Annotated in this window: 53 protein-coding genes, 3 tRNA genes and 1 riboswitch (1 of these 57 running past the window's edge); of the genes, 50 read left to right on the forward strand and 6 right to left on the reverse strand. The window is 49.4% G+C overall.

Translation table 11 applies throughout. The features are described from left to right. The 4 genes from C0977_RS03925 to C0977_RS03940 all read left to right on the forward strand — a co-directional run. A protein-coding gene (locus C0977_RS03925) for a bifunctional metallophosphatase/5'-nucleotidase (protein ID WP_101912514.1) crosses the window boundary here: on the forward strand, positions 1-1,293 show its 3' portion. It extends 294 nt beyond the left edge of the window; the window shows 1,293 of its 1,587 coding nt (coding positions 295-1,587); its start codon lies beyond the left edge, outside the window; the stop codon is at positions 1,291-1,293. 282 nt (positions 1,294-1,575) lie between these two features. Continuing rightward, positions 1,576-3,981: an ABC transporter substrate-binding protein gene (locus C0977_RS03930; RefSeq protein WP_159459030.1), complete on the forward strand. Its 2,406-nt coding sequence runs from the start codon at positions 1,576-1,578 to the stop codon at positions 3,979-3,981. After that, positions 3,978-5,402, forward strand: a complete 1,425-nt coding sequence (locus C0977_RS03935; RefSeq protein ID WP_101912516.1) for a hypothetical protein — start codon at positions 3,978-3,980, stop codon at positions 5,400-5,402. Before C0977_RS03930 ends, C0977_RS03935 begins: the two co-directional genes overlap by 4 nt. Next, positions 5,395-6,027 (forward strand): response regulator, encoded by a 633-nt coding sequence (locus C0977_RS03940; protein ID WP_023054665.1) that lies wholly within the window; start codon positions 5,395-5,397, stop codon positions 6,025-6,027. Before C0977_RS03935 ends, C0977_RS03940 begins: the two co-directional genes overlap by 8 nt. Before the next feature lie 182 nt (positions 6,028-6,209). Here C0977_RS03940 and C0977_RS03945 read toward each other — a convergent pair whose 3' ends face one another. Continuing rightward, positions 6,210-10,508 carry a 2-hydroxyacyl-CoA dehydratase gene (locus C0977_RS03945; protein WP_101912517.1) on the reverse strand — a complete coding sequence of 1,433 codons (4,299 nt, stop codon included), beginning with the start codon at positions 10,506-10,508 and terminating at the stop codon, positions 6,210-6,212. Between the two features lie 244 nt (positions 10,509-10,752). On the opposite strand from C0977_RS03945, the gene speE reads away from it, so the two are divergent. The 4 genes from speE (at position 10,753) to C0977_RS03965 (ending at position 11,932) form a co-directional block, all read left to right on the forward strand. Continuing rightward, positions 10,753-11,601, forward strand: coding sequence for a polyamine aminopropyltransferase (gene speE / locus C0977_RS03950; protein ID WP_023054605.1), 849 nt, complete (start codon positions 10,753-10,755; stop codon positions 11,599-11,601). A gap of 96 nt (positions 11,602-11,697) precedes the next feature. Then, positions 11,698-11,773 (forward strand) — tRNA-His (locus C0977_RS03955). A 3-nt stretch (positions 11,774-11,776) separates the two neighbouring features. Beyond that, positions 11,777-11,851, forward strand: a tRNA-Gln gene (locus tag C0977_RS03960). 5 nt (positions 11,852-11,856) lie between these two features. Further along, positions 11,857-11,932: transfer RNA gene (locus tag C0977_RS03965), tRNA-Lys, on the forward strand. Positions 11,933-12,047: 115 nt separating this feature from the next. Here C0977_RS03965 and C0977_RS03970 read toward each other — a convergent pair. Continuing rightward, positions 12,048-13,493 (reverse strand): sodium:proton antiporter, encoded by a 1,446-nt coding sequence (locus C0977_RS03970; RefSeq protein WP_023054611.1) that lies wholly within the window; start codon positions 13,491-13,493, stop codon positions 12,048-12,050. Positions 13,494-13,906: 413 nt separating this feature from the next. Here C0977_RS03970 and C0977_RS03975 point away from each other — a divergent pair, with 413 nt between their 5' ends. The 19 genes from C0977_RS03975 (at position 13,907) to C0977_RS04060 (ending at position 33,166) form a co-directional block, all read left to right on the forward strand. Beyond that, positions 13,907-14,353 carry a universal stress protein gene (locus C0977_RS03975; protein WP_101912518.1) on the forward strand — a complete coding sequence of 149 codons (447 nt, stop codon included), beginning with the start codon at positions 13,907-13,909 and terminating at the stop codon, positions 14,351-14,353. 147 nt (positions 14,354-14,500) lie between these two features. Continuing rightward, positions 14,501-16,219: a DUF2157 domain-containing protein gene (locus C0977_RS03980; RefSeq protein ID WP_159459031.1), complete on the forward strand. Its 1,719-nt coding sequence runs from the start codon at positions 14,501-14,503 to the stop codon at positions 16,217-16,219. Continuing rightward, positions 16,219-16,878 (forward strand): hypothetical protein, encoded by a 660-nt coding sequence (locus C0977_RS03985; RefSeq protein ID WP_234987567.1) that lies wholly within the window; start codon positions 16,219-16,221, stop codon positions 16,876-16,878. The genes C0977_RS03980 and C0977_RS03985 overlap by 1 nt, the downstream gene beginning before the upstream one ends. A 23-nt stretch (positions 16,879-16,901) precedes the next feature. Continuing rightward, positions 16,902-18,149: a hypothetical protein gene (locus C0977_RS03990; RefSeq protein WP_023054610.1), complete on the forward strand. Its 1,248-nt coding sequence runs from the start codon at positions 16,902-16,904 to the stop codon at positions 18,147-18,149. A 119-nt stretch (positions 18,150-18,268) separates the two neighbouring features. After that, positions 18,269-19,504 carry an FprA family A-type flavoprotein gene (locus tag C0977_RS03995; RefSeq protein WP_101912520.1) on the forward strand — a complete coding sequence of 412 codons (1,236 nt, stop codon included), beginning with the start codon at positions 18,269-18,271 and terminating at the stop codon, positions 19,502-19,504. 104 nt (positions 19,505-19,608) lie between these two features. Beyond that, the gene (locus C0977_RS10830) at positions 19,609-19,767 is read left to right on the forward strand and encodes a hypothetical protein (protein WP_023054647.1); all 159 of its coding nucleotides are present in this window, start codon (positions 19,609-19,611) and stop codon (positions 19,765-19,767) included. Positions 19,768-19,963: 196 nt separating this feature from the next. Further along, positions 19,964-21,226: a putative DNA modification/repair radical SAM protein gene (locus C0977_RS04000; RefSeq protein ID WP_101912521.1), complete on the forward strand. Its 1,263-nt coding sequence runs from the start codon at positions 19,964-19,966 to the stop codon at positions 21,224-21,226. Then, positions 21,223-21,954 (forward strand): TIGR03915 family putative DNA repair protein, encoded by a 732-nt coding sequence (locus tag C0977_RS04005; protein ID WP_101912522.1) that lies wholly within the window; start codon positions 21,223-21,225, stop codon positions 21,952-21,954. Before C0977_RS04000 ends, C0977_RS04005 begins: the two co-directional genes overlap by 4 nt. Before the next feature lie 76 nt (positions 21,955-22,030). Then, a complete protein-coding gene (locus C0977_RS04010) occupies positions 22,031-22,459 on the forward strand; it encodes a DUF1934 domain-containing protein (protein ID WP_023054595.1) in 429 nt (142 codons plus the stop codon). Next, positions 22,459-24,123: an arginine--tRNA ligase gene (gene argS, locus C0977_RS04015; RefSeq protein WP_101912523.1), complete on the forward strand. Its 1,665-nt coding sequence runs from the start codon at positions 22,459-22,461 to the stop codon at positions 24,121-24,123. The genes C0977_RS04010 and argS overlap by 1 nt, the downstream gene beginning before the upstream one ends. 65 nt (positions 24,124-24,188) lie before the next feature. Continuing rightward, positions 24,189-25,805, forward strand: coding sequence for a CTP synthase (locus C0977_RS04020; RefSeq protein ID WP_023054621.1), 1,617 nt, complete (start codon positions 24,189-24,191; stop codon positions 25,803-25,805). A 668-nt stretch (positions 25,806-26,473) separates the two neighbouring features. Further along, the gene (gene rsxC / locus C0977_RS04025; RefSeq protein ID WP_023054661.1) at positions 26,474-27,811 is read left to right on the forward strand and encodes an electron transport complex subunit RsxC; all 1,338 of its coding nucleotides are present in this window, start codon (positions 26,474-26,476) and stop codon (positions 27,809-27,811) included. Between the two features lie 26 nt (positions 27,812-27,837). Continuing rightward, positions 27,838-28,893: an RnfABCDGE type electron transport complex subunit D gene (locus C0977_RS04030; protein WP_101912524.1), complete on the forward strand. Its 1,056-nt coding sequence runs from the start codon at positions 27,838-27,840 to the stop codon at positions 28,891-28,893. Position 28,894: 1 nt separating this feature from the next. Then, complete coding sequence (locus C0977_RS04035; RefSeq protein WP_023054666.1) at positions 28,895-29,446, forward strand: RnfABCDGE type electron transport complex subunit G; 552 nt, start codon at positions 28,895-28,897, stop codon at positions 29,444-29,446. Between the two features lie 2 nt (positions 29,447-29,448). Next, positions 29,449-30,081 carry an electron transport complex subunit RsxE gene (rsxE, locus tag C0977_RS04040; protein ID WP_023054707.1) on the forward strand — a complete coding sequence of 211 codons (633 nt, stop codon included), beginning with the start codon at positions 29,449-29,451 and terminating at the stop codon, positions 30,079-30,081. After that, positions 30,081-30,656 carry an electron transport complex protein RnfA gene (locus tag C0977_RS04045; protein WP_023054603.1) on the forward strand — a complete coding sequence of 192 codons (576 nt, stop codon included), beginning with the start codon at positions 30,081-30,083 and terminating at the stop codon, positions 30,654-30,656. Before rsxE ends, C0977_RS04045 begins: the two co-directional genes overlap by 1 nt. 24 nt (positions 30,657-30,680) lie before the next feature. Continuing rightward, the gene (gene rnfB / locus C0977_RS04050; RefSeq protein ID WP_023054681.1) at positions 30,681-31,538 is read left to right on the forward strand and encodes an RnfABCDGE type electron transport complex subunit B; all 858 of its coding nucleotides are present in this window, start codon (positions 30,681-30,683) and stop codon (positions 31,536-31,538) included. A 3-nt stretch (positions 31,539-31,541) separates the two neighbouring features. Further along, positions 31,542-32,600: an FAD:protein FMN transferase gene (locus tag C0977_RS04055; RefSeq protein ID WP_101912525.1), complete on the forward strand. Its 1,059-nt coding sequence runs from the start codon at positions 31,542-31,544 to the stop codon at positions 32,598-32,600. Between the two features lie 125 nt (positions 32,601-32,725). Next, a complete protein-coding gene (locus C0977_RS04060) occupies positions 32,726-33,166 on the forward strand; it encodes an Lrp/AsnC family transcriptional regulator (RefSeq protein WP_036243349.1) in 441 nt (146 codons plus the stop codon). A 40-nt stretch (positions 33,167-33,206) separates the two neighbouring features. Here the strand turns inward: C0977_RS04060 and C0977_RS04065 are convergent, their stop codons facing one another. Beyond that, complete coding sequence (locus C0977_RS04065; protein ID WP_101912526.1) at positions 33,207-33,896, reverse strand: ATP-binding protein; 690 nt, start codon at positions 33,894-33,896, stop codon at positions 33,207-33,209. 108 nt (positions 33,897-34,004) lie between these two features. Between C0977_RS04065 and C0977_RS04070 the strand changes: the two genes are divergently transcribed. Beyond that, a complete protein-coding gene (locus tag C0977_RS04070; RefSeq protein WP_101912527.1) occupies positions 34,005-34,670 on the forward strand; it encodes a Crp/Fnr family transcriptional regulator in 666 nt (221 codons plus the stop codon). A gap of 26 nt (positions 34,671-34,696) precedes the next feature. Here C0977_RS04070 and C0977_RS04075 read toward each other — a convergent pair whose 3' ends face one another. Continuing rightward, positions 34,697-35,908, reverse strand: coding sequence for a bifunctional 3,4-dihydroxy-2-butanone-4-phosphate synthase/GTP cyclohydrolase II (locus tag C0977_RS04075; protein ID WP_101912528.1), 1,212 nt, complete (start codon positions 35,906-35,908; stop codon positions 34,697-34,699). Between the two features lie 92 nt (positions 35,909-36,000). Then, a riboswitch (FMN riboswitch) is annotated at positions 36,001-36,119 on the reverse strand. A 188-nt stretch (positions 36,120-36,307) separates the two neighbouring features. On the opposite strand from C0977_RS04075, the gene C0977_RS04080 reads away from it, so the two are divergent. The 15 genes from C0977_RS04080 (at position 36,308) to C0977_RS04150 (ending at position 50,585) form a co-directional block, all read left to right on the forward strand. After that, positions 36,308-36,604, forward strand: a complete 297-nt coding sequence (locus C0977_RS04080; RefSeq protein WP_023054680.1) for an FtsB family cell division protein — start codon at positions 36,308-36,310, stop codon at positions 36,602-36,604. Positions 36,605-36,708: 104 nt separating this feature from the next. Next, a complete protein-coding gene (locus C0977_RS04085; protein ID WP_101912529.1) occupies positions 36,709-37,143 on the forward strand; it encodes a S1 domain-containing RNA-binding protein in 435 nt (144 codons plus the stop codon). Positions 37,144-37,236: 93 nt separating this feature from the next. Beyond that, positions 37,237-38,151, forward strand: coding sequence for a phosphatase (locus C0977_RS04090; RefSeq protein ID WP_101912559.1), 915 nt, complete (start codon positions 37,237-37,239; stop codon positions 38,149-38,151). Positions 38,152-38,162: 11 nt separating this feature from the next. Continuing rightward, positions 38,163-39,521, forward strand: coding sequence for a tRNA lysidine(34) synthetase TilS (tilS, locus tag C0977_RS04095; RefSeq protein ID WP_101912530.1), 1,359 nt, complete (start codon positions 38,163-38,165; stop codon positions 39,519-39,521). Next, positions 39,521-40,060 carry a hypoxanthine phosphoribosyltransferase gene (gene hpt / locus C0977_RS04100; RefSeq protein ID WP_101912531.1) on the forward strand — a complete coding sequence of 180 codons (540 nt, stop codon included), beginning with the start codon at positions 39,521-39,523 and terminating at the stop codon, positions 40,058-40,060. Before tilS ends, hpt begins: the two co-directional genes overlap by 1 nt. Positions 40,061-40,221: 161 nt before the next feature. Next, positions 40,222-42,036, forward strand: coding sequence for an ATP-dependent zinc metalloprotease FtsH (gene ftsH, locus C0977_RS04105; RefSeq protein WP_419177922.1), 1,815 nt, complete (start codon positions 40,222-40,224; stop codon positions 42,034-42,036). 110 nt (positions 42,037-42,146) lie between these two features. After that, positions 42,147-43,139 (forward strand): biotin--[acetyl-CoA-carboxylase] ligase, encoded by a 993-nt coding sequence (locus tag C0977_RS04110; protein ID WP_101912533.1) that lies wholly within the window; start codon positions 42,147-42,149, stop codon positions 43,137-43,139. Between the two features lie 78 nt (positions 43,140-43,217). Further along, the gene (locus C0977_RS04115) at positions 43,218-43,769 is read left to right on the forward strand and encodes a biotin transporter BioY (RefSeq protein WP_023054641.1); all 552 of its coding nucleotides are present in this window, start codon (positions 43,218-43,220) and stop codon (positions 43,767-43,769) included. Positions 43,770-43,846: 77 nt separating this feature from the next. After that, positions 43,847-44,611: a type III pantothenate kinase gene (locus C0977_RS04120; protein WP_023054660.1), complete on the forward strand. Its 765-nt coding sequence runs from the start codon at positions 43,847-43,849 to the stop codon at positions 44,609-44,611. After that, on the forward strand, positions 44,595-45,578 hold the full coding sequence (dusB, locus tag C0977_RS04125; RefSeq protein WP_101912534.1) for a tRNA dihydrouridine synthase DusB: 984 nt from the start codon (positions 44,595-44,597) through the stop codon (positions 45,576-45,578). The genes C0977_RS04120 and dusB overlap by 17 nt, the downstream gene beginning before the upstream one ends. Positions 45,579-45,720: 142 nt before the next feature. Continuing rightward, positions 45,721-46,209, forward strand: a complete 489-nt coding sequence (gene greA / locus C0977_RS04130) for a transcription elongation factor GreA (protein ID WP_023054678.1) — start codon at positions 45,721-45,723, stop codon at positions 46,207-46,209. 31 nt (positions 46,210-46,240) lie between these two features. Next, positions 46,241-47,749 (forward strand): lysine--tRNA ligase, encoded by a 1,509-nt coding sequence (gene lysS, locus C0977_RS04135; protein WP_101912535.1) that lies wholly within the window; start codon positions 46,241-46,243, stop codon positions 47,747-47,749. Positions 47,750-47,822: 73 nt separating this feature from the next. After that, positions 47,823-49,103, forward strand: a complete 1,281-nt coding sequence (locus tag C0977_RS04140) for a hypothetical protein (RefSeq protein ID WP_101912536.1) — start codon at positions 47,823-47,825, stop codon at positions 49,101-49,103. A gap of 77 nt (positions 49,104-49,180) precedes the next feature. Next, positions 49,181-49,645: a BREX-3 system P-loop-containing protein BrxF gene (gene brxF / locus C0977_RS04145; protein WP_023054652.1), complete on the forward strand. Its 465-nt coding sequence runs from the start codon at positions 49,181-49,183 to the stop codon at positions 49,643-49,645. Between the two features lie 109 nt (positions 49,646-49,754). Next, positions 49,755-50,585, forward strand: a complete 831-nt coding sequence (locus C0977_RS04150) for an undecaprenyl-diphosphate phosphatase (protein WP_101912537.1) — start codon at positions 49,755-49,757, stop codon at positions 50,583-50,585. Positions 50,586-50,773: 188 nt separating this feature from the next. Here the strand turns inward: C0977_RS04150 and C0977_RS04155 are convergent, their stop codons facing one another. Further along, positions 50,774-51,244 carry a hypothetical protein gene (locus C0977_RS04155; protein ID WP_023054648.1) on the reverse strand — a complete coding sequence of 157 codons (471 nt, stop codon included), beginning with the start codon at positions 51,242-51,244 and terminating at the stop codon, positions 50,774-50,776. A gap of 138 nt (positions 51,245-51,382) precedes the next feature. Here C0977_RS04155 and C0977_RS04160 point away from each other — a divergent pair, with 138 nt between their 5' ends. From C0977_RS04160 to C0977_RS04185, 6 genes are all read left to right on the forward strand, one after another. Continuing rightward, complete coding sequence (locus C0977_RS04160) at positions 51,383-51,925, forward strand: DUF805 domain-containing protein (protein ID WP_101912538.1); 543 nt, start codon at positions 51,383-51,385, stop codon at positions 51,923-51,925. A 45-nt stretch (positions 51,926-51,970) separates the two neighbouring features. Next, positions 51,971-52,810 (forward strand): energy-coupling factor transporter ATPase, encoded by an 840-nt coding sequence (locus tag C0977_RS04165; RefSeq protein WP_101912539.1) that lies wholly within the window; start codon positions 51,971-51,973, stop codon positions 52,808-52,810. Next, entirely contained in the window at positions 52,795-53,664 is an 870-nt protein-coding gene (locus C0977_RS04170) for an energy-coupling factor transporter ATPase (RefSeq protein WP_023054639.1), read from the forward strand. The genes C0977_RS04165 and C0977_RS04170 overlap by 16 nt, the downstream gene beginning before the upstream one ends. Then, the gene (locus C0977_RS04175; RefSeq protein WP_101912540.1) at positions 53,654-54,454 is read left to right on the forward strand and encodes an energy-coupling factor transporter transmembrane component T family protein; all 801 of its coding nucleotides are present in this window, start codon (positions 53,654-53,656) and stop codon (positions 54,452-54,454) included. The genes C0977_RS04170 and C0977_RS04175 overlap by 11 nt, the downstream gene beginning before the upstream one ends. Next, on the forward strand, positions 54,451-55,239 hold the full coding sequence (gene truA / locus C0977_RS04180) for a tRNA pseudouridine(38-40) synthase TruA (protein WP_101912541.1): 789 nt from the start codon (positions 54,451-54,453) through the stop codon (positions 55,237-55,239). Before C0977_RS04175 ends, truA begins: the two co-directional genes overlap by 4 nt. Before the next feature lie 188 nt (positions 55,240-55,427). Continuing rightward, complete coding sequence (locus tag C0977_RS04185) at positions 55,428-56,099, forward strand: TVP38/TMEM64 family protein (protein ID WP_101912542.1); 672 nt, start codon at positions 55,428-55,430, stop codon at positions 56,097-56,099. A 102-nt stretch (positions 56,100-56,201) separates the two neighbouring features. Here C0977_RS04185 and C0977_RS04190 read toward each other — a convergent pair whose 3' ends face one another. After that, a complete protein-coding gene (locus tag C0977_RS04190) occupies positions 56,202-56,750 on the reverse strand; it encodes an NADH peroxidase (RefSeq protein WP_023053896.1) in 549 nt (182 codons plus the stop codon). Positions 56,751-57,120: 370 nt separating this feature from the next. On the opposite strand from C0977_RS04190, the gene C0977_RS04195 reads away from it, so the two are divergent. Beyond that, a complete protein-coding gene (locus C0977_RS04195) occupies positions 57,121-57,522 on the forward strand; it encodes a cupin domain-containing protein (RefSeq protein ID WP_101912543.1) in 402 nt (133 codons plus the stop codon). The last annotated feature ends 149 nt before the right edge of the window (positions 57,523-57,671 follow it).

The following is a 57,671-nucleotide window of genomic DNA, read 5'->3' on the forward strand; positions in this document are numbered from 1 at the left end:
GCCATGACCTTGGGCAATCACGAATTCGATTACGGACAGGACGTCCTGTTGCAGCGTGTCCGTGAAGCTTCCTTTCCCGTCATCTCGGCCAATGTGTTCGTCGCGGCAACAGGGAGGACCCTGGTGCAGCCGCGGATGATGATTCACAAAGGCGACGTCAAAGTCGGGATTTTCGGCTTGACGACACCGGATACCGTGGTTTCGACGAATCCGAAGAACGTTTACGGTTTGACGATTTTGAATGACCGGGCGCTGTATGAAAATGCACAGCATGAAGTGGATCTGCTGAGAAAAGATAATTGCGACGTCGTTATTGCTCTGGGGCATTTGGGCAGCGACCCCGGCAGCAGCGGCCATCGGTCCGAAGATCTGTTGCAGCACGTCAACGGTATTGATATTTTTATTGACGGCCACGATCATAAAATCAAAAACGCCTATGTCAACGGTACGCTGTTGGCGGAAGCGGGCTGCCACACGGAGAATATCGGCAAGATCAGCCACGACGGCGGGTTGTGGCGGGAAGAGTTACTGCCGTACAGTGCCGGCAGGCGTCAAGATGAAGCGACGAAGGCCGTCATCGATGCCGAAGCCGCCGCCGTGGCGGCAGCCTTGGCGCGTGAATTGGGCAGGAGTGAAGTCCTGTTGAACGGCAACCGGGTACCAGGCGTGCGAACGATGGAAACGAACTTGGGCGACTTTGTTGCCGACGCCGTTCTTTGGCAGGCCCGCATGGCGGATCCCTTCGGGACGCCGGTCGACGCGGCCTTGGTCAACGGCGGCGGTTTGCGCGATTCCCTCAAAAGCGGCAATATTACTGTCGGCGATATTCATGCCGTGTTGCCGTATAGCAACCAAATCTGTACGCTCAGCCTTACAGGAGAAACTCTTTTAGAGATCATGGAAGCGGCGACGGCTGAAATACCGGAACCGATGGTGGCTTTTCCGCAGATCGCGGGATTGACGATGACCGTCAATACGAAGGTTCCGTACGAGCGAGGGCCGGTATACGAACATTCTACTGCCTATGCGCCGCGTCGTCCCGGCGCGCGGGTTACGATCCATGAAGTAGGGGGCAAGCCGTTTGACCTCAAGGCGACGTACAGATTGGCAACGTTTGAATTCATCTGCCGCGGCGGTGACGCTTACGGAGCCTTGACGATTCCCGGAAAAGGAACGAGCAGCATCATTGGCTACGTGGATACGGACGCTGTAGAGCATTATCTGACCGAGGCGTTAAATGGCCGGATTGACAGCCGCTACGGTTCGCCCCAGGGCCGTATTACGCTATTGTAATCGGCTATTTCTGGCGGCAGGCGTTGCAGGGAACAGGTATCAGACAAAAAGCGCTTTGCAGATATGATGACGGTTTTGCGACACACAAATAAAGAGCGCCAAATTTTCGGCGCTCTTTATTTGTGCATCGCCATATAGGTAATGAAAGCCGCATTCAGCCGTCGGAACCGTGCCGCTGCGAGTCAATATAGGCGATACGGATTTCGGCCGTGCCGATCGGAAATACATGTTATAGATAACTTTTTTAAATTCACGTATAATAAAGGTAAAGAAGGGATATCTATGGCTCGGTTCTATCGTATCTTGACGAGTTTCGTATGGGGATTCCTTTTTGCCGCCGTCTTGACGGCGGCGGGGCAGGAGATTGTGCTGTATGACAATACGGCTGATGACGGCTATGGAACGGCGCTGACGGCTTCATTGACCGGCACGGAGTATCGCGTGGAAGGCGCAGAGATACAGTTGGCCGATCAACTGTCCGCTGTTACGGCTGTCGAGGTTTTCGACTTTCAGGCTGCCGCGTACGGCAAGGCCCGAACCCCTTTATACTGGTATCCTCACTATGAAACGACAGTCGTCATTGCTGTCGACAGAAATCTTTGTAAAGAGGAAATTACCGGTTGGAATGATTTGCTGAAGAAAAAAATCCACGTACAGCTGCCAGTGCAGAAGTTGGAGTTATCGACCATTATCATGGCGGTGACCTACGGTCTGACGCACCAGTTGTCCGGCGATGAAGGATTCGATTTTTTACGGCAAATGGATGAAGCCGGACTGATTCACTGGGAATACGGGACGTCGGGACTGCAATATTTCAGTCCCGTTGCCGACGGTGCGGCGGAGGCGTATATTCTTTTCGATCATCAGGCGGAGCGGTTTCGCAGCCAGGGCGCTTTGTTGGAGGTCATCGTGCCGGCTGAAGGAACTCTCGTATTTACCAAGGGGTTGTTGGCACGGAGCGAACTGCCTATTAATGGAGCTGTTTTGCGGGAAGTTCTGCGAAACGAATGGCCGGAACGGTACGACGGCCAGCATCGCCCGGCGCAGGTGCAGCCGCTGTCGGCACAGGATAAACAACTGATTTTACAGGAAAGTTTGCGTTTGGCCGATGAGGAGCAAGCGCTTATCAGCCATTCTCAATATGTAACGATCGGCATCGTAGGAGAAAGTATTTTCTTTTGCTTTCCCTTAGTGTTTTTTGCGTTGTTTCTGACCCGTCACATGGAACGCCGGATCATGCAGCGCGGTGTGCGCAAGGCCGTACTGAGATTGGGAACGGTTCTGGCCCTGTTCATCGGTATTCGCATCCTGAAATATTTGCTGAACGATTCTGCAGGGGCCTTGCTGCGGCTACTCTGGTATACGTATGGCCCTTTTGAACTGCTTATCACCCTTTTTTTGCTTTGGATCGCCTATAGCATAGATCGTGATGTCGATGATTCGCTGCCGCCGCGCTGGTTGAAATATCTGGCCGGTGTCGACGGGGCTGTATCGCTCGTTTATCTGACGAATGACTATCATCAACTGGTTTTTACCTTTGCAGACGATTTTCTGCATTATCAGCATAATTACGGCTACGGCGCCTTGCATCCGCTCTTCCTGCTGCTCATTGCGGCGCAGGCCTTCGGCGCCGTCGGTTGGATGATGTATAAGGCTCGCAGGCAGCGAGTGCTGAAGAAAAAAGTCATTGTCCTGATCGTGCTGATCGTGCTGCTGGCGCTGTACCTTTATGCGTATATTGAGGGAATTACGCCTTTCAGGCGCACGCAGGTCGTTTTGGTCATCGTTTTTTTCTTGCTGCTCTTTTTGAAAGGCGCCTTGTGGAGCGGCATTATTCCTTCCAATCAGGGCTATATTAACCTCTTCGTCCATTCCGATTTATCTATGAAGCTTATGCATAAAGACGGAGAAATCGCTTTTTCGTCACGTTTTGCCGGTACGGAAGGCCGTATCGTACGTCAGTCGGAACTGCCCATTCGCGGCAGTCTGATACGCTGGGAAGAGGATATCAGTGAGCTTCAGGAAAAACAGGAAAAGCTTCTTCATATCGGGCAAGCGCTGCAACAATCTTACCGCCTTCTTGGGCAGGAACGGGAACTGCAGCTCGAATCAGGCGTATTCAGGGCCAAAGAACGGCTTTACGATGAAATAGAAGCCGTTTTTGCCGAAAAGAAAAGAGAACTCATGAAATATCTGGCTGTTTTGGAACGAGATGATGATTCTGCCGAGTTCTTTCAGGCTATTCGTCGGCTCAATTTGTTGGCTTGTTTTTTGAAAAAACGTTGTGTCATGTTGCTGCGGGGGAAGGAGCGGCAGGTTTTGGCGGCTCGGGAATTGCATCTTGCCGTAGAAGAGAGTAAAAAGTATGCCAATGAAGCGGGAATCTCCTGCGCCGTCCTTTATGATCTGTCAGGTGAGGTGCCGACAGAAACGGCGCTGCGCTTTTATGATATTATGGAGAATGTTTTGGAACAGGCGATACTGCATCGGTCGGCGCCGCTGATGATCACTTTTTACAAAAAAGAGAGCATCTGCATGACCTTTCGCTTCGCAGCTGCGGAACCGTGGTTGCAACAGCAGTCGCTGTATGTCAAGAAAAACGGTTCGGACAGCAGCGTGCGGATTTGTGTGCACGATGAAGACGGACTGTGCGGAATTGATGTGGTGCAGGAGGAGGGAGGTATATGACGGAAATTTTTCTATATCCTTCTTCGTGGCGCGCCTGTTTGGTAGTGGCCGCCATGGTCGTGTTGCTGCTGCAGTTTTTGACCTGGCAGGAAGGGTGGTCCCTTTCCTCTTATCGGAATGCAAGACGGTTTTGTTGGGATATGTCCGTCATGGGGCTGCCCTTTTCGACACTTGTTGTCTTTGTTTTCTCCTATTCCAGCATTCAGGGAAATTTTTTGCTTATTGATTTTTGCGATACCTTTCGCAGTGCCGTTGTCATCCTCTGCCTGCTGCAATGTGTTTATTGGTGGAACCAGTGCCCCGGTATCCGTTGGATTCCTGCCGCCGCAGTCGCGTCGCTGCCCGTTTGGGATCACTTCATGCCTTATCCGCTGTTAGGAGCCCTCGTTTTTTCCCTCTGCTACAGTTGGCGGCAATGGCGACATATCAGGAAAATACAGGCAGACAGCCTATCGGCCTATTCCATCCAGCAGGCTATCGACAGTATGCCTATGGGCATCATGCTAGCGACGATAGATGGCAAGGGGCTGCTGATCAACAAAGCGATGTTTTATTTGATGAGGATGCTGTTTAACCAGCATTTTCGCAATGCCCATGAATTATGGCGTCGCCTTCTCGGCTTTGCCGGCGCCTATGGGATCACTAAGGAATACTACGGAGATAAGATCTTGTTTCGTTTCCCTGACGGGAAAAGCAAGTTATTTTCCCGAACCGTTTTGCATTGGGGTAAGGAGCAAGCCATACAGATAACCGCTATTGATGTGACATTGCTCGACTCGCTGAATCAGACCTTGGAAGTGCAAAATGCCCTTTTTGAGCAGAACAGCCACGCTTTGAGAAATTCGCTCAAAAATTTGGAAAAAGTACAGCAAGGCAGGGCGTATACAGAAGTCGCCAGCAATATTCACGATCTCATGGGACAACGTATTACCATATTCCAACAGTTTCTCAAAAACAGAAGACTCAGTGACTACCAAAGCATTATTCCCCTTGTCGGCAGCGTCATGACGGATCTTCGCAGGGAAATTACGATTTCTGCCAAGCAATTATTGAAGCAGTTGTTGCAGACCTATTGCGGTATCGGTATTCACATCGCTATTGACGGCCAGTTACCGCAAGACGAACGATATTCCGGCATTTTTGTCCGTACGATGCGGGAAGCTTTTACAAACGCCGTTCTTCACGGCAAGGCGACGGCTATTACGGTGCAACTTGAAGAATCGGAAGAGATGTATCGGATCGTGATTGCCGATAACGGTGAAGGTTGCGCCGCAATCGTTCCCGGACAAGGGCTGCGCAGCATACGCCAAGCCGTCGAAGGGGCGGGCGGTACGTTGCGGCTTGAAGGACAGCCCCATTTTATGTTGGTCGCGGTTTTCCGGAAAGAGCGTGAAACGGAAGGGAGGAATAGCGATGATTAAGGTATTGATCGTAGATGACCAAAAAATATTGCTTGACGGTATTGCCGAGTTGTTTCACGGCAGTGATCTGGTGACCGTCGTCGGCAGCATCACTTTGCCTGATCTGGTGGAGATTTACTGCAGCCGGAAAGCCCCCGATCTGGTTTTGATGGATATTTGCATGGAGAGCAAAACGACAGGTTTTTTTGTGACGAAACGGCTGAAGAAAAAGTTTCCGAATCTTAAAGTTGTTTTGATGACAGGGTTTCCCGAATGGAATTTTATTCAGAAAGCCCGTGAAGCCGGTGCCGACAGTTTTATTTACAAAGACGGCTCGGCAGATGATTTTATTTCCTGCATACGGCGAACGATGGAAGGCGAACATGTCTATCCTCTTCCGGACGGCAAGGAGTCTTTCGGCTTCGGTTTTTATGACGCCCGGCTGACGCGACGTGAAATGGAAATTTTGTCTCTGTTGTGTCGAAATATGAGCCGGAAGGAAGTGGCGCAGGCGTTGGGGATCGCAGGGAGTACTGTCAATTTCCATATTAACAATATGCTGACGAAAACGGGTCACAAGAACATTGTCGGTCTTGCCGTCGAGGCGGCGAATCGGGGGTATATTGATCCGGAGGTGGGAGAATAGAAAAAGGAAGGACCGTAAATTTTACAACCCTTGCGTTCAAGGCAGCTATCCGTTATAAAGAATAGCTGCCTTTTTGCCGTGTTGAAATGACTACGTGAAAATAGGGCACTGCAGTTGCAGTGCCCTACCGGGAGAGAACGGGTCACGCCGAAGTGTTTGAACGGCAAGGCGTATTAGGCCCGTTATTTTTTTAACGTGCTGTTGATGCGGACATCTTTCAAGAAAGGAATCGTCGGCTTTTCCGTTTCGGCCAGAGGTTCCCGAATGCTTTCAAAGGTCGTCGTCAGCATCAGTTTCAGTCGGTTCGTCTGATTGACGGAACTGGCGCTGGGATCGTAGTCGATGGCAACAATGTTCGTATCGGGGAAAGCGGCCTTCAAGGTCTTGATCATGCCCTTGCCCGTTACATGATTCGGCAGGCAGGCCCAAGGCTGGAGGCAGACGATATTTTTGGCTCCACGTTTGATGAGGTCGATCATGTCGCCCGTAAGAAACCAGCCTTCGCCGGCAACGTGACCGAGGGAGAGGAATTCTTTCGCTTCGGCGGCAATATCGTAAATGGACGTAATGCTGTCGAAATGACGGCTCTTTTTGACGGCATCGGCATAGGGCTTGCGATACCAGTCGAGCAGTTTGACGGAAATCTTACTGGCTGCCGAAGAGAGCCACGTGCCGGAAAGATATTTATGGCGGAACTGGCTGTCCAAAAGACCGTAGTAAAAGAAGTCGGCCAGTCCGGAGACGATGATTTCGCCGCCTTCCTCTTCAATCATGCGGACGATTTGATTGTTGGCGATAGGATGGAATTTGACATAGATCTCGCCGACCAAACCGATGCGCGGTTTCTTTTCGCCGGTCATGCCGATGTTGTCAAACTCTTCAATGAGATTGTGAATGTTTTTCCTGAATGTGGCGATATCGGCTTTGATCAAATCGGCGGCGCACTTTTTCTGCCATTTTTTGAAGAGCGCTTCCGCAGTCCCTTTGACTTTTTCGTAAGGCCTGGTGCGATACAGGACCTGCTGGAGGGCATCGCCGTAAATCATCCCCTGTAACAGGCGATGCCAGAAACCGATTTTCGGATCAAAGCCGGGCTGGCGGTTCAAGCCTTTCGTATTCAATGAGATGATGGGGATATTCGGCATGTTGGCGTCAGCCAGGGCTTTGCGGATCATGCCAATGTAGTTTGTCGCGCGGCAGCAGCCGCCGGTTTGCGAGATGATAACCGAAGTGTTGTCCAAATCGTATTTGCCGGATTTTAAGGCCGTGATGATCTGGCCGAGCGACATGATGGCCGGATAGCAGGCGTCATTATGGATATAGGCCAACCCCGTATCAATGGCCTCCTGACCCTGATGAGGCAATAATTCCATATGAAATCCCGCATGGGCGAAAGCGGCCTGAAACAGGGGAAAGTGGATCGGCGTCATTTCCGGCGCCAAAATGACATGCGTTTTCTTATCCGCTTTTGTAAAGATCGCTTTTTCATAGGAATAAGGTTCCGTAATCTCTTCGCTTCGCTGACGATGGTTCATGACGAAAAGCAGCGAGCGGAGACGGATGCGGATTGCGCCGAGATTAGAGCCTTCGTCAATCTTTAGCAGCGTGTGGATTTTATGACCGTGTGTCAGTATTTCCTGCACCTGATCGGCAACGATGGCGTCCAGTCCGCAGCCGAAAGAGTTCAGTTCGACGAGCTCCAGATTATCGTGCGCGGCGACATATTGAGCCGCTCGATAGAGCCGTGAATGATATGACCACTGATCGACGACGCGCAGGTGCCCGGGAAAGCGGCCGAGAGGCGCAACGCCGTCTTCCGTCAGGACGGCAAGGCCGAGGCTGTTGATCAATTCCGGAATACCGTGATTGATTTCCGGATCGACATGGTAAGGCCTGCCGCTGAGGACGATGGCCCGTTCGCCGTTTTTATCAAGCATGGCCAGCGTTTTTTCCGTCACGTCGCAGTATTCTTTTTTATACCGTTCTTCTTCGTCCCAAGCAGCTGTCGCTGCAATTCGGATCTCCTCCTTACCGAGATTCCAGACTTGAAGTTCTTCCTGAAGACGGGGAATAATGCGCTTTTTATCATGGAGCGGCAGGAACGGACAAAGGTATACGGTGTTGCTGTCTGCGAGCCGTTCCGACATGTTGTGTCGGATCACTTCGGGATAACTCATGACCATCGGGCAGTTGAACGTATTGTCCTTCGATTCTTCGGAAGGGCCGTTCTGGATGCAGGGATAAAAAATACGGTCGACACCTTTTTCGAGCAGGTTTTCAATATGGCCGTGGACGAGTTTTGCCGGATAACAGGCCGAATCTGAAGGGATCGTATCCATCGCTTTCTGAAACAGCGCTTTTGACGATGTGTCGGAAAGGACTACGGTATAGCCGAGCTTCGTAAAGAAGGTAAACCAGAAGGGGTAATCTTCATACATGTTCAATACCCGCGGCAAGCCGACCGTACCGCGCGGCGCATCGGCAAGGGGGGTGTAATGTGCGAACAGGCGGGCATATTTAGTTTTGTAAAGATTGGGGAGTACTTTTCTGGCCGCATTGACGGAGCCGGCGGCGCCGCGTTCACAGCGGTTGCCGGTGATAAAGGAACGGCCGTCGTTAAATGTGTTGACCGTCAGGAGACAATTATTGGTGCATTGACCGCAATGCCTGATGGACGTATCGACGCGCAAAGCCTCCAGTCCGGCAGCGTCCAGGAGCGTCGTCTTGACGTGATCGGCATGATAAGCGGAACGGCAGATCAATCCCATTCCGAAGGCTCCCATGAGTCCGGCTATGGATGGCCGGATAACGTGGCGGCCCAGCAGCTTTTCAAAAGCGCGGAGCACGGCGTCATTGTAAAAGGTACCGCCCTGCACGACGATATGGTTGCCTAATTTGGCAGGGTCTTTGACCTTTATTACCTTATATAAGGCGTTCTTAATAACGGAATAAGACAGGCCGGAAGAAATATCGGCCATGGTGGCGCCTTCTTTTTGCGCCTGTTTTACCTTGGAATTCATGAAAACGGTGCAGCGCGAGCCCAGATCAATAGGCGCTGAGGCGGTTAGCGCCGCCTTGGAAAAATCTTCTATCGACATGTTCAGTGATTTTGCGAACGTATCCAAAAAGGAACCGCAGCCTGCAGAGCAAGCCTCATTGAGCAAAATGTCTTCAATATGGCCGTCTTTGAGGCGGCTGCACTTCATATCTTGTCCGCCAATATCCAAAATGAAGTCAACGTCAGGGCAAAAATGAGCGGCAGCTTGGTAGTGTGCGATTGTTTCCACTTCGCCCAAGTCGATATGAAGGGCTTCTTTCAAAAGAAATTCACCGTAGCCGGTAATGCCTGTTTTGGCGATAAAAGCGGTAGACGGCATTTTCCTGTAAATAGCCGCAATGATATCTTTTGCCGCCTGTAAAGGACTGCCTTCGTTGTTTTGATAATGAGAATAGAGAATCTTATTGTCTTCGCTGAGCAGCACGGCTTTGATCGTCGTTGACCCGGCATCGATGCCGAGATAGCAGGGGCCGCTGTATGCGGCAAGATTACCGCGGGCTACGGTATGTGAACCGTGGCGTTTTCTGAATTCAGCCAGTTCTTCCGGCGAGACGAACAGCGGTTCAATACGATCCGATTTGGCCAATGTCGATTCGTCAACGCTGCGCAATTGTCCCATGAGGTTCATGAAGGATATGGGGGCGGCGTCAAAGCTGCCGAGGGCTGCGCCGATAGCCACGTAGACCTGTGCGTTTTCAGGGGTGACGACATGCTCCGCATCAAGGTGCAGTGTGTCGGCAAACTGTTGCCGCAGCTGCGGCAGAAATGTCAGCGGGCCGCCTAAAAAGCAAACGGTGCCACGGATCGGCCGGCCGCAGGCCAGCCCGGTAATCGTCTGCAAAACGATGGATTGCAGTACGGAGGCGGAGACGTTTTCTTTGCTGGCGCCGTCATTTAACAGCGCCTGCACATCTGTTTTGGCGAAGACGCCACAGCGCGCGGCAATGGGATAGAGCGTGTCCGATTTTTCCGCCAGGGCATTCAGTCCGAGCGCATCGGTGTGGAGCAAGGTGGCCATTTGATCGATAAATGCGCCGGTGCCGCCGGCACAATTGCCGTTCATGCGGTGTTCATTGCCGCCTGTCAGATAGGTGATCTTGGCGTCTTCTCCGCCCAGCTCAATGATTACATCCGACTGCGGGTGGTACGTGCGGACCGCTTTGGTGCCGGCAATTACTTCCTGGACGAAAGGGATGTGCAGATAATCTGCCAGCGCGATACCGCCGGACCCCGTAATAGCGACGGTGATCTGCTGATCGCCGAAAATTTCATAAGCATTTTCCAATAGATCCCATACTTTTTGGCGGATGTCCGTATAATGGCGTACATAGCAGGCATGAAGGCACTGCTTCAGGTCGTTGAGAACGGCAATTTTTACTGTTGTCGAACCGATATCGATGCCGATATGAAGTAAATTTTTCATTGTATTCACCATGCCGGATAACCGGTCTTTCTGTAGACTTTTTAGACTATAGAATACTGAAATAGTCTATCTTACATTATACCATATGAAGCTAATTCGTGAAGAGGAGAAATAGATACGGTTTAAAATAAAAAAATCTGTCGAAAGAACAGGCTTTTGATGAAAATATTTTTGGTATTATCCCAGAATAAAGTATGGTACAATGAACGAGAACCATTCATTACGATTTGAAGGAGGAACTGCAATGAAAGAGTTTGTGACGGAACATCAATCGCCGTATCTGGATCTATCGGCAGAAGTGACGGAAATTTTATATCGGGGTAAGTCCGATTTTCAGGATATTCTCGTTGCCGATACGAAGGAGTTCGGCAGAATGCTGGTCTTGGACGGCGTATTTCAGACATCAATTAAAGATGAGTTCATATATCATGAAAGTATCGTCCATATTCCTCTATTTTTGCATCCCAATCCGAAACACGTCCTTATCATCGGCGGCGGTGACGGCGGCGCTGCTCGTGAAGCAGTACGGCATCCTGAAGTGGAAACGGTGACGATGGTCGATATCGACGGCAAGGTCATTGAACTGGCAAAAGAATTTTTGCCGGAAATCTCTCGGGCTATGCTGGAAGACGATCCGAAGTTGACAGTCAAGGTAGGAGACGGCATCGCTTATATGAAACAGTCGAAAAATTATTATGATGTCATTATCGTCGACTGTTCCGATCCTGTCGGTCCCGGTGAAGGCCTCTTCACCTATGATTTCTATAAAGACACGTACAGTGCGTTGACGGCAGACGGTATTTTTGTGCAGCAGACGGAATCTCCGTTTATGCATCAGAAACTGGTCAAAGACGTTTTTTCTTGCGTATCCGATATTTTCCCCGTAACCCGTCTTTATACCGCCTTTATTCCTCTGTATCCGAGCGGCATGCACTGCTTTACGCTGGGATCGAAGCACTATGATCCCTTGCAATGGACGCCAAGTCGGCGGCGGTCGTTTGCGACCAGATATTATAATGAAGGCATTCAACGCAGCGCGTTTGTCTTGCCGAACTTTGTTAAAGACTTGTTGTATGGTGCCAAGGCACGGTAAAAATACCCTTGACAGAGTATTTGAATGATGATAGAATTACCTACGTTACCGATAGTCTGTAAGGTTTTGTCTTGCGCATCGGAATATAGGTATATGGCGGGTATGGTGAAGTGGTTAACACGGCGGATTGTGGCTCCGTTACGCTAGGGTTCGAGTCCCTATACTCGCCCCATACAGGGGTATAGCCAAGTGGTAAGGCACCGGACTTTGACTCCGCTATGCGCTGGTTCGAATCCAGCTACCCCTGCCAGGTATGATCCACTAGCTCAGTTGGCAGAGCACCTGACTTTTAATCAGGGTGTCCCGAGTTCGAATCTCGGGTGGATCACCAATACGGGAAGAGGATGACCGTGATGACGGCGTTCTCTTCTTTTGCTTTTCTGCCCCGTTTTCGATACGAAAGAACAACAGGCTGTGCCGACGGCACAGCCTGTTGTTTTTTATTTTCATAAGAAAAAGACGAGCATGTCAATGATAAACGTTGGAATCAGAATTGCACAGGACCAACCCATGTAACCGAAAAAGCTGGGCATCTTAATGCCGTTTTCTTCAGCAATTGATTTTACCATGAAGTTCGGTGCATTGCCGATGTACGTATTGGCTCCCATGAAAACGGCGCCGGCAGAAATCGCTTCCAGCATCGGCACGGCGACGGTACCGACTGTGGTCGCAATGCCCGATGTTGCTCCCAAAGCGCCGGCAGTCTGCAGAAATACCAAATATGTCGGCGTATTATCCAAAAAGGATGATAACGCGCCGGCGGCCCAAAACATTTGCCACGGCTGATTGAGACCGAGCTCCGCTCCGTGCGTCTTCAAGAAGATCAAAGCCGGAATCATGGTGATGAAAATACCGATGAATAGTTTGGCGACTTCAAGGATCGGCGCATGAGAGAAACTGTTTAGTTCCCGCGTGGATTGTTTCGTCATTTTTAACGATAAGAAGGATGCTGCAAGGATAATGATAATTTCGACCAATGTTGCGTAGGGGAAAATGATTTCGTCAAAAACGGGAATACCGGCGCCGTCAGCGAAGGCCGGAATCATTTTCGGTAAGACACCGTTGGCAACGACACCGATGATGATCATAAAGATGAAGATGAAGTTGTACAAGCCTTCAATGCGGATCGGTTCTCTTACTTCTTCCGCCAACTCGTCAATGGGATAACGACCTTCGGCCAATTCTTTTTTGTAGTAGTGCCTGTCAATAAAATAGAAAAGGGCGAAAAGCAGGATCATATTAAAGACTAAAATGGGGAAAAGGTTAAATGTCCAGGTGAACGGAACGCCGCGCTGGAAGCCCATGAAAAGAGGCGGATCGCCAAGGGGCGTTAAACAGCCGCCGATGTTGGCGACCAGGAAGATGAAGAAGACGACTATATGCACTTTATATTTTCGCCATTCGTTGGCACGGATCAATGGACGGATCATGACCATTGCGGCGCCGGTCGTGCCGATCCAGCTGGCTAAAATTGTACCGATAAAGAGCAGCGCTGCGTTGACCCTGGTCGTTCCGGCCAGCGTTCCTTTGACGGCAATGCCGCCGGCAGCGGCAAAGAGGCCGAAAAGAAGAACGATGAAGGGAATGTAGTCCAACAGCACCGATTCCAGGAGCCGGAACCAGGCTTCGCTGAGTCCGTAAGCGATAGCAAAAGGGACAAGGAAGACGAGGGACCAGCCCAGAGCGACCAGAAGCATGTTTTTTCCCCACCAGTCCGGTTTTACGAGAGGAATAATGGCAATAGAAAGCAACATACCGACAAAGGGGATGATGCTCCAGAGCGGCAGGGTCTGGTTGACCAGATGATGCGTACCTTCATCGGCAAACACTGCGGGGATACAGCAGAGAAGGACCGTTAAGGTACAAATGAGTGTGCGAATGTTGTTCTTCATGAAAACCACCTTTCTTGTAACACTAGGGAAATTATAGAAGGAACTGATCCGGTTGTAAAGAGAACGGAGCCGGAATCCGGTGAAAAGCCGCGTTGGCAGAAATGAGAATAACCGGTCGATATGTAAAATGCATTGTTGCTTTGTTTATATTGAATAATCAAGAACAGTATATCACAGTGAGCGTAAAGATTACACTGTCAGTTTGCAATTATCCTTAAAAGGAAGACAGGCGGTAAAAAGAGGGATGATCGTTTCAGGGGCCTGTTATCCTGTTGAAATAACGGTATCATTTTTTGTAAAAACTGTAAATTTGTAAAATCGGATAAATTACCGGCAGTATAAAGAAGGATATTTCAACTTCAGTATAGAATATTATTAATATCACGAAAAAGGTGCACGAGGAGGGATTCATTATGAAACAATATAAAAATATCATTGTGCCGACTGACGGTTCCGAAAATTCCAGACGGGCATTGGAACATGCCGTAACGATTGCATCCGTTTTGGGAGCGACGATTACGTTGGTTTATGTTGCGAATATTGTTTCCGTTATTTCCAATTTTGATCAAATACCGAATGCCAGCGGTTATGTAACCGAACAGGTAGCGCTGGACATGGAGGAAGAAGGAAAGAATGTTTTGGATGACTGCGCCAAAGCGATTCCGCAGAATATAGAAGTAAAGACCGTTTTTGAAGTAGGATCTCCGGGGCCGGCAATTTTATCCGTTGCCAAAAAGTATAATGCCGATCTGATCGTTATGGGCAGTCGCGGTTTGGGGCCGTTAAAGGGACTGTTTATGGGCTCTGTCAGCAGTTTTGTTGTCACTCATTCCTTATGTCCTGCCATGATCGTTAAATAATTTAAGCTTATAAAAAGGTCTCTCCCGATAGAGGAGAGACCTTTTTAGTATGGGATTTGCCGGTTTTATGATATACTGATATAAGCAAATTTGTATAAATTTTTGGAAATTATGGAGACGGTTTATTTGCCTGGAGGGTATGGCATCATGACGAATAAACAGAAAGCACGATCGGAACGTCGCATTGAGGAATGGGCTTCCCGTGGCTGGCTTACATCTGAAGGAGAAAAGCAGCTTCGCCATCAAATGATGGAAGAGATTCAACCGATGGTTGGCATGGCTCTTTCTTTACATGTTATCATCGGGATCATCAGCATTCTTTTGGCCGGCGTGATCGGGGCATGGGCCATTGCCGAGTTTTGGGCTCATTTCACACCGGGCATCCGCTTGGTACTGGCGGCCGTTCTTTTGGCGTTATCGCAGGTCGGAGCGGCGGTTCTGCTGCTGCAGGGACAACAGGGGGCTCTGCGGGGAGAAATCGGTTCCGTCGTCCATTACCTGTTTCTTTTTGTAGCCTTTGCAATCGTTAAGCAAACGTTTTATGTGGGTTGGGATGCACCGTCATACATAGCCCTTTGCGCTGTTTTGGGACTGCCTGCCGTGTATTTGCTTCGCGCGGCGGCAGGGGTATTGGTGTATTGTCTGTCCGTATTGGCGTGGGTTTCTCTAAGTGGCTTTGTCGATGCACCTGGCGGCGTCGGGTTTATGTGGTTTCTGTTGCTTTTGCCGCTGCCGCTTTATGGCGTTTTTATGAAGCAAGGGGATGAACTGCGTCTTTCCGTTTTCTCTTGGCTCATGACTATTACACTGTATACGTCATTCGGCATAGCGATGATAACGGAAGAATATATTCCCTTTTTGCTGTTAGCGTCGCTGGCTGTGACTATGATGCTTATTGGATATTCTATCGATATTCACAAAGCGTACGGGGTGCCGTTTCGTTGGTTCGGGCGTTTTGCCGCCGCCGGATCGTTGCTGCTTTCTTGTTTGCCCCCTGTTTGGAACGGCATTGCCGCCATTGAAGGGTTTCATTGGACAATGACGGCAATGGTGTTGGCTCTTTTTGCCGTAATGATCGGGTTGTTGGCCAAAGAGGTGAAAAAGGTTCTTTGGAGCCCGCTGTTATATGTCGTGATTCCGCTGCTTTTAGGCGGCGAGACACTATTGGTGCGCAGCGGCATTTATTCGTCGCTGCCGTTGTTGCTGTCCGCGGTATATGCGATTTTTATCGGAGGATATGAGCTTCTTCAAGGCTTGAAACCGGGCCATCTGGGGCATCTTCGCTTCGGCATCATCGTATTGGTCCTTTTAGTCTGCGCAATTTCGGCAGGCGGTGTATTTTCACCGGCCGTACTTGTTGTAACTGCGGCCGTATTATTTCTTTTGTTTATTCAAGGAAGACGGCTGATGCGGAAAAAAGGAAAGAGCGGGCGTTCGTTGAATGTGACGAAAACGGTTACGTCTGTGCGAAAAGAAAAGAAACGGGCTGCCGTACATGAGCGGGATGGAGAAACGGGCGTGTCAGCGACGCAAGAGGAAGCGCCGTCTTGGATGCAATTGGATGATGGGGCTTCGGTAAACATGACGGCTGTCGACACGGTAATACCGAGAAAAACAGAAAGTTCTCTTTTTGTAGAACCCGTATTTCATTCTCCCGAAGATATTCCCGCAGGCGGTTCAGGTGTTTTTTCGCAAAGCAGCTCACGGGATGAACGGAAAAAGGCCGAACCATCGCCGTGGAGCGCATCTTCCGCGGCAACACCGGCTGGCGGTGCAACGTCGCCTTGGACGAATAGCGGCGTTGCGCCGAAGCGGGAAAAGGTGTTCAGTCATTCACCGTGGTCGCAGGAAGGAGAGCGACGATAATGAAAGGAGTAACGGAATTCTTCAATCGCACGGTCATGCTGGGGCTCTGCCTTTTCGTCGTCATCGTGCAAATGGGAATGCTTTTTTATTTCAGTTGGCGTTATTATAATATTTCCGTTGACGGAATTCCCTATCAGTGGCGGTGCTTACCGCGCCTGGAAACGGGACCGTTCGGTACCGACTATATTCATGTCATCTTTCCTGAGGATACGACGGCATGGCTTGACGACGTGCCGCCGGCAGAAGGGCAGACGATTTATGTCACCATTTCCCGGGATGCGGCCGGCTTGATGGAGATACAAGGCGCTTCCGCGTCTAAACCGTCTCAACGTAATGCTGATTATATGGAAGCGACGGCTGTTGCCTTTGACGGCAGCACGATTCAGTTTCAAGTTCCTTTCGATCGCTATCGCATAGCTGCAGATAAGCGCGACGGCATCTATGATATTAACGCGTCCGACAGTGTTATTGCCAGCATCCGCATCAAGCGCGGCAAAGGCGTTGTCGAAGGGGTGTATGTCAACGGTGTGCCGTTGGAATCATGCAGCAGCGGAGCAGCCGTCGAAGCGACGCGGCGCGGTAAGCAGCCGGCTCAGAGTAAAGGGCAGCAGATTCGCATTGTCGAACCCGGCATGGTACCGCCGCAGGACGAATCTTAACTGGTGAGGAGGTGATAGCGTATATGAAGAGATCTTGGCAGATAGCGGTGTCGTTTGTATTAATCCTGGCTTTTCTGCTGTTGTCCGGCTTTCGGGCACAGACGATTATCCATGATGACGGCAGTGAAACGCAGGATATTTTGAAAGTTTCCGACAGCGACAGCGGGCAGAAAGCGCTGCGCGATGATGCTGATGATTTTCAAAAACGTGATTATATGATCATGGATTACAGCAACAGCAACGGAGAAGGCTTTCGCGCCATGAAAACGATTACGACGGAAAATGCGAACCGCAGCTCTATTGACAAAATCGTTCACAGAACGCACGACGGTTTGATTTGTACGATGTATTACATTGATTATCTGTATACCGATAGCAGCATGAGTCGGCTCCAACTGGGACGGCCGACGGCGGAAGACGGCAGCGATCTGGAATACAGCGTTTCTTTTCCTTCCGGTGCGCAGGTAAAGAGTAACAGTACGACTAGTGATCAGCAGAGCAGTACCTATACGTGGAAACTTAGTAATACTCAAAATGCCCGGCTTCAGTTGCAGGCAACGGTTTGGCATAAGTTAACGATTTACGGCCTTTTATTTTTCATTATATTGTTTGTTTGTATCGTATTGGTGATGGAACACCGCCGTCGGAACATGATCAGCTGGAAGCAGGCGTCGCGCATGCGGACGGTGGAGATCTTTTTGCTCTTGGTGCCGGTATTCATTTTAGGGTACATGGCGTATGATTATTATGCCGGTACGCATATTACGTCGTCGACTTTGCAGTCAGTGGCACAGCAACAGGAAGAAGAGAAACGATTGCAGCAGGAAGAAGAACGAAAAGCGAAGGAAGAAGAATCACAGCGGCAGCGCGAAAAGGAAATCACCATGTCCAAGGTACGGAGTAAGTCACTGGAACTGTCGGCGTCGTTGCGGGAGCTGAATCGGCGCTATGAAGCAGGGAAGCTCAGTCGTGCCGAAGCGCGGAACGAAGCGGCTTCGTTGGCCGATCAGGCGCGAGCTCTTTTACAGGATAATCAAGGTAAGATTTCCGAAGCAGACAGCGGGGCGCTGGAAGAATTGGTGCAGCGTATTGTGGATGAGGCGAATACGATCGCTTCAAAGGACGTCAAGAAAGTGGAGAAGAAGGTACAGCCGAAGGTGACGAATCGCAGCAAGTCCGCCGGTTCGAATGATCAGAGCGGCAGCCGTGATACCGATGACAACTCGAGCGGCAATGACACAACGCAGCCGGCAAAGGGAAAAGAAAAATAGTCTGGCGTAACGTTGGTTTCATATTAACAAATTAAAAAAAAGATGATACAATAAAAAAAGCGGGTATCAGGTAACGTAGCAGATGTCGTGTAGATATTACAGAGGAGGTATTTGGAAGCATGCATTGTGTACAAGAAATTAAAAACGGTATTTATTGGGTAGGCTGCAACGATTTCGGCACCCAAATGTTTGAACGGGTTCTGCCGATTCCGGAAGGTGTTTCCTATATTACGTATTTTATCGACGATGAGAAGACTTGTCTTCTCGATTCAATGGATAAAAGCTGCCGCGACGAGTTTTTGGAAAATGTGGAATACTTGCTGCACGGGAGAAAGTTGGACTATTTTGTCATTCAACACATGGAGCCGGATCATGCGAGTTCTGCGCTGGCGTTGATTGAAAAATATCCCGATGTCAAGATCATCGGTCAAGCCCAGACTTTTCAACTCTTTGAACAGTTCTATCGTCATCCTATGCCGGATAACTACATACCGATCAAAGACGGCGACCAATTAAAGCTGGGTAAGCATGTTCTTCAATTTATCAAGGCGCCGATGGTTCATTGGCCTGAAGTGTTCATGTCCTACGATCTGACAGATAAATTTTTGTTTACGGCCGATGCTTTCGGTATGTTCGGTACTGTCGGCAACATCTTTGCCGATCAAGTCGATTTTGATGAATATTACCTTGATCCGGCCCGCCGTTACTATGTAAATATTGTCGGAAAATATGGCGTTCAGGTCATGAATGTGCTGAAAAAAGCTGCGGCTTTGCAAATTGATTGCCTTTGCCCTATTCACGGACTCGTTTTCCGCACTCCTGAAACGATTAAGTATATTATTGATAAATACCTTCATTGGGCTCAGTATCAGCCGGAGAAAAAAGGCGTTCTCATTGCTTTTGCGTCAATTTACGGAAATACGGCCCGTGCCGTGAATGTCTTGGCGCAGAAATTGAGCGAACGGGGCGTGCGGAACATTCATCTCTATGACGTATCCAAAACCCATCCGTCTTTTATTTCGGCCAAGGCGTGGGAATACAGTCATCTGGTGCTGGCTGCGCCGACATATAATTTGAACCTGTACCTGCCTATGGAAAATTTGCTGCATGATATGAGCACGCTTCTCTTCCAGAATCGAAAAATCGCAGTATTGGGTTGTCATAGCTGGCGTTCTGTGGCGCATAAGGAAATGATGAACTATGTCGAAAACGTTTTCAAGAATTGTGAACTTTTCCCGACAACGATTGATATGAGGTCGTCGCTCCAGGACAATGAAGAATGTGTTATTGAGTCTATGGCTGATGAAATTTCCGAAGATTACAAAGCATATCCCGACCCGGATACCTTGGTATAATATAGAAAGACTGCCCTTTAGGGCAGTCTTTCTATATTACGGACAGCCTTTTCGATTGTTGCCGGCAATGTTATAATAAGGAAACGGAATGTTGAGGAGGCGATATGATGATCATCCGTGATAATACGGCCAAGAGCGGCGATGCTCATAAGGAAAGTGAAGTCAGGAATACAGGAGAAGAATTGAATCTGGACTTAGGACGCCCCATGACGGAAGAGGAAGAAAAAATTTTTGCCAAGTTGAAAGAAGGCCTCGGACTGTAGCGGTAGGAAACAGGAGAGACGTTGCAGTTATCGTGAACGGCGTTGTTTCGAAACACGTCCTTTGAAGGTAAAACGACTTATGAAGAAGAAATGCCCTGCAGCTTGCTGCAGGGTGTTTTTTGGGTGCTAAGGGCGAACAAATGTTTGAAAGAGGCGCGACGCTGTGCTATGATAGAAAAAAAAGAGAGGTAGAATCATGGACTGGGATACGATGCAGAAGAAGTTGGCGTTGCTCAGCGATGCCGCAAAATATGATGCCTCCTGTTCGTCCAGTGGCAGTTCCCGAAAAAATACGACAGGCGGCATCGGGAATGGGGCCATATCCGGAATTTGTCATTCGTGGTCGGCAGATGGCAGGTGCATTTCCTTATTAAAGGTATTAATGACCAATCATTGTATATATGATTGCGTTTATTGTGTGAATCGTTGCAGTCGCGATACGGAACGGACCGCTTTTTCGCCGGCCGAAATTGCGATGTTGACGATTCAGTTTTATCGCCGTAATTATATTGAAGGGCTGTTTCTCAGCTCCGGCGTCTGGCGTTCGCCCGATTATACAACGGAATTGCTGATTGAAACGGCGCGTATCTTACGAGATGAATATAGTTTTAACGGCTATGTTCACATGAAGGGAATTCCCGGTACGGCGCCGGAATTGATCAGCAGGCTCGGCTCGTACGTTGATCGCCTGAGCATTAATATCGAATTGCCTTCTGCCGCCGGATTGAAGCTTCTTGCCCCGCAAAAGACAAAAGAGACGATCTTAGTGCCGATGCGGGAAGTGAAGCGGCGATCGGCGGAACGGGCTGAGGAACGAAAGCATAGTAAAAAGGTTCCGGCATTTGTGCCGGCGGGACAGACGACGCAGCTTATCGTCGGCGCGACGGCGGACAGTGATCGCACGATTCTGCAGTTGTCTGAAGCCCTATATAGGCGGATGTCGTTGAAGCGGGTCTACTATTCCGCTTATGTGCCGGCTGTAACGGATCCGCGGTTACCGGCTCCGTCCCGGCCGCCCCTCTTACGGGAACACCGTCTTTATCAGGCTGATTGGCTACTGCGTTTCTATCAGTTTCGTGCCGATGAAATATTATCGGAAGCGTTACCCGATTTTGACACTCGCCTTGATCCGAAGACCTGCTGGGCTTTGCGGCACCCCGAATGCTTTCCTGTAGAGATCAATAAAGCGTCTTATCACATGCTGCTTCGCGTGCCCGGTATCGGCGTTCTCTCGGCGCGCCGCATTTGTGCGGCGCGCCGTTCGGCATGGCTCTCTTATGATTCGCTGCGCCGGTTCGGAATCATTTTTAAGCGTGCAAAATATTTTATTACCTGCCGAGGTAAGTATTATGGCGGCGTTTACCGCCTCGAGACCGTTCGCCAACGCTTATTGCTGCAAGAAGCCTCTCAGGCTTACGAAGCCGTGAGTCTTTTCGATGAAACGGGAGGTGCCTCGTGAATTATCATTATGACGGAACTTTTTTCGGCTTTCTCACCGCTGTTTTTGATGCTTATCATGACGGGATACGGCATGTCGCCCATATCCATAGCGATGCAGAGCGCTCTTTATTCGGGCAGGAGAAGGAAGTCGGCACCGATGCGGGTAAAGCGGTTCGCGTTCTGCAGGGGCTGAAGGCGTCTTGCGGTAAGGAGGCGGTGCACTTTCTGTATTACGCTTTTTTGGCGGAAACGGCTGAACGGGAGCCCGTATTATTGTATTATATCCGCCGGCTCTTTACTTGGCGGCAGACCTGGCGACGGCACTTGAGTGACGAGCTGATTTGGCAGACGCGGTTGTGGGCGCAAAAGACGGGGAATGAACGACATAAACTTTTGGGACTTCTTCGTTTTCAGAAATTGTCGGACGGGATGCTCTATGGACCTGTTGCGCCGACTGCCGCCGTCGTCCCTCTTTTGGCGCCGCATTTCATACGCCGTTTTCCCGAAGAGCGTTGGATTATCCACGATCGTCGTCGCGGCGTTGGCGTGTTGTATGAACAACATGAGACGGCTATCGTTGAAATTCCCTGCTCACGGTCTCCTGATCTGGCGGCGGAAGAACTTTGCTGGCAAAGCTTGTGGCAACGGTATTACCGTACCGCGGCGATTGAAGAACGCCGCAATGAATTGTTGCGGCGCTCTTTTATGCCTTATAAATATTGGCCCGATCTGATTGAAATGAAGTGATTTTTTTCGGTTTATTTTTCCTATCAGTTGTTATATAATAGTACCATTAGATTGTTATGAGGAAAGGTAGAATAGCGTGAAACCTGTTTTGGTGACGGTAGAGAGCATTCAACGAAATGAGAACGGCGAAGAGATCACGTTAGAGCTTGTTTCGGAAGGGAAATTCTATGCTAAAGACCGGGCGCAATATATTGTTTACGAAGAGAGTGAAATTACCGGCATGGCCGGCGTTACGACGGTTATCAAAATTCCTGAAGACGGTACGGTTTGTCTGCTGCGCTTGGGAAGTCTCAAGCAGCGGCAGGAGTATGCTGTCGGCAGGGAGAGCCGTTCTACTTATGAGACTCCGGTCGGTATCATGGGTGTGACGATGAAAACGTATGAATGTGATGTCGCTTTGCGGGACGGAGTCGGCACGATCCGTCTCGGTTTTGATGTCACGATTGAAGGTGTCGGGGCGAATTATAATCAGGTAACGATTACAGTGCGGGAGGATAAATCGTAATGGAATTAAAAGAACTGTTGACGCGGGGAATTCAGACGGCTTTGCAAGAAGCTGTCCGGAACGGGGAATTGCCGGACGGCGATTATCCTGCTGTTTTGCTGGAAGTTCCGCCGCAGAAGGAATTCGGGGATTTTGCCAGCAACATTGCCATGCAGTCGGCGCGCATTGCGAGACGGTCGCCGCGCGATATTGCAAACACGATTATTTCCCATATGGAGTATTCTTGGCTGAATAAAGCGGAAGTGGCCGGTGCCGGTTTTATTAATTTTTTTCTGAATCATACGGTTTTATACGACGCGTTGAAAGGCATTCTGGCGTCCGGATCGGCCTATGGTCAAGCGCCGCTGCGCGCTGACGATACGGTGCAGGTGGAATATGTCAGCGCGAATCCGACGGGGCCTCTCCATGTCGGTCACGGCCGCGGTGCCGCATACGGCAGTGCGTTGGTAAATTTATTGCGCGCCGCCGGCTACCGGGTTGAAGCGGAATACTACATCAATGACGCCGGCAATCAAATGAATAATCTGGCTGCATCCGTCAACGCCCGGTATTTGCAACTGCTCGGCAAAGAAGCGGAAATTCCCGAGAACGGCTATCATGGACAGGATATTATTGATACGGCACAGGCGATTATTGATCAGGACGGCGCCGCTTATCTCGAGATGGATGAGGCGACAAGGCTGGAACTGTTCAAAGATCGGGCTTATGCTGAAAAGCTGAAGGCCTTGAAACGTGACTTGGAACATTTTAATGTGCACTATGACCGTTGGTTCAGCGAACGGACGCTGCATCCGCAGGCGATTGAAGCGGCATGTGCCGTTTTAAAGCGGGACGGTAAGGTCTATGAACAAGACGGCGCGTTATGGTTGCGTTCGACTGCTTACGGTGATGACAAGGATCGCGTCGTCATCCGCGATAACGGTGTACCGACATATTTGGCTGCCGACATCGCTTATCACAAGAATAAATATGATCGCGGCTTTCATTCATTGATCAATATTTGGGGGGCCGATCATCACGGCTATGTGGCGCGCGTCAAGGCTGCCATGGCGGCGCTCGGGTATGATCCGCAGCGGTTGGAAATTTTGCTGTTGCAAATGGTGAGCCTTTTCCGCAACGGTGAAGTCGTTAAGATGTCGAAACGGACGGGACAGGCAATCACCTTGAACGAATTGATTGAAGAAGTCGGCACCGATGCGGCTCGGTATTTCTTTATCATGCGCTCCCTCGACACGCAACTTGATTTTGATCTTGACCTGGCGACGTCGCGGAGTAATGAAAACCCCGTTTACTATATTCAGTACGCACATGCCCGGATATACAGCGTGTATAGGCAAATCGAGGAAAAAGGCGGCACCGTACCGGATACATGGGATGATGTCGATTGGAGCCGGCTCTGTGAAGAACCGGAATTGGCGTTGATTAAGAAAATGACGGCGTTCCCCGAAGAGATCCAAAAGGCTGCTGTCAACAGAGAACCGCATCGTCTTGCTCATTTTGTTCATGAACTGGCAGGACTGTTTCACACCTTCTATAACCAGTGTCATATCATTCAATCCGACAAAGAACTGGAAAAGGCGAGGTTAGCACTGATTACGGCAGTCCGGATTACGATCGCTAACAGTCTGGCGGTTCTCGGCATTTCCGCGCCGAAGGAAATGTAGCGGAACAAGGCAATGACCGGATGAAGTAATGTTTTTTGTGAGCGGCGGCTCGACAGGGAGGAAAAATGGCTAAATATATATTTGTAACAGGTGGCGTTGTCTCTTCACTAGGCAAGGGGATTACGGCGGCCGCGTTAGGACGGCTGCTGAAAAACCGCGGGTTTAAAGTGACGATTCAGAAATTCGATCCTTATATCAATGTGGACCCGGGAACGATGAGTCCGTATCAGCATGGCGAAGTCTTCGTCACCGATGACGGCACGGAAACAGATCTGGATTTGGGGCATTATGAACGGTTTATCGATATCAATTTAGGCAAGAATTCCAATGTCACAACGGGGAAGATATACTGGTCCGTGCTGCAAAAGGAGCGTCGCGGTGATTATTTGGGACATACCGTCCAGGTTATTCCCCATATTACCAATGAAATTAAAAACCGTGTTTACCGTGTAGGAGATGAAGACAATGCCGACGTCGTCATTACCGAAATAGGAGGAACCGTCGGTGATATTGAAAGTCTGCCCTTTCTCGAGGCCATTCGGCAGATCCGCAAAGATGTGGGACGTAACGATGTCCTGTATATTCACGTCACCCTTGTTCCTTATATCGGTGCGGCCGGAGAATTGAAAACGAAACCGACGCAGCATAGTGTCAAAGAGCTGCGCAGCATTGGAATTCAACCGGATATTATTGTCTGCCGTACGGAGAAACCGCTTTCAGAAGAGATGAAAGAAAAATTAGCTCTTTTCTGTGATATTGACAAAGATGCGGTTATTCAAAACAAGACGCTTGACAGTATTTATGAGGTTCCCCTGTTGTTGGCCGAAGAAGGCATGGATAAGATCGTTCTGGATAAACTGGCGCTGCCTGATAAGCCGTGCGACATGGATGACTGGAAAAAGATGGTTTACGATATTTACCACACGGAAAAAGAAGTAGATATTGCGCTGGTCGGAAAATACGTGGCTCTGCATGACGCCTATTTGAGCGTAGCCGAAGCGTTGAGCCATGCGGGAATCGCTTATAAGGCAAAGGTCAATATTCATTGGATTGATTCGGAATATTTGGAAAATCCGGCGCTTTCCATGGCAGATGTCTTTAAGGATATTGACGGGATCGTTGTTCCCGGCGGTTTCGGTAATCGCGGTATTGAAGGCAAAGTCCGCGCGATTCAATACGCTCGTGAGCATAAGCTGCCGTTTTTGGGCCTTTGTCTCGGCATGCAGTGCGCCGTTATGGAATTTGCCCGCCACGTGTGCGGTATGGACGGCGCTACCTCTTCGGAATTCAATGAAACGGCCGCCTATCCGGTCATTGATTTGATGCCCGATCAGGTGGATATTTCCGATAAGGGCGGCACAATGCGTTTAGGTGTGTATCCCTGTAAACTTTCGGAAGGAACAAAGACATATGAAGTGTATGGAGATAAGCTGATTTATGAACGTCATCGTCACCGTTGGGAATTTAATAATAAATACCGTCCGGAATTAACGGCTGCCGGATTGGTTCTTTCCGGTACGTCGCCGGATGATCGGTTGGTGGAAATTATTGAAATTCCCGATCATCCCTGGTTTGTGGGCTGTCAGTTTCACCCTGAATTTAAGTCGCGTCCGACAAAGGCGCATCCGCTTTTCCGCGGCTTGATCAATGCGGCTTTGAAGGGAAAAGAAGAACGCCGGTAAATACAGCTGATACTCGCAAAAGGAGGCATTCTGTATACAGAATGCCTCCTTTTTATGATTTTTTGACGATATTATGTGAAAAAAATAACAGCAACTCTCAGAATATTAAATTATAAAGAAAATTCTCTTTTTACAGAGGTAACTTAAAGTTTGCCTGCAAATAAATAAGCATGAAAGAAACACAGTTGATGAGGATATGCCGGTGCTTTGCAAGAAGAAACTTATACTGAAAGAGTGTATTATTATTTATATATGATCAGCGTATGCCTTTTGATTATCCTTGAAAAACAATGCGAATCAATTATGCTAAAACGATTAGCTTGCGATAATTTTCACATTGAATATTGAAACATATAATGATATAATGGGTACGACTGAAAGGGTGCCTTTATGTACATATCGGCCCTTTTTGCGTATACATTGAATGGAAGAAGACAGCTTGGATAAGCGAAAAACCTTTTTTCTTATCCAAAAACCTGAAAAGCAAGGGGCGTGTCTTCGCCGGCAGATGGATAAGCGCTTGACGGGATACAATGGAAGAAACGTAGGTGTCGGATTCGTTTCAGAGACGGACGCTTTTTATAGCGGACTCATGTTGTAAGTTCCGTCAGAGTTATTGCTTACTGTTTTTATTATTTTCATTAAATAGATTAATGAGGTGATTTTTGATGATGAAAAGCTTTATCGGTGGGGTCCATCCTGACGATGGGAAAATCTATGCAAAGGACAAAGCAATAGAAGCCCCGGCAGTACCGGAACAAGTAGTCATCCCGATGAGTCAGCACTTTGGTGCACCTTGTACTCCGACAGTCAAGGTTGGCGACCACGTTAAGAAAGGGCAGCTCATAGGGACCAGCGATGCATTTTTGCACGCTGATATTCACGCTTCGACTTCCGGTGACGTTGTCAAGGTAGCCCCTATGCCGCATAACATGATGGTTACATGTATGGCGGTCGTCATTAAAGCGGATGGAAAAGACGAATGGGTCGAAGGTCTTCCTGCTGAACATGACTGGAAACAGCTTGACGGCAAGGAAATTATTGACTTGATTAAGGCTGCCGGTGTTGTTGGTTGCGGCGGTGCGACGTTCCCGGCGCACGTTAAATTGACACCGAATAAGCCTGTTGACACCTTTATCGTCAACGCTGCCGAATGTGAACCGTATTTAACTGCCGATTATCGTGCCATGCTCGAATGGGCGGATAAATTGGCTACAGGCGTGCAGATCTGCATGAAGGCGTTAGGAGTTACCAAGGGGTTCATCGGCATTGAAGATAATAAAATGGACGCCGTAAAGGTTATGGAAGAAGCCTTTAAAGATATTCCTGAAGTCAGCGTTGAAGCTTTGCCGACGAAATATCCGCAAGGCGCGGAAAAAATGCTGATTAAAGCCGTTACGGGAAGAGAAGTCGAACCGGGCGGTTTGCCGATGAATGTCGGCTGCGTCGTCAGTAATGTCGGCACGGTCTGTGCTATTACCGATGCCGTTTGTCATGGCATTCCCTTTATTGAACGTGTTACGACGGTGACTGGAGATTGCATTGCCGAACCGAAGAATCTGCTCCTTCGCATCGGGACCCCGTTCCAATATGCGTTAGATTACTGCGGCGGCTTTTCCAAGCAACCGGATCGCGTTATCGGCGGCGGCCCGATGATGGGATTGGCGCAATATCAGCTTGATGTTCCCATCACTAAAGGCGCTTCCGGTATCGTTGCTTTGTCTCCTGAAAAATGTCAGGTTGGCGTCGAAGATCCCTGCATTCGTTGCGGACGTTGCGTCGATGCCTGTCCGATGGGGCTGATTCCCAGCCAATTAAGTATTTTCTCTGCTTGCCAGGCGTGGGACAAATGTATGGAATACGGTGTCATGAATTGCGTGGAATGCGGCAGTTGCGTATTTACTTGTCCGGCTAAACGGAACATCGTACAGTATATCCGCAATGCGAAATCGCAAGTGAAAGCTATGCAGCAAGCAGAAAAAGCCAAAGCGGAAGCCAAGGCCTAAGTCATAAACGGAAGAAGGGATAATAGATGAGTCCAGAAATTAAAGGACAGACAAACGGAGCGGGCGCGAGCGGCACACAGGAAGTCAGACTTACTGTATCATCTTCACCGCATGTCCGTTGTAATGAATCGATTTCCAAAATCATGTGGAGCGTTGTAGCGGCTTTGGTACCGGCTGCCGCGTTTGGCGTATATTATTTTGGAATGAACGCTTTAATCAATATCATTGTTTCCATTGTATCGGCTGTTGCCTTTGAATATTTGTGGGAAAAATTATTGCACAAAAAAATTACGATCAAAGACGGCAGTGCCGTTATTACCGGCCTTCTTTTGGCCATGTGCGTATCGCCGCTTCTGCCGTGGTGGATGTGCATCGTCGGCTCTTTCCTGGCTATTGTGGTCTGTAAACAGTCGATGGGCGGATTGGGGTATAACCTGTTTAATCCGGCGCATGTCGGCCGTGCCGGCTTGATGGTTTCCTGGCCTGTTGCCATGACGACGTGGACACAGGTGAACGGAACTGTCGTGGACGGCGTTGCCGGCGCTACGCCGCTCAATGTTTTGAAACATGGCGGTCACGATGCGCTGCTCCAATTGTTCGGCGGCGATCCGGCTACTATGTACCAAAGCTTATTCTTCGGATTCCGCAACGGTTCGATGGGGGAAACTTCAACTGTTCTCTTGGTACTTGGCGGGCTTTTCCTCATTTATAAAGGCTATGTCAAATGGCAGGCTCCCGTTGTCATGATTGCCACCGTCGGTATTATGATGTGGATTTTCGGCGGCGTAACCTTAGGCACGGGCCTTTTCTCCGGCGATCCCCTTTTTCATATGATGGCCGGCGGTCTGATCATAGGTGCATTCTTTATGTCGACTGATATGGTTACGGCTCCCATTACTTTGAAAGGCCAGATAATTTTTGCTCTCGGCGCAGGACTGATCACGGTCCTTATTCGTCTTCTCGGCGGTTATCCTGAAGGTGTCTGCTACTCCATCTTGTTGATGAATGCCGTTACACCGTTGATTGACCGTTTGGTAAAACCACGCATCTTTGGTTCAGTAAAGGCAAAGGGGGCGAACTAAAATGTCAGAAACTACAGGAAGCAGCATTTTCAAGATTGCTCTCAACCTGATCCTGACTTGTTTGGTATCAGGATGTATCATCGGCGCCGTATATTTTGTTACAGGTCCGATCGCGAAAGTAAAAGCGGAACAGATGAAACAGGAGTCGATGAAAGCTTTGGTGCCTACGGCTGATTCGTTTGTGCCGGTAGCGAATGAAAAAGATACGTTCATTGCCCAAAAAGGCGGACAGAAGGTCGCTTTTATCATTCCGACGGAACCGAAAGGGTACGGCGGACCGATCAAGATGTTGACGGCCGTTTCCTCTGACGGTGCGGTAATGGATTATACGATGCTTGAAGCCAATGAAACACCGGGTCTCGGTGACCGCGCGGCTAAAGATCCGTTCCGCGGCCAGTTCAAGGGAAAGAAAATCGACGCCTTGGAAGTTACGAAAGACCATAGCGACACGAAACATATTCAGGCTATGACGGGTGCTACGATTTCTTCCCGTGCAGTTACTTTGGGTGTCAAAGAGGCTGTCGAAAAAGCAGCACAGTTAGGAGGTAACTGATTATGAGCTTATGGAAAGTATTCAGCAGAGGCGTCATTGAAGAAAACCCATACTTCGTTCTGGCCTTGAGCTTATGTCCTGGTTTGGCTGTTACTACCAGCGTTATCAACGGTTTGACGATGGGCTTGACCGTATGGTTCGTTATTACTTCCAATAACGTTGTGGTATCTATCATTCGTAAGACGATCAATAAAAAAGTACGTGTGCCTGTATATATTACCTGTATTGCCACGATTGTTACCTGTGTGCAATTGTTCCTGCAGGCCTTTGCACCTGATCTGTATAAAGCCCTTGGCGTATATCTCGATTTGGTCGTTGTTTTCGCCATTATTCTTGCCCGTGCAGAATCGATCGCTTCTAAAAACGGTATCGTCGTCTCCTTCCTTGACGGTATGGGCATGGGCGTCGGGTTTACCATCGCCATGTTTATTATTTCCGTTATCCGCGAAATTATCGGCAACGGCACTTTTGCCGGCGTTGAATTATTTGGTCCTGCCTATCAGCCCGCTTTGATCATGGCCTTACCGCCTGGAGCCTTTATGCTTATCGGTTTCCTTATGGCCGGTATCAAGATGTACAACCAGTCCCGTGAAAAAGCAAAACTGCTGAAAGAACTGAAAGGAAGTGAAGGATAATGGGCGCCTATTTTACATTGTTTATCGGTGCAGTACTGATTAACAACTTCGTCTTGACCAAGTTTTTAGGGTTGTGTATTTTCTTCGGCGTATCCAAGAACCTCAACGCTTCTATCGGTATGGGCTTTGCCGTAACTTCTGTCATTACATTGAGCACAATTCTTGCTTGGCTGGTTTATAACTTTATCTTAGTTCCCTTTGATCTGACTTTCTTGCGTACCATCACTTTTGTTGTCTTGATCGCAAGTTTCGTACAGCTTCTGGAAATTATCATCAAAAAGGAATCGCCTACGCTGTATAATATGTGGGGGATTTACCTGATGCTGATTGCGACCAACTGTATCGTATTGTCAGTTCCTGTACTGAGTGTTACGAATAACTATAACTTTATCGAAAATATCGTTTTTGCCGTCGGTTCCGGTATAGGGTTTGCTTTGGCCCTGATTTTAATGGCCAGCGCTCGTGAAAAACTTGACTTTGCAGATGTACCGGATGCCCTTAAAGGGACCCCTATCGCTTTCATCGTAGCCGGTATGTTATCCCTCGCATTTTTGGGCTTCTCAGGCATGTTGTAAGCGTAAAGGAGCTGAACAGATATTATGAATCAAACTTTATTTATTTCGATCATGGCCGTTGTCATCATGGTTGGCGTCGGTATCGTTTTTGGCTTCGTCCTCGCTTTGGCAGATAAGAAATTCGCTATGGAAGAAAATCCGCTTATCGGTGAAGTAAAGGAAGCCTTGCCGCAAGGGCAGTGCGGGGCCTGCGGTTTTGCCGGTTGCGCCAAATACGCGGAAGCTGTAGTCAATGATCCGGATGTCGCGCCCAATCTTTGTGTGCCCGGCAAAGCGGAAGTTGCCGCTATCGTTGCCGAATTGACGGGCAAGGTTGCAGAAGCTTCGGAAGCAAAGTTTGCCCATGTTCGTTGCCGCGGCGGTAACGGCATTGCCAAATTAGCTTATGAATACAAAGGTGTTCATGACTGTGCCGCTGCCAAACAGATTCAGCAGGGGCCCAAATCTTGTAAATTCGGCTGCCTCGGGTTCGGAAACTGCGTACGCAGCTGTCCGTTCAATGCCATGACCATGGGGACAAACGGTCTTCCGCTGGTCGACAAGTTACTTTGCACAGGCTGTGGGAAATGTGCCAGTGTCTGCCCGAATCATGTCATTGAGTTGTTGCCTGTCAGTGCCAAAGTCAGCGTAAGCTGCAGCTCTAAAGATGCCGGCGCAGTGGCTAAAAAAGCATGTTCCGCCGCTTGTATAGGCTGCGGTCTCTGCGTTCGCAACTGCACGCATGAAGGCGGCGTCAAGGTCGTCGATCATCTGGCTATCGTCGATCCGGAAGTTTGCCGCATTTGTGAAGAGCCGACGTGTGTTCCTAAATGTCCGACAGGTGCTATCGCCGCTTATGTAAGTGCTGCAAAATCTGAAACGGCAGAACAGAAAATAGGTTAATAGATGAACTGGAAGCGACGCGTTATACTGATCGGTATGGCAGCGTTCCTGGTTATCGTAAACTGCTCCGGATGCTCTTTGCGTCCGGAGCAGTCTTATGATAAAAGCGGGATTGCCATGGATACGACTATTTCCTTGCGGGCCAGCGGTAAGGAAGCCAAGGACGCTGTGGAAGAAAGTTATGCGAAGATAGAAGAATTAGATCGTCTGGCCAGCGCCCAGAATCCGCAGAGCGACGTCAGCAAAATCAATCAGCATGCCGGACTCGATTATGTTCAGGTTGATCCTGCTGTATATACGATGATTGCTTTTGCCAAAGCGTATTCGGAAAAAACGAACGGAACTTGGGATATTACGATCGGAACGATTTCGCAGTTATGGGGAATCGGCACCGACCATGCGCGTGTTCCCGATGATGAAGAAATCCGAGCGGCTCTTGCCCTTGTCAATTATCACGATATCTTGCTCCGGCCCGAGGATAACAGTGTAAAACTGGCGAAAAAGGGCATGTACATTGATTTAGGCGGGATTGCCAAAGGATATGCCGTTGACGAAGTTCGAAAAATATATGATGCACATCGGATTAAGAACGGGCTGATTAATTTAGGCGCCAGTTCTATGTACGGCGCAGGTCATAACTCAAAGGGGAAAACTTGGAAAATCGGTATCAAGCATCCACGCGCCGATGAACCGGATCGCTACCTGGGCATCGTATCGGTCTCGGATACATATGTGTCCACCTCCGGGGATTATGAACGCTTTTTTGAAAAAGATGGCGTTCGTTATCATCATATTTTTGACCCGCAAACGGGCCGTCCGGCCGGCAGCGGTGTCATGAGCGACACGATTATTGTCCGTAACGACATTCCTCATGCCGGTATGCTCAGCGACATGTTGACGACGATCGTCTTTATTGCCGGGCCGGAAAAAGGGATGGCGCTCATTCGCTCTATGGAAGGCGTTGAATGTGAGATCACCGGTACGGACGGGACTGTTTATATGACAGAGGGATTCAAAAAAGATTTTTCGGACTTGGATAGGGATTTTAATTTAGAACAATAAGGTAATAAAGAAAAAAGATAGAAATTAATATTTTTTTAATTATTTTTTATATTTACTTTTCCTTTATAATATCTTAATATAATAAGTAGTGTGGAAACAAAAAATTATAGAGGATGGTAGGTAAGATGGATCATATTGATGAAAGTATTTTAGGCATTTTAAAGAAGAACGGTAAAGCGTCCGCTACGGAAATCAGCAAAGTAGTCGGCCTTTCCATTCCTGCTGTTGCCGAACGTATTCGTAAGATGGAGCACAACTCGATTATCGAGGGATATGGCGCTAAGATCAGCCGGCGTAAGACAGGCTACAATGTGACGGCGTTTATTATGGTGAATGTTGAACGGAACGGTAACGACGACGAATTTCGTTCTAAAATACTGTCGTTTCCGCAGGTACTGGAGTGCCATCACATTGTCGGCGCTTTTGATTATTTATTGAAGGTGCTGGTTAAAACGCCTGATGAGTTGGAGCAGTTTTTGATGGCGCAATTGAACGAGATACCGATGGTTACGTCATCACAGACATTTATGTGCCTTTCTACAGTGAAAGAAGAATGGAACGTGTAAACACAAAAAAAAGACCGCTGCTGCGGTCTTTTTTTTGTGTTTATGCTTCTGCAAGTACTTTTCCGTCCAGAGAAACCGTTACGACTTGGAAGGGGATATTCTTGCCGCTTTGCCGTAATGCCTGTGCCGCCGCCTGCGCAATGCCGCTGCAACAAGGGACTTCCATACGAACGACAGTCAGCGAACGAATCGCGTTTGCCCTGATGATTTCCGTTAACTTTTCTTCGTAATCGACGGTATCCAATTTCGGACAACCTATCAGTGTGACTTTGCCGCAGATGAAGTCACGATGGAAAGACGCGTAGGCATATGCTGTACAATCGGCGGCAACGAGCAGATGGGCGTTATGGAAATACGGCGCATTTGTAGGCACGAGACGCAGTTGAACCGGCCATTGCCGCAACTGAGACGGCTGCGGGCCGTCTTCTTTTTTGCCAGCGTTTTTATTGGCGAGAGAAGGAGGCAGGGCTTGCGGCTGACTGCCTGCACAGGATGTCAACTTTCCGGCATTTACGGCCGCTTCGTCATAAGCTGCCGCTTCGCGGACTTCAACGGTAATGGCGTTTGTCGGACAGTGGGGCAGACAATTTCCGAGGCCGTCACAGTAATCATCTCGCAGCAGACGGGCCTTTCCGTTCACTATTGCGATGGCGTTTTCATGGCAGGCAACGGCGCAACGGCCGCAACCGGTGCATAACACTTCGTCAATGTGAATAATCTTGCGCTTCATAGACGATCCTCCTTAGCGATTTTTCATAGACAGGACTTTTGTTTCTGCGTCCAGTATAGTACAATAAAAACAGCATGTATGTTGTTTTTGCAACGGGGGGGGGATCATATGGAGACGTATACTGCCATTATTAAGGAATCCGTTTTGTTTAATCATATGGATGCGGCCGATGTCGGGCCGTTTTTGGAATCCATGGGCGCCAGAAAACGGAAATTCAGCAAAGGAAGCTTCGTTTTTTATGCCGGCGACGATATCAAGACGATCGGCTTTGTCGTTAAAGGCATTGTGCATATTGTACAGGAAGATTATTGGGGCAATCGCAATATTTTAGCGCGTATACAGGCGGGAAATCTCTTCGGCGAGGCTTTTGCCGCATTACCTGATGCGCAATCGGAAGTGGACGTTATCGTCACGGAAGACGCGGAAATCATCTTTGTCGACGTGACCAAAATATTGCATGGCGGTGTCGTGCTGACACCGCAGCAGGGACAATTTGTGAGCAATTTATTGGCGCTGATGGCGCAGAAAAATCTGATTTTGACTCGCAAAATACGCTATATATCACAGCGCTCGACGCGTCAGAAGCTGATGGCCTATCTGTCTGGCGAGGCTCGCAGCAGACGATCGGCTACGTTCCGTATCGATTTTAACCGGCAGCAGTTGGCAGATTTTTTATCCGTAGATCGCAGTGCCATGTCGTCCGAGTTGAGTCGTATGAAAGCGGAAGGGCTGATTGATTACAAAAAAGAAAAATTTACGTTAAAAGAAATATAGCTGCCGAAAAGGCAGCTATATTTCTTTTATTTTAAGTGAGGAAGAATGTGCCCCATTTTGTTTTTCTTTGTTTCCAAATAAAATTCATCGAATTCCTGCGGCCGCATTTCGATCGGAACACGTTCGGTGATTTCAACGCCGAATCCTTCCAGTCCGTATACTTTTAACGGATTATTGGTCAGAAGGCGAATTTCTTTTGCTCCCAAATCCTGCAGAATTTGCGCGCCGATCCAATATTCACGCAGATCCGGAGCGAAGCCCAACTTTTCGTTGGCTTCTACCGTATCATAACCTTGTTCTTGCAGCATGTAGGCCTTCAGTTTGTTAATCAAGCCGATACCGCGCCCTTCCTGACGCATGTACAGGAGAATGCCGCGGCCTTCTTTATCTATCTGGTGCATGGCGGCCGCTAACTGTTCACCGCAGTCACAGCGCTGCGAACCGAAGACATCGCCTGTCAGACATTCGGAGTGAACGCGGCAGAGCAAGTCTTTTCCGTCGCCGATCTCGCCTTTGACCATGGCCACGTGATGTTCGCCGGTCAAATCGTTGACGTAGCCGAAAATACGGAATTTTCCGAATTTTGTCGGCATTTTTGCTTCCGCTTCGCGACTGACATGTTTGTCGTGACGGCGGCAGTAGTTCTGAAGATCATGGATGGTAATGAATTTCAACTTATATTCGTCGGCCAATTTCCACAGATCCGGGGTCTGCATCATCGTACCGTTGTCGGCCATGATCTCGCAGCAAATACCGACCTGTTTCAGACCTGCCAGCCGCATCAAATCGACGGTCGCTTCCGTATGGCCGCTGCGGGCCAAAACGCCGCCTTTTTTGGCGATGAGAGGGAACATGTGTCCGGGACGTCGAAAATCTTCCGGGCGAACCGTTTCGTCGGCACATTTGCGAACTGTCAACGCCCGCTCGACGGCGGAAATACCTGTTGTCGTATCTTTGTGATCAATCGAAACGGTGAATGCCGTTTCGTGATTATCCGTGTTTTCGCCGACCATGGGGTACAGGCCGAGACGATGGGCGTATTCCTGGCTGACAGGCATGCAGATCAGCCCTTTGCCATAGGTGGCGACAAAATTCATTATTTCTGTCGTGCAGAATTGACCGGCGCAAATCAAATCGCCTTCGTTTTCACGATCCGGATCATCTGTGACGATGATCAAATGACCGGCCTGCAATTCGGCAATCGCTTCTTCTACGGTGTTGTATTGATGCTTTTCCAATGATAAAACCTCCTGACATTATAAGAGCCCTGTCGGCTGCAAGAGCCGTCAGGGCCGTTTGATGAGTTCATGGGTCGCGCAAAAAACACGACTCATATCTTCTTTCATCCAGACTATACTGTCGGTTTTGGAATTGCACCAAATCAACGCCTGTACAACGTTCGCGGACTATACCGCCGATCGGGAATTACACCCTGCCCTGAAGATATTTTGGAGTACTTGTTTATTATACAGATAAACCGATCGTTTTGCAATACTGTCATCAAGGTGGAATTTGCTCAACAGACCGTGTTTTCTTGACGCGCCGGGGGAAAAGAGCGCGCCCCTCTTTATCTTCGAAGATAATCGCGGTATACTTATAAGACAGGTTTCCTTTATCCGCAGAGAGGGGCTGGCAATGTGGCAGAGCGCAGGCGGCGCAGCAATCGTAGAAAAAAAACGGGACAGAGAAAATATAAACTGCTGATCGTCGTTATTTTGATTTTCGGCGGCATTCTTTTGACCAGCAGGATGTATCAGATCTGGGTAATTCATCAGGACATGAAGCGGACCGTAGAGGAACGTGAAGCGTTGGAGCAAGAAAATCAGGCGTTGCAGACCGCGCACGATAAATTGCTTGATCCGGAAGAAATTGCTAATAAGGCGCGGCAACAATTCGGGCTGGCAAAGCCGGGAGAAATTCCGTATCGGCGGTAATGATGCGAAAATTTATGATTGGGAATTGAATTTTTTTATTATTGTAGGTATAATGTGCTTGATATATACTAACTACGTATTTTTAAGGAGGATCATGTAGCAGCATGTCAATCGAAGTAGGGAGTGTGCTGGAAGGCATTGTAACGGGCATTACCAAGTTTGGTGCATTTATTGAATTACCTGACAAAAAGGTCGGCTTGGTTCATATTTCCGAAGTTGCCAATGAGTATGTCAAGGATGTCCATGATTTTTTGAAGGTTCAGGATAAGGTAAATGTCAAAGTCTTATCTGTTGACGAAAAAGGAAAAATCGGGTTATCCATCAAACAGACCCAGGCGGCGCCGGCTAAAAAAGAATTTTATCCGAAAAAAGAAATCCGCCAGCATCGCAGTTTTGATCAGAATCGCCGTTCTGCAGCTCCGGCATCATTTGAAGATCGACTCAGTAAGTTTTTGAAAGACAGCGACGAACGTCTTATGGATCTGAAGCGGAATACGGAATCAAAACGCGGCGGCAGAGGAGCCAGACGCTCCGATTGATAGACGGCTTGAGGGAATCATATGGTGAAGAGGAGTATTCCTGCGGGAATGCTCTTTTTGTTTTATGACATCTCGGATAGAGGCGGAGAGATTATGACTGAATACAAGAATTATGCTGTTATCGATATTGGCTCCAATTCTTTGAGGCTGATGAAAGGGCTTCTCGATCGATCGGGGCAATGGCAGTTTTCTCCTAAAGAGTTGGTGACAACGCGGCTTGGCAAGGATGTAGGCAAAACCGGGCGCTTGTGGGCCCCCGGGCGAGAGGCGTCGCTTGACGTGTTGGAACGATGGGCGCATCAGCTGTCGGGGATTCCTGTTTGCGCTGTTGCTACGAGCGCTGTTCGGGAAGCCAAAGACGGGCAGGCTTTTTTGGCTGAAATCCGCTGTCGTTTCGGCTGGAATTGCCGCACCGTTTCCGGTCGTGAAGAAGGAAGTCTCAGCTTCTGCGGCGCCACTGCCGCCGTGCCTCCGGAAAGATTGGTGACCGTGCTCGATATTGGTGGCGGCAGCAGTGAAATGACTGTCGGTAAAAATGGCGCCATGCTTACGACGCACAGCTATCCTCTCGGTGCCGTGCGTTTGACAGAAGGTGTGCTCACAACCGCCGCCGAGATAGCAGCCGTTGAACTTCGGTGCAACGTGGCGTGGCTGCCGTTGCCGGTAAAAACGCAGTACCTGATTGGCGTCGGCGGCACGTTGACGACGCTGGCAGCCATGGATTTGGGCCTTGCCTGCTATGATCCGAAACGCATTGAAGGATACAGCGTTTCGCTGGAACGGCTCAATTTCCAGATTTCCCGGCTGACGGCAATGGCGCCTGAAGAGCGGAAACATGTCGCCGGACTGCAGCCGGAGCGGAGCGAAATCATTGTGACCGGTCTCATTATCGCGCGTTCTTTCATGAAATATTACGGCTTTACAGTTCTTTCCGTCAGTGAAAAGGACCTGTTGGAAGGCGTTTTTTACAAAGAAGCTTTTTACGATGCGGCGCGGATGGTTTTTTGACGGAGGTGCCTATGGATTTCGTTCGTAAAGTGGCAGCATATTGCCGTGACAGCGGCTTGTTGCACCGAGATGAATGTATCGTTATTGCCTGTTCCGGCGGGCCCGACTCGTTGGCGCTGCTCGATGTTTTCAGCCGGCTGCGGCAGGAATGGCGGTTGCGGCTGGTTGTCTGCTATGTTCACCATGGTATTCGGGCCGCAGCCGATCGGGAAGCAGCCGTCGTTGAGCGAGCGGCAATGGAGCGGGAATGCGCTTTTTATTGTCATCGCGTTCGTGTACCGCAGCTGGCTGCGGCAACCCGTGAATCAATTGAGACGGCAGGCCGAAAAGTGCGCTACCGTCTGTTGCGGCAGACGGCGGCCGCTGTCGGTGCGGCGGCTATCGCCGTCGCGCATCACCGTGATGATCAGGCCGAAACGGTACTGCACCATTTTTTGCGCGGCAGCGGCACTGCAGGTCTCTGCGGCATGAGAGCGAGAAATCGGGATATTATCAGGCCCTTTTTAGGCGTAACGCGTCGTGAGATTGAAGCCTACGTTGCGGCGAGAAAGCTTCCGGTACAGATTGACGAGACCAACTTTCAGCGATTCTACTTGCGAAATCGATTGCGTCTCGATTTACTGCCGCTGCTGCGGCAGTACAATCCGGCTGTTACGGAAGACTTGAATCGACTGGCGGCGGTCATGCAGGGAGAAGACGATTTTCTTTGTGCCTATGCTGCAGCACTGGGGCGGAAATACGTGCGACCTGGCAGCGGCGGTTGGACGCTGTCCGTTGACGCATTGATGGCGCAGCCCGTCGCCATGCGTCGCCGTCTTATTCGTATCGGCGTCAGTAAGATGACGGCAACGCCGATTACGTTTCAACAGGTTGAAACGATCCTGGCCTTGGCCGCAAAAGCGACTGGCAAGGAATTTCGCATGAAAGGTGTCCGCGTCGTCCGCTCTTATCGCGAGTTGTGTTTCCTGCCGCCTGTGGCGCGACGGAAAACGGCGGTTTCGTCGGATGCGTCTGTCGTCGCCGTTAACGGACCGGGTAGCTACCGTCTCGGCAAACGGCAGGTCGTCCTGGCCGGTGCCGTTACGCCGCCCGTGCGAGACAACGTATTGCTGCGCTGCGGAACTGTGACGGCTTGGCAATTACGCTATCGGCGTCCCGGCGATTATATCTGTTTGCAGAACGGCAGTACGAAGAAGCTTAAGAAGTTTTTTATTGATCAGAAAATTCCGGCATCCCGGCGCGATCAGATTCCCTTGCTCTGCAACGGGCAGGAAATCATCTGGATTTGCGGGTATGCCGTTAACAGCCGTTATTTTCCCGCTGCGGGAGAGGACTATATACGAGGATGGATTCAGGAGGAGACTGTATAATGGATAAAGATGTAAAAGAAATATTATTGACTGCCGAACAGATCCAACAACGCGTTGCCGAACTGGGAGCGCAGATCACGGCCGACTATGAAGGCAAGACGATCTTGCTGTGCGGTATTTTGAAAGGTGCTGTTACCTTTTTTACGGATCTATCCCGTCATATCCGGGTACCCGTCGAATTTGACTTTTTGAGCTGTTCCAGTTACGGTTCGTCGACAACGTCGTCGGGATTTGTTAAAATCCGGAAGGACCTGGACAGTGAAGTTGAGGGACGGGATATTCTGATTGTCGAGGATATTATCGATACGGGAACGACGTTGAGCAAGTTGGTGCCGCTGCTGCAAGACCGAGGGGCAAAAAGCGTCAGGCTGGCGACGATTCTCAGCAAGCCGTCACGCCGTATTGCCGATGTGGCTGTCGATTATAACGGCTTTGAAGTTCCCGATGCGTTCGTCGTCGGTTACGGGTTGGATTATAACGGCTTCTATCGCAACTTGCCCTACATCGGAATCTTAAAAGAAGAAGTTTATAATAAATAATAATTCTTGTTGCTTTTTCCGAAGTGTGGTAAGATAAAACTATATCAGCCTTCTTGGCTGTGTGAATATAGGAATGTGAAAGGAGCAGTATTTTGAGTAAATTTGTTCGAAATGTAGGACTGTATTTGCTTCTCATCGTCGTGGCCGTATCCATTTTTGATATGTTTACGACGTCCCGGACGGATAAGTCGGAAATCACATATACGAACTTTATCAACCAGGTGCAACAGCACAAGGTCGATTCGGTTCAAATTACGGCAGATCATGCTATTGTCGGGCAGTTGAAAGACGGTACGTCGTTCACGTCTTATGCGCCCAGTGATGCGGCCTTGATACCGGCGCTGCGTGAAGCTGAAGTCAATATCATGGCCAAGCCGCCGGAACAGCCGGCCTGGTGGGTCAGTCTGCTCAGTTCGGTGCTGCCCATACTGATCCTCATCGGCGTCTGGTTTTTCATCATGCAGCAGACTCAGGGCGGCGGCAGCAGGGTGATGAATTTCGGTAAGAGCCATGCCAAGATGCATGGTGAAGGAAAGATAAAAGTTTCTTTCAAAGATGTGGCCGGCGAAGATGAAGCGAAGGAAGAATTGTCGGAAATCGTCGGTTTTCTGCGCAATCCTGGCAAATATAACACTATCGGCGCGAAGATTCCCAAGGGTGTTCTTCTTTTCGGACCTCCCGGTACGGGCAAGACGCTTTTGGCAAGAGCCGTTGCCGGCGAAGCCGGCGTGCCCTTTTTCAGTATCAGCGGTTCCGACTTCGTGGAAATGTTTGTCGGTGTCGGAGCGTCCCGTGTCCGCGATCTGTTTTCCCAGGCGAAGAAGAATGCGCCGTGCATTGTCTTTATCGATGAAATCGATGCCGTCGGTCGCCAGCGCGGCGCCGGTCTCGGCGGCGGTCATGACGAACGGGAGCAGACGCTGAATCAGCTGTTGGTTGAAATGGATGGCTTCGGCGCCAATGAAGGCATTATTACGATTGCCGCAACGAATCGTCCCGATATTCTTGACCCTGCGCTGCTGCGTCCGGGCCGTTTCGACCGACAGATTACCGTTGATCGTCCCGACTTGCGCGGCCGATTGGCAATCTTGGAAGTGCATGCTAAGGGAAAACCGTTGGGAAAAGACGTAGATTTAAAAACCATTGCCAAGAAGACACCGGGCTTTACCGGAGCCGATCTGGGAAATCTGCTTAATGAAGCGGCGTTGCTGGCTGCCAGAGCGGATAAGCGGATTATCGGCATGGCGGAACTGGAAGAAGCCAGCGAAAAAGTCAGCTTCGGGCCGGAACGGCGCAGTCACGTAATCAGCGATAAGGAAAAACGCCTGACTGCCGTTCACGAATCAGGTCATGCGCTGATTGCTTATCTGCTGCCTGACGCGGATCCCGTCCACAAGGTGACGATCATTCCCCGCGGCCGTGCCGGCGGCTATACGATGATGCTTCCTGAAGAAGACAGGTCGTATGAAACGAAATCGTATTATTTGGCGCAGATCCGTGTTGCCTTAGGCGGCAGGGCTGCGGAACAAATTGTTTTCAACGAAATCAGCAGCGGCGCTTCCGGCGACTTACAGAGCGTTACCCGGATCGTACGGCAAATGATTACCCGTCTCGGCATGAGCGAAAAGTTGGGACCGATGGTTTTCGGCGAACAACAGGAACAGGTTTTTCTCGGTAAAAACTTAGGTCATGAACGCAATTACGGCGAAGGCATTGCCGAGTTGATCGACAGTGAAATGCATGATATCGTTTCCCGGGCCTATGAAGATGTATTGCAGACGCTGCGTGATCATCTGGATGCCTTAAAGAGTATGGCAAACGCGCTGATTGAGGTGGAAACGATCAATCGCGAGCAAGTGGATAATCTCGTCAAATACGGTTCGCTGACGGCTCCTGAACCTGCCGTTGCTGTGACGGAAGCAACGGAAAGCGGGACGCTGGCCGTGCAAAGTGAAAGCAGTCCCTGGGGAAATTAAGGACCACATAGTGTTTGTATTCGCATATGAGGCCGTGACGCTGTGTCGCGGCCTTTTTTATATACGTAAACGATCGTCTCTTGGGCGGCAAAGGAGGAACGGAGATAATCATGAGGAATGATATTCTGGATTATTTATTGGCACACAGAGGGGAATATATTTCAGGGCAAAAGCTTTCGGAGCAACTGGGGATTTCGCGGACGGCGGTATGGAAGCACATTCAGCTGTTGAAACAGCGGAATTACCGGATCGAATCACATACGAAACGGGGATACTGTCTGCATGAAGCGCCGGAACTTCTGCCGCCAGAACGCATTCTTGACGGGTTGAAGACCGTTACTCTGGGACGGGAAATTGCGTATTATGAAAGGGTTTCCTCGACGAACACCCTTGCCAAGCAGTTGGCCGATCAAGGTGCGCCTGAAGGTACGCTGGTGCTAGCGGAAGAGCAGTTCGGCGGCCGCGGTCGTCTGGATCGCGCCTTTCTTTCCCCCTTTGCACAGGGGCTTTGGTTTTCGCTTATTTTACGGCCGCCTTTTCTGCCGATGGAAGTTGCCAAAATGACGCTTTTAGCTGCAGTTGCGCTGACCAGAGCCATCCGCCATATGGGCGTGCAATGCGCCATTAAATGGCCGAATGATTTGCTCGTAAAGGGGCGCAAATTAGTGGGTATCCTGACGGAATTAAATGCTTCCATGGAGCGATTAAACTATCTTGTTTTGGGAATGGGAATCAATACATCCTTAAAAGAGGAAGACGTATCGCCTGAGCTGCGTCGTATTGTCACGAGCTTCGCCATGGAACAAGTACCGGTCAGTCGGCAAAAATTGCTGCAAGAAGTGCTTTGCCAGCTGGAAAAATATTATATGATTGCCAAGGAAGACGGGTTCGCGCCGATTCTGCAAGAATGGAAGGAATTATCGTGCATCTTGGGAACGGAAGTGGGAGTTGCGCTGCCGCAAGGAAACATTATCGGTACCGCCGTTGATCTCGATGACAGCGGCAACTTGATTGTTGTTGCGGCAGACGGCAGAAAAGAAACGATTTTGGCCGGAGATGTTCGTGTGCGACCGGTGCATAAATATGATTGTAAACCTGGATAAAAATATTTTTTATTGACAATATGATAACGGCTCATTACAATAGAAGCGTCACCATATTCATGACAAGGAGGGATTGCAATGCCTTTGCAAAAAATGATTGGCGCCGCTTTTTTTGCGGCCCTTATCGGAATTTTATCACAGCTTTCTCTGCCTATCGGCGCCGTGCCCCATACGCTTCAGGTTTTCGCTGTTGTTTTGGCCGGCGTCGTCATGGGGCCGCGGTACGGCGCATTAAGCGTCGTCGTCTGGATTCTGCTCGGCTTTTTCGGTATCCCTGTATTCGCCATGGCACAGGCGGGGCCGTCAATCGTTCTCGGTCCGTTAGGCGGCTTCATGATCGGCTTTGTCGTCCAGGCTTTTGTCTGCGGTTTTTGCCGACTTTCTGCGGGAACGTTGTTTCGCAGGGTGGGGATCGCACTGTTATCCCTGTGTATTGTATATCTCATCGGCGCCGTTTGGTTTACGGCGACGTACACGTACTTGCTGCAAAAACCGATGACGTTGAGTCAGGCCTTTCTCGTTTGCGCGCTGCCGTTTATTCCCTTCGATGCGGTGAAAGTTGTGTTGGCTGTCGGCATCGGCAGTCGTATTGCCGGAGCCTTGAAAAAAGCGGGCGCCGATTTCTTTTAAAGACTGTTCAAGGACGGGAAACTCTGTTATCATATAAGGCGTAATTAACTTATTTTTGCAGGGGAGATCGTTAACTTATGGTTTTAGTAATTGATGTAGGCAATACGAATATTGTCCTGGGTATCTTCGACGGTAAAGCGTTGCTTGATCATTGGCGCATTTCAACAGACCGCTTGCGGACGACCGATGAATACGGAGTTCTGATCCGCAATCTGTTTTATGCCAACGGCGTGGATGCCGAAGCGATTCAGGATATCATCATTTCTTCCGTCGTACCGCCCGTAATGCCTACATTGGAACGGATGTGCCAGCGTTATTTCGGCCTCGTGCCGTTGGTCATCGGACCGGGTGTCAAGACCGGCATGGACATTAAGTATGACAATCCGCGCGAAGTTGGCGCCGACCGTATCGTCAATGCCGTTGCCGCTTATGAAATGTACGGCGGCCCCGTTATCATTATCGATTTCGGAACGGCGACAACCTTCTGCGCCGTTGACAGGAAGGGCGTCTATTTGGGCGGCTCCATCTGTCCGGGTATTGGGATTTCAACGGAAGCCTTAGTGCAGCGTACGGCCAAGCTGCCGCGCATCGAAGTTCGCCGCACGGACAAGGTCATTTGCCGCAATACGGTTGAAAGTATGCAAGCCGGCGTGTTTTACGGCTTTGTCGGTCAAGTTGACGGGTTGGTGGCACGGATGCAAAAGGAATTGGGAAGCAGGGCGAAGGTCGTTGCTACGGGAGGCCTGGCCGTGATCATTGCTCCCGAGGCGAAGTCGATTGATGTTGTCGAACCGATGCTGACGCTTGAAGGATTGCGGATTATCTATGAACGAAATCGTTAAACCGCTCCGCCTCGGTTCCCTACAATTGGATATGCCGGTTGCCTTGGCTCCTATGGCCGGAGTCTGCGATCTACCGTACCGCGTCATTGCCCGCAGCTATGGCGCGGCTTTGGTTTGCACGGAAATGGTCAGCGCCAAGGGGATTTGTTATCATAATCTGCACACGAGAGAAATGTTGCGTGTTGATGAACGGGAACATCCGCTTTCGTTGCAGTTATTCGGCAATGAGCCGGAGACCATGGCGCGCGGCGCCGCTGCTGCCGAGGAAGCCGGCGCTGATGTGATCGATATTAATATGGGCTGTCCCGTCAAAAAGGTGGTCGGCAACGGGGAAGGCGCTGCATTATTGACTAATCTGCCGCTGGCGACGGCCATTATTGCCGCCGTTGTTCGCGCCGTTTCGCTGCCGGTTACAGTAAAAATGCGCACCGGTTGGGACGCAGGTTCTTTTACGGCGCCTGAGCTGGCCAAGCGGGCCGAAGCGGCCGGTGCCGCCGCCGTCATCGTCCATGGCAGAACGAGAGAACAATTTTACGGCGGTAAAGCGGACAGGACGAAAATCAAACAGGTTGTCGATGCCGTATCGATCCCCGTTTTCGGTAACGGCGATATCTGTGACGGGCCGACGGCGTTGCAGATGTTCCGGGAGACCGGCTGCGCCGGCGTTATGATTGGGCGCGGCGCCCAGGGAAATCCCTGGATATTTCCGCAAATATGCCGGTATTTGCAGACCGGAGAAATCGTTCCGCCGCCGTCGGCGCAGGAACGATATGACCAGCTGCTGCAGCACTTTGACCGCCTGTTGGCGTTTAAGGGCGATTACATAGGCTTGCGCGAAATGCGTTCTCATGCGGCGTGGTATACGAAAGGCCTATATGCGTCTACGGCCCTGCGACAGGCGTTGAATCAGGCGATGACACCGGCGGAATTCCGGCACATCGTCGAAGCCGCCAGAGCCGCCTTATGAGGTTGTCTGGAGTGAGCGCCAATGCCGCTGCCAAGGATTGACAAGGTATTCAGGGAAGCATATAATTAAACGTAATTGCATATTCAGACAGCGGCGTTTTTCCTGCTGCTGAGACCATAGGATCAGGCAAAGGAGTATAACCATGAATACAACGGAAACTTTGATTACCGAAGAAGGGCTGCAGAAATTAAAAGATGAGTTGGCCGAACTGAAATCGGTTCGCCGCATTCAGGTATCGAAACGGATTCAGGAAGCCATCGCGCTTGGTGATTTGAGTGAAAACTCGGAATATGATGATGCAAAAAATGAACAAGCGTTTATTGAAGGCCGTATTGCCGAATTGGAAGGCAAAATCAGGACGGCAAAAATAATTGAAGAGACCGGTGACGGCACAGATACGGTTCGTCTCGGTTCAAAGGTTGTCCTGGAAGATGTGGAAACGGGTGAACGGTTTGAATATACCGTCGTCGGCACGGCTGAAGCCGATCCGTTCAACAACCGCATTTCCAATGAATCCCCCGTCGGCGTCGCTATCTTGGGGAAGAAAATCGATAAGGCGTCTCCCGTCATCGTAGCCGTTAAGGCTCCTGCCGGCGAATTGAGCTATCGTATCTTACCGATGGAAGCATAAAAATCAGGAGATTAACACAGGAGGAGTTACCATGTCGGAAATGCGCAGTACGGAAACGATGGCGATGGAAGCGGAAAAGTTAAATGACCAAATGGTCGTGCGCCGCGAAAAAATGCAGCAATTCATAGATGCCGGAGTTTATCCCTTCGGACAGAAATTTGCATGGGATCATCATGCGGCAGAAATTAAAGAAGGAGCGGCGGCACTGGAAGCGGCAGGTACGAAAGTACGCGTTGCCGGTCGGCTGATGGCGCTGCGCCGTCATGGCAAGACCGCTTTTTGTGTACTCCGTGACATTAGCGGCGAAATTCAACTTTATTTCCGCAAAGACGTTTTAGGAGAAGAATCGTATACGCTTTTCAAGCTTCTTGATATTGGGGATATTATCGGCGTTGACGGCGATGTGTTCACGACACATACAGGCGAAACGACGATTCGCGTCGAAACGTGGACGTTATTGTCGAAATCGCTGCGGCCGCTGCCGGAAAAATTTCACGGGTTGACGGACAAGGAAATGCGGTATCGCCAACGGTATTTGGATCTTATTGTCAATCCCGAGGTTAAAGATACCTTTATCAAGCGTTCGAAAATTATTAAAGGCATTCGCGCTTACCTGGATCAACGCGGCTTTCTGGAAGTGGAAACGCCGATGCTTCATAATATTGCCGGCGGCGCTGCGGCCAGACCTTTCAAGACCCACCACAATGCTTTGGATATGGATATTTTTCTGCGAATCGCGCCGGAACTTCATTTGAAGCGTCTGCTTGTCGGCGGCTTGGAACGCGTTTATGAAATGAACCGCTGCTTCCGCAATGAAGGAATCGATACGCGTCATAATCCTGAGTTCACAACTGTTGAGTTGTATCAGGCATTCGGCGATCTGGAAGACGTAATCGCCCTGACGGAAGAACTGGTATCCGGCTTGGCGCAGTCACTTTACGGGACGATGAAGATTACCTATATCGATCAGGACATTGATTTGACGCCGCCGTGGAATCGTATGACGATGATTGAAGCCGTCGCCAAATATACGGGAAAAGATTTTGCCGCTGTCACGACGTTGGAAGAGGCCCGGGCCATTGCCGATGAACTCCATGTGGAATACACGGAGCATGACGGAATCGGCAAGATCATTAACGGGTGTTTTGAAGACTATGTCGAAGAAAATTTGATCGAGCCGACGGTGATTACCGGTCATCCGTTGGAGATTTCACCGTTAACGAAGCAGGACCGGGATAATCCTCTCCTGACATATCGTTTTGAAGCCTTTATCTATGGCCGTGAGCTGGCAAACGGTTTCTCCGAATTAAATGATCCCCTGGATCAGCGGGATCGCTTTATGCAGCAGATGAAGGAACGGGAATTAGGTGACGACGAAGCGCATCAAATGGATGAAGATTATTGCCGCGCCTTGGAATACGGTTTGCCGCCGACAGGCGGTTTGGGCATCGGCATCGACCGGTTAGTCATGTTTTTGACGAACAGCGCATCTATACGTGATGTCCTGCTTTTCCCGTTAAGTCGTCCGGAACAGAAATAGTTTGCTTGTTGCGCACCCTTTGGAATGTTGTTTCAAAGGGTGTTTTTTTCAATACCTGTCGAGGAGGTAAGGAATGAAGCGTATAGGGATTCTTTTAGGCGGACTGTATCTTTTCGGCTGCACGGCGGCTTGGGCCGGCGACGCCGTTCCGACAGTCGCTTCAACAAATGAAGCCGGTGTTGTTACGTCTGCAAAAACGGCAGTGCGTAAAAGCGGAGACCCTTCTGTGGAGGACGGTAAAGATACTTTCGCCCGTCAAAATACGGCGATTGGGGCGGACGAATTGCCGCAATTGCATGAGGAAACGGACTCGCAGCCGGGCGGTGTGCGTTTTCATTTTTCGCTGCCTTCGACTGTACAATCCGTTAATCGTGATGCTGTGCAACCCATCGCGATTGCGCCTTTGACAGAAGCTGATTTCACTATTGGCAGCTTGCGCCGCGGCGATGAAGAGGCGAAGGTACTTTCCGTGTACGGGCGGCCTGACAAACGCAAGGTAACGGAACATTTCACTACGCTGGAGTATGATCGGCCGGACTTGGAGCTGCGCGTCGTTCTGCGCAATCCGCATTTGCCGGCAGTGCCCGGGCAGGATGGAAAGATAAAGGGCGGCGGCGTGGAAGCGGTTTACCTGGCGAAGGGGCAAGATATCGCTGCAGGTCGCGGCATCTATTTGAAAAATGTGGCCGAACTGTTGGTGCGTGCTTACGGCGCGCCGGCAAAAATATTGCGCGATCCCGATGCCAATGTGTTCTACTTCCTTTATGAAGATCCCGGTGCAAGCGAAATCCTCGCTTTCGCCGTCGCCGATCGTAAGATCGAGCGGATTGCCATGATGGCGCCGCGGGCGCCGTATGCAGACGATTTACGCCGCCTTGATCCGATTCGGCGAGACGAGAGAGACTTTACCTTGATGGGCGTTGTGCCGCGTACGGCCTTTGATCTTAACGCGTATTCGAAGTGGAAAAGCATGCTTAAGGGCAGCGGCGGGAATTTCTGGATATATGGCGATTATGGATTGGAGGCCGATCGTCTGGCCCGCGTCGATAAGGTATTCCTGATGACGAACAGCGCCTATACCGGTCGCGGCGCCTCTATCGGATACCATTTGTCGACGATTTTGGCGCTGTACGGCGAGCCGAGCAGGATCGAGTGGGGGCCTGACGGGGCGACCGGCGTCGACGGGTACTATTATGACAGTCCCTACGATAAAGATGTATCGCTTCTCTTTGTTGTTCGCCACGACGGGCAGTATATTGACGATGTGATCCTGTTGACCGGCCCTGTTACGGATTTGCAGAGCGCGGCGGGGCGGTATGATCTGGCTGAGAAGAAGGGGGAGAAATTTAAGTAGATAAATTCCTTTACTTATGTGACGACTTTCAAGTATAATAAATATATAAATAAAACTAGCAAATGAAGGTGATTTTCATGGTTACAGATGCAGATGTGTTAAAACGATGGAAGTACATTGCCCAAGAAGAGGAGAAGTTGTTGATTCTTATTGGCGGTCCCGGATCGGGCAAAAGCAAATTAATCCGTGAACTGACCTATCAGGATGGCTGGAAAATCTGTGAAGCGAAAGAGTTGTTTGATGATGAGTTTTTGGAAGTGCCTCGGGCCGATCGACCGGAAAAGGCTACAGAACTTATTTCTGCGGCTATACATCGGCTCAATGCACGCGTTGTTATGATTGACAATGTCAGTTTTCTCTTTGCTCCGATTCTCAATTTAAATCCGATTCATATGCTGAAAGAACTGAGCCGCGAATGTCCGATCATCGTCAGCTGGCGAGGGACCTTGGACGGCGATACGCTGTATTTTGAGCACAACGGTGATCCGAAGTACGCTAAGTTTAAAATCGAAAATCCCAATCATGTCATTTCGCTGGATTGATCTCTGATAAAAAGACGCTGTTCGAAAGAATAGCGTCTTTTTTTCCGCATGTGGCTGTGCTATAATCTACGCAGTACGTATTGTTTTTGACGTTTGGAGGAATGATTGCGTGAATGATTATATTATTGCCGTTATTTTAGGCATCGTAGAAGGGGTTACGGAGTACCTTCCTGTCTCCTCGACAGGACACATGATTCTTGTCGGCGATTGGCTCGGCTTTACCGGGGTGCGTGCCGGCGTATTTGAGGTCTTTATTCAGCTGGGAGCGATTCTTTCCGTATTGCTCATCTATAAAGACAAGTTTTTATATATGCTGCAGCAATACCGCTGTTGGCATCTCTTGTCTCCGGTCAATTGGCGGCGCCGCGATACGGGGCTGACATTGGCTCATGTCGCGGCTGGAATTGTGCCGGTTATGATTATCGGCTTTTTTGCTCACCATGCGATTAAAACGTATCTTTTTTCTGCCGGGACAGTGATTATTGGCCTGATTATCGGCGGTCTTTTTATGTTGGCAGCTGAAAAATCCCGTGTCCGCACTGTTTGTGATGATGTTAACGAACTGACGGTTATCCAGTCTTTTTTTGTCGGCGCTTTCCAGATTTTGGCTCTCTGGCCGGGGTTTTCACGTTCCGGCTCGACGATAGCCGGCGGGTTGTTTTTAGGGCTCAGCCGCAAGGCGGCAGCGGATTTTTCTTTTATCATTGCCGTGCCGGTCATGATGATTGCTTGTTTTTACGACTTGCTGAAAAGCCTTGCCGACTTGAACGGCAATGACATGATCATGATCCTTATCGGCTTTATTGTCGCTTTTGTCGTGGCCTATATTTCGGTACTCTGGTTCCTGAAGTTCCTGAATAAATCGACGTTGGCTTCGTTTGCTTACTACCGCTTCGTGGTCGCACTGGTCGCGTTTATCCATTTCTTTGTCATTTCATAAAGGAAAAACCGTTTCGCCTTCTCGCGGCGAAACGGTTTTTTTATATTCCTATGGCATTTTATCAATAGCGAGAAGAATTCATGAAATCCTTTTAGTCAGGTAAAAGGACGAGGAAGCGGCAAGGCGTTGTTTTTGTAATGCCGTCTTTCGACTGTTCTTCTTTAGTGAAGGAAAGAAAGCATCACTGCCTATTCATAGGACTCCGATACGGCTAAAAACGCTTGCCGTATTTCCGCAATAGCCGGCGTCATGTCTTCGTTTTCCGGGAAATCACTGCACAGGCTATACATAAAATTGGCAAACAACAGGTTGACGCCTTCCGTATACAATAGATAATAATAAAATATCTCGTTGTTTTCCGTCGGCAAGAGCGGTACCAATTTGTCATTGGCTTTGAAGGCTGCTTTGTAAAAACGGAGAATATCTTCTTTGATTCTGCATAAATTTACTGCTTTTTGGTCGTAATCCTCTTGTAAGGCCATGCCGAAATCGGAGAGCGTTTTGGGTACCTTACTCAGTTCCTCCGGCGCCGGTATTTCTGCGTGTTCCAGCATGTGCAGCAGCGTGTGCAGGGCCGTAATGATAGATTCGCAGAAAAAATTGAACGTAAATAATCCGCGTGTGCCCGCGATCGTTTGTGATTCATACTTTTTTTCCATGAGAGCATCTCCTTGCGTAGTCGTAATTCATGCTTATTGTACCACAGTTATGAAAAAAATTTGAGTCCGAAAGCAGAATGTGATACCATAGGAAAGAAAGCCTGATGCGCTTGATGTAATTGACCTTGGGAGGCGGACATGAATCAGCCAAAAAAGATAAAGCTACAAAAACGCACTCGCTCTGCGGCGCGTATCCATAAAGGGTTATCAATGCCTGTCGGTTCAGCCGATGAAGACAGCATCATCAGTTTTCGTGATTTTGGAGAGTTAAAGGAAAAGTATTTTCGTTTTTCCGGCACCTTACAGCGGCAGCCCTTTGTTTTGCGAACTCTTGTCCTGATGTTCGGGCAAGCTTTTTTTTCGCTGATTCTGTACAGTAGGCTGGTAGAGGCGTTGCTCATCGGCAGAATCGATTTGGCGCTGCTCTTTGCGGTCATCTTTTTGGCGTTGACCGTTCCCGTCGTTTGGGCGCAGATCTCTGTCGGCAGTCGTCGCCTGCGGGATATGGGACGAAGCGGCTGGTTGTTCGCCGTTCCCTTTTCCAGCTATTCTTGCTGCTATATTTTGCCTGTTCTCGGGGCTGCGGCATACTGGCAATTCACGGCGGCGGCCACTGTCGTTTTGTATTTTCTCCTGGCCCTGGTCAAGGGAACGGCTGCGGCCGAACCGCGCCGGCGTTAGAGCGGAGGCAATCGGATGAACGTGAGCACAGAGGAGTCGCGTACGATGAGTATACCTATGTTGAAGGCGGATCACTTGAGTCATTCCTATACGGATGAAGCGGGGCGCACGGTTTACGCTGTCAAAGACGTATCTTTTTCCATTGATGAAGGAGAATTTGTTGCGATTATCGGAACCAACGGGTCGGGAAAATCGACGTTGGCCAAGCATTTTAACGCGTTGTTACGGCCAACGGAAGGCAGTTGTGAAGTTTGTGGCATGCAGACGGCGCAAGAAGAAAATTTATGGAATATCAGGCAGCATGTCGGGATGGTTTTTCAGAACCCGGATAATCAAATCGTGGCAGCTGTCGTTGAAGAAGATGTCGCATTCGGTCCGGAAAATCTCGGCGTTCCCTCTGCCGAAATAAAAGAACGGGTGCGGACTGCTTTGGAACGGGTGCAGATGACACAGTATGCCAAGCATGGCCCCCATCTGTTGAGCGGCGGCCAAAAGCAGCGTATCGCCATTGCCGGAATCCTGGCCATGCAGTCCCGCTGCATCGTCCTTGACGAGCCGACGGCAATGCTTGATCCGAAGGGGCGGCGCGAGGTCATGGATACGCTTTTACAGCTGCACGATGAAGGCATTACCATCGTTCTGATCACGCACTTCATGGAAGAAGCGGTTCGAGCCGACCGCGTTCTCGTCATGAATCAAGGCGAGCTTGTCTTGGAAGGAACGCCGCGCGACGTTTTTACGCATGTCCGTAAACTGCAGACGATGGGGCTTGACGTGCCCGTTGCCGCTGAGTTGGCGGCGCTTCTGCGAGAAAAAGGCGTTGCCGTAAGCGGCCAGATCATCACAAAGGAAGAGTTGGGAGATTCTTTATGTCCATTGTTTTAACGGGAGTACGGCATACGTACGGTGTGGGAACGCCTTTTGAAAAAACGGCGCTCCATCATATAGACTTGGAAATTCATGCCGGTGAGTTTGTCGGAATTATCGGGCATACCGGTTCCGGAAAGTCGACGCTGGTCCAGATTTTAAACGGCTTGTTGCAGCCGACGGAAGGAACGGTTACTGTCGACGGCATCAATATCGGTAAAAAGGATAAGGAGGCTATGACGATGCGGCATACGGTCGGCATGGTTTTCCAATACCCGGAATATCAATTATTTGAAGAAACGATTGCAAAAGATATCGCCTTCGGTCCCCGTAATTTCGGACTCAATGAAGAAGCTGTCGAGGAACGTGTCAAGGAAGCGATGGAGTTTGTCGGTCTCGATTATGAAACTTACGCGGCTCGGTCGCCGTTTCGGCTGAGTGGCGGTCAGATGCGGCGCGTGGCTATTGCCGGCGTCATTGCCATTCATCCCGCCTATTTGATTCTCGATGAACCGTCTGCCGGTCTGGATCCGGCCGGCAGACGCGAGATATTTTCGGAAATATTGCGTTGGCACCGTGAAAAAGGCATTACGGTTATCCTCGTTTCCCATAATATGGAAGATATTGCACAGATGGCTGACCGACTTATTGTTCTTGACGGCGGTAATATTGTTTTGGACGGTGAGCCGCTGCGGATCTTTTCTGAAGAGGAAGCGATACTCCGCAAAGCAGGTGTTGCCGTTCCGCCTGTTACGGATGTATTGCGTTATCTGCACGGACGCGGTCTGCCGGTACAGGAGCGCGTGAAAACCGTAGCAGAAGGCGCGGAGTCCATTTATGCGTCGCTGAAAGGGGCAGAGCATGCTCACTGATATTACGTTAGGTCAATATTTCCCGGGAGTTTCGTTTATTCACAAACTTGACCCGCGCGTTAAAATCGTTTGTACGTTGATTTTTATTGTTGCCATTTTCTTTGCCGATTCCCTTGTCTCTTACGGTATTGTGACGGCTTTCGTAGTTACTTGTTTTTTGACGGCAAAATTGCCGCCGCGGTTGATTGTCAAATCGATCAAGCCCCTTTGGGTTATTGTCGCTTTTACGCTGGGTATCCATTTATTCACGACACCGGGGGAAGCGATCTGGCAATACGGCATTTTCCACATTACGCGCGAAGGCATCGCGCAAGGGGCGCTGATGACGGCAAGGCTGGTCTACTTGATCGTTTTTTCTTCTTTGTTGACCTATACGACTTCGCCGATCGTTTTGACCGACGGTATCGAACATTTGCTGAATCCATTTCGGCGCTTCGGCGTTCCTGCCCACGAACTGGCGATGATGATGACGATTGCGATGCGGTTTATTCCGACGCTGTTGGAGGAAACGGATCGAATCATGAAAGCCCAGACGGCGAGGGGTGCGAATTTTACGAGCGGCAGCTTGTGGCAGCGCGGCAAAAATATGATTCCTTTATTGGTTCCGCTTTTTGTCAGCGCTTTTCGCCGCGCCGACGATCTGGCGACGGCGATGGAGTCGCGGTGTTATCGCGGCGGTGAAGGCCGGACGAGAATGACGGAGCTGGTGTATACGTATCGGGATTATGTCGCTGTTTTCGCCGTTCTCGGCGTCACTGTCGTTTTGGCGGTATTGCGGTGGGGCATATGAAAAAGAATATCTGTCTAGTCGTTGCGTATGACGGTACTGACTTTTACGGCTTCCAACGGCAGTCCAAAGCTCCTTCGGTGCAGCAGTGCCTGGAAGAAGCGTTGGCAACTATTTACCGGACGCAGATCACTGTTTATGGAGCGGCCAGAACCGATGCCGGTGTTCATGCCCGCGGTCAAGTTGTCAATTTTTACGGCGCCGGCACGATTCCTACGGAAAAACTTCCTTACGCGATGAAAGGCTGCCTGCCGCGTACGATCGCCGTACTTTCAGCACGGGAAATGACCGATGCTTTCAGCGTTCGCCATGACAATAAAGGAAAGCATTATCGATACATCATCAATAACGGCAGGATCCACGATCCGTTTTTACTGCGGTACAGTTGGTTCATTCGCAGGAAACTGGACTTGCAGGCAATGCGGGAAGGCGCTTCGCTGCTCTTGGGAAAACATGATTTTTCGGCATTTGAAGGCGCCAATACAACGCCGATGAACCCGGTAAAAACACTATATTCTCTGACTGTTGAACCAATATCGGCCGGTATCTGCATTGATGTTGTCGGTGACGGCTTTTTATATCATATGGTACGGAATATTGCCGGCGGTCTCGTCGATGTCGGCCTGGGCAGATTTTCCCAAACTGATCTTTCCGCTATTCTTGCAGGCAAAGATCGGACCCGTTTGGGTGCGACGGCGCCGGCACAAGGGCTTACGTTGGAAGAGGTTTTTTATTCAGAAGAGCGCCTGAACGAAAAAATCGCTCAGCTCCGGCCCCACCGCTGTTAAGGGCATTATCGCTGCACAGCGTTTGACATGTCGGCATGCGATGTAAGCTTTTCTGCGTACAAAAAAATATGGTATAATAAAATTTACATGATATACTGTCTTTCGCAACATGAGACAGCATGTGCGAATTAACCGGCACATTACTATTTTGACTGCTCCGGCAGTCGCTAAAAGGAAAGATACCGTTTATGACAGATAAAACCTTGGGCTGGATGCTGCGACTTGTCGGCCTTTTAGCTATCATTGCCGTTTTCTGGGGAATCCAGCTGATCTTGCCCGATTTCTATACGACTATGTGGCAACTCCTGATCGACGGAGATTTGGAAGGGCTGACGGCATATATCTCGTCTTTTGGCTATGAGGCGATACTGATCAGCATATTCATGATCGCTTTTATCAATGCCATCGGACTTCCGTCGATTCCGTTCCTTACTGTAAACGGCGTAATCTTCGGATTGATACCGGGTATCGTCATTTCTTGGATCGGAGAAGTCCTTGGCATTGAGATCAGTTTTCGCCTGACGCGAAAACTGCTGCGAAAACAGGCGCAAAAAGTGATTCAACGGAGCAATATGCTGGAAAAGCTGGATTCGTACAGCTGTGTCAAGACGATCATGGCCGGGCGGGCTATACCGTATTCTCCGAATGTCGTCGTTACGGCGCTCAGTTCATTAAGCCATATATCTTATAAAGATCATTTTGTAGCCAATCTGTTCGGAAAAATCCCTGCCGTTATCATTGAAGTGTGGTTCGGACATGACCTGTTACTGATTCGTGAACATTGGGGACGATTGCTGGTACTGACATTTGTCGTTATTGCCGTTTACGCATTCCTCTGGTGGCGGCGTAAACATCAGTAAAAATAAGTGCTGCAGAGAGCAGCAATAAACCATCAAAAAAGACCTCTGCAGAGGTCTTTTTTTGATGGTTTATTTAACTGGATGGATAAATGCCCGGGATTTTTATTTCTGGAAATAGCGGGCGAGCAAACCGTCAAATACGCGGCCGTGACGAGCTTCGTCTTTTGCCATTTCGTGTACCGTATCGTGGATCGCGTCAAGATTTAACTGTTTTGCCAGTGTGGCGATTTCTTTCTTGCCTGCACAAGCGCCTTGTTCGGCGGCTGCACGCATTTCGAGATTTGTCTTGGTATCGTCTGTAACGACTTCGCCGAGAAGTTCAGCAAATTTTGCGGCGTGTTCGGCTTCTTCAAAGGCGATACGCTTGTAAGCTTCCGCGACTTCCGGGTAACCCTGGCGATCGGCAACACGACTCATGGCAAGATACATGCCGACTTCGGAGCATTCGCCTGTGAAGTTCATGCGGAGACCTTCGATGATGCGTTCATCAACGCCTTTGGCAACGCCGACGCGATGTTCGTCGGCATATTCTTTTACGCCTTCCTGCAGTTCCGTAAATTTGGAAGCGGGAGCGCCGCATTGCGGACACTTTTCAGGGGCGGCATCGCCTTCGAATACGTAACCGCAGATACCACAAACAAATTTTTTCATAATGAAACAACCTCCTTGAATTTGCAATTTTAATGATAGTAATTATTATTTTTTACTAATAAATAATGATTATCTACTAACAAAATTATAGCAAATATTACAGAATGATGCAATAGAAAAATGAATAGATGCTAAAAATAATTATGACGAAGTTGGAGATGTCGCTGTCGGCAACCATTGGAAAGCGGTATTTTTATGATGGATGCTTTTTGAAGCAGGTTTACGGCGGCTGTCTTTTTATTGTTAAAAAGCAATATATACAGGCATAGATATCAATAAAGTATAGGCATTAGACAGAAGAGCGGGAATTTTCTATAATTTATACGAAATGCACCGACTATAATCGTGATGTACTGAGGAGGGACAAGGTATGACGAAAGAAAAAGCAGGTGTTTTTGGATTAGGAGAGCCTAATGATGCTTATGCGCAATATTTTAACGGTCAGAGTTATTTGAAGATATTAACGACAGAACGCCTTATTACTGCCAATGTTACTTTTGAACCGGGCTGTCGGAATCATTGGCATATTCATCACAAAGGAGGGCAGATATTATTCTGCACGTCCGGCAGAGGCTATTATCAGGAATGGGGCCAGGCGCCTCGTGAACTTCATCCTGGTGATGTTGTCAATATCCCGCCTGAAGTAAAGCATTGGCACGGTGCTGCAAAAGACAGCTGGTTTGCACATATTGCAGTTGAAGTTCCGGCTGAGGGAGCGACGAATGAATGGTGTGAAGCTGTTGACGACGATGCATACGGACAACTGCCGTAAACCATCGATATGGCGGTAAATCTCTGCGCGTTCATTGCAATAGTGATGATTTACCGTCATTGAGAGGGGAATAGTCGGGAATTTTACGGTATTGTTACAAAATAGGAATAAATATATTGACAGTAAAGAAAATGCGTGATATGATGATT

Origin of the sequence: Megasphaera vaginalis (ex Bordigoni et al. 2020) (genome assembly GCF_900240295.1) — a bacterium.
Classification (GTDB): domain Bacteria; phylum Bacillota; class Negativicutes; order Veillonellales; family Megasphaeraceae; genus Megasphaera; species Megasphaera vaginalis.

Excerpts from the sequence above, each read along its gene's own strand:
- C0977_RS04035 (WP_023054666.1), top strand. The coding sequence starts at position 28,895 with ATGTCAGAAACTACAGGAAGCAGCATTTTCAAGATTGCTCTCAACCTG.
- ftsH (WP_419177922.1), top strand. The coding sequence starts at position 40,222 with ATGTTTACGACGTCCCGGACGGATAAGTCGGAAATCACATATACGAAC.
- C0977_RS04120 (WP_023054660.1), top strand. The coding sequence starts at position 43,847 with ATGGTTTTAGTAATTGATGTAGGCAATACGAATATTGTCCTGGGTATC.
- rsxE (WP_023054707.1), top strand. The coding sequence starts at position 29,449 with ATGAGCTTATGGAAAGTATTCAGCAGAGGCGTCATTGAAGAAAACCCA.
- brxF (WP_023054652.1), top strand. The coding sequence starts at position 49,181 with ATGGTTACAGATGCAGATGTGTTAAAACGATGGAAGTACATTGCCCAA.
- C0977_RS04090 (WP_101912559.1), top strand. The coding sequence starts at position 37,237 with ATGACTGAATACAAGAATTATGCTGTTATCGATATTGGCTCCAATTCT.
- C0977_RS04195 (WP_101912543.1), top strand. The coding sequence starts at position 57,121 with ATGACGAAAGAAAAAGCAGGTGTTTTTGGATTAGGAGAGCCTAATGAT.
- C0977_RS04085 (WP_101912529.1), top strand. The coding sequence starts at position 36,709 with ATGTCAATCGAAGTAGGGAGTGTGCTGGAAGGCATTGTAACGGGCATT.
- C0977_RS03935 (WP_101912516.1), top strand. The coding sequence starts at position 3,978 with ATGACGGAAATTTTTCTATATCCTTCTTCGTGGCGCGCCTGTTTGGTA.
- C0977_RS04045 (WP_023054603.1), top strand. The coding sequence starts at position 30,081 with ATGGGCGCCTATTTTACATTGTTTATCGGTGCAGTACTGATTAACAAC.
- hpt (WP_101912531.1), top strand. The coding sequence starts at position 39,521 with ATGGATAAAGATGTAAAAGAAATATTATTGACTGCCGAACAGATCCAA.
- C0977_RS10830 (WP_023054647.1), top strand. The coding sequence starts at position 19,609 with ATGATGATCATCCGTGATAATACGGCCAAGAGCGGCGATGCTCATAAG.
- lysS (WP_101912535.1), top strand. The coding sequence starts at position 46,241 with ATGTCGGAAATGCGCAGTACGGAAACGATGGCGATGGAAGCGGAAAAG.
- C0977_RS03945 (WP_101912517.1), bottom strand. The coding sequence starts at position 10,508 with ATGAAAAATTTACTTCATATCGGCATCGATATCGGTTCGACAACAGTA.
- C0977_RS03995 (WP_101912520.1), top strand. The coding sequence starts at position 18,269 with ATGCATTGTGTACAAGAAATTAAAAACGGTATTTATTGGGTAGGCTGC.
- rnfB (WP_023054681.1), top strand. The coding sequence starts at position 30,681 with ATGAATCAAACTTTATTTATTTCGATCATGGCCGTTGTCATCATGGTT.
- C0977_RS03990 (WP_023054610.1), top strand. The coding sequence starts at position 16,902 with ATGAAGAGATCTTGGCAGATAGCGGTGTCGTTTGTATTAATCCTGGCT.
- argS (WP_101912523.1), top strand. The coding sequence starts at position 22,459 with ATGGAATTAAAAGAACTGTTGACGCGGGGAATTCAGACGGCTTTGCAA.
- C0977_RS04160 (WP_101912538.1), top strand. The coding sequence starts at position 51,383 with ATGAATCAGCCAAAAAAGATAAAGCTACAAAAACGCACTCGCTCTGCG.
- tilS (WP_101912530.1), top strand. The coding sequence starts at position 38,163 with ATGGATTTCGTTCGTAAAGTGGCAGCATATTGCCGTGACAGCGGCTTG.
- C0977_RS04070 (WP_101912527.1), top strand. The coding sequence starts at position 34,005 with ATGGAGACGTATACTGCCATTATTAAGGAATCCGTTTTGTTTAATCAT.
- C0977_RS04170 (WP_023054639.1), top strand. The coding sequence starts at position 52,795 with ATGTCCATTGTTTTAACGGGAGTACGGCATACGTACGGTGTGGGAACG.
- C0977_RS04065 (WP_101912526.1), bottom strand. The coding sequence starts at position 33,896 with ATGAAGCGCAAGATTATTCACATTGACGAAGTGTTATGCACCGGTTGC.
- C0977_RS04190 (WP_023053896.1), bottom strand. The coding sequence starts at position 56,750 with ATGAAAAAATTTGTTTGTGGTATCTGCGGTTACGTATTCGAAGGCGAT.
- C0977_RS03940 (WP_023054665.1), top strand. The coding sequence starts at position 5,395 with ATGATTAAGGTATTGATCGTAGATGACCAAAAAATATTGCTTGACGGT.
- C0977_RS04030 (WP_101912524.1), top strand. The coding sequence starts at position 27,838 with ATGAGTCCAGAAATTAAAGGACAGACAAACGGAGCGGGCGCGAGCGGC.
- C0977_RS03980 (WP_159459031.1), top strand. The coding sequence starts at position 14,501 with ATGACGAATAAACAGAAAGCACGATCGGAACGTCGCATTGAGGAATGG.
- C0977_RS04155 (WP_023054648.1), bottom strand. The coding sequence starts at position 51,244 with ATGGAAAAAAAGTATGAATCACAAACGATCGCGGGCACACGCGGATTA.
- truA (WP_101912541.1), top strand. The coding sequence starts at position 54,451 with ATGAAAAAGAATATCTGTCTAGTCGTTGCGTATGACGGTACTGACTTT.
- C0977_RS04110 (WP_101912533.1), top strand. The coding sequence starts at position 42,147 with ATGAGGAATGATATTCTGGATTATTTATTGGCACACAGAGGGGAATAT.
- C0977_RS03930 (WP_159459030.1), top strand. The coding sequence starts at position 1,576 with ATGGCTCGGTTCTATCGTATCTTGACGAGTTTCGTATGGGGATTCCTT.
- C0977_RS03970 (WP_023054611.1), bottom strand. The coding sequence starts at position 13,493 with ATGAAGAACAACATTCGCACACTCATTTGTACCTTAACGGTCCTTCTC.
- speE (WP_023054605.1), top strand. The coding sequence starts at position 10,753 with ATGAAAGAGTTTGTGACGGAACATCAATCGCCGTATCTGGATCTATCG.
- C0977_RS04000 (WP_101912521.1), top strand. The coding sequence starts at position 19,964 with ATGGACTGGGATACGATGCAGAAGAAGTTGGCGTTGCTCAGCGATGCC.
- rsxC (WP_023054661.1), top strand. The coding sequence starts at position 26,474 with ATGATGAAAAGCTTTATCGGTGGGGTCCATCCTGACGATGGGAAAATC.
- greA (WP_023054678.1), top strand. The coding sequence starts at position 45,721 with ATGAATACAACGGAAACTTTGATTACCGAAGAAGGGCTGCAGAAATTA.
- C0977_RS04140 (WP_101912536.1), top strand. The coding sequence starts at position 47,823 with ATGAAGCGTATAGGGATTCTTTTAGGCGGACTGTATCTTTTCGGCTGC.
- C0977_RS03975 (WP_101912518.1), top strand. The coding sequence starts at position 13,907 with ATGAAACAATATAAAAATATCATTGTGCCGACTGACGGTTCCGAAAAT.
- C0977_RS04060 (WP_036243349.1), top strand. The coding sequence starts at position 32,726 with ATGGATCATATTGATGAAAGTATTTTAGGCATTTTAAAGAAGAACGGT.
- C0977_RS04175 (WP_101912540.1), top strand. The coding sequence starts at position 53,654 with ATGCTCACTGATATTACGTTAGGTCAATATTTCCCGGGAGTTTCGTTT.
- C0977_RS03985 (WP_234987567.1), top strand. The coding sequence starts at position 16,219 with ATGAAAGGAGTAACGGAATTCTTCAATCGCACGGTCATGCTGGGGCTC.
- C0977_RS04020 (WP_023054621.1), top strand. The coding sequence starts at position 24,189 with ATGGCTAAATATATATTTGTAACAGGTGGCGTTGTCTCTTCACTAGGC.
- C0977_RS04185 (WP_101912542.1), top strand. The coding sequence starts at position 55,428 with ATGACAGATAAAACCTTGGGCTGGATGCTGCGACTTGTCGGCCTTTTA.
- C0977_RS04055 (WP_101912525.1), top strand. The coding sequence starts at position 31,542 with ATGAACTGGAAGCGACGCGTTATACTGATCGGTATGGCAGCGTTCCTG.
- C0977_RS04115 (WP_023054641.1), top strand. The coding sequence starts at position 43,218 with ATGCCTTTGCAAAAAATGATTGGCGCCGCTTTTTTTGCGGCCCTTATC.
- C0977_RS04165 (WP_101912539.1), top strand. The coding sequence starts at position 51,971 with ATGAGTATACCTATGTTGAAGGCGGATCACTTGAGTCATTCCTATACG.
- dusB (WP_101912534.1), top strand. The coding sequence starts at position 44,595 with ATGAACGAAATCGTTAAACCGCTCCGCCTCGGTTCCCTACAATTGGAT.